Source organism: Chryseobacterium glaciei, assembly GCF_001648155.1.
Taxonomy (GTDB): Bacteria; Bacteroidota; Bacteroidia; order Flavobacteriales; family Weeksellaceae; genus Chryseobacterium; species Chryseobacterium glaciei.
Window position 1 is genome coordinate 4,426,648 of record NZ_CP015199.1, and the last position, 57,671, is coordinate 4,484,318.

General features: G+C 33.6%; 54 protein-coding genes (1 of these 54 running past the window's edge). 25 read left to right on the forward strand and 29 right to left on the reverse strand.

The annotated features are described in order from the left end of the window. On the forward strand, positions 1-538 hold the end of the coding sequence (locus tag A0O34_RS20050; protein WP_066758672.1) for an aminotransferase-like domain-containing protein. It extends 875 nt beyond the left edge of the window; the window shows 538 of its 1,413 coding nt (coding positions 876-1,413); its start codon lies beyond the left edge, outside the window; the stop codon is at positions 536-538. Positions 539-623: 85 nt separating this feature from the next. On the opposite strand, the gene A0O34_RS20055 is transcribed toward A0O34_RS20050, so the two are convergent. The 5 genes from A0O34_RS20055 to A0O34_RS20075 form a co-directional block, all read right to left on the reverse strand. Continuing rightward, the gene (locus tag A0O34_RS20055) at positions 624-1,220 is read right to left on the reverse strand and encodes a Crp/Fnr family transcriptional regulator (RefSeq protein WP_066758673.1); all 597 of its coding nucleotides are present in this window, start codon (positions 1,218-1,220) and stop codon (positions 624-626) included. Then, entirely contained in the window at positions 1,220-1,597 is a 378-nt protein-coding gene (ytxJ, locus tag A0O34_RS20060) for a bacillithiol system redox-active protein YtxJ (protein WP_066758674.1), read from the reverse strand. Before ytxJ ends, A0O34_RS20055 begins: the two co-directional genes overlap by 1 nt. Continuing rightward, positions 1,594-2,055, reverse strand: a complete 462-nt coding sequence (locus A0O34_RS20065) for a DUF1569 domain-containing protein (protein WP_228394325.1) — start codon at positions 2,053-2,055, stop codon at positions 1,594-1,596. The genes ytxJ and A0O34_RS20065 overlap by 4 nt, the downstream gene beginning before the upstream one ends. After that, entirely contained in the window at positions 2,049-2,585 is a 537-nt protein-coding gene (locus tag A0O34_RS20070; protein WP_066758676.1) for a YfiT family bacillithiol transferase, read from the reverse strand. Before A0O34_RS20070 ends, A0O34_RS20065 begins: the two co-directional genes overlap by 7 nt. Before the next feature lie 191 nt (positions 2,586-2,776). Further along, a complete protein-coding gene (locus A0O34_RS20075; protein WP_054508950.1) occupies positions 2,777-3,919 on the reverse strand; it encodes a DEAD/DEAH box helicase in 1,143 nt (380 codons plus the stop codon). Between the two features lie 396 nt (positions 3,920-4,315). Here A0O34_RS20075 and pncA point away from each other — a divergent pair, with 396 nt between their 5' ends. Beyond that, positions 4,316-4,921, forward strand: coding sequence for a bifunctional nicotinamidase/pyrazinamidase (gene pncA, locus A0O34_RS20080; RefSeq protein WP_066758678.1), 606 nt, complete (start codon positions 4,316-4,318; stop codon positions 4,919-4,921). 171 nt (positions 4,922-5,092) lie between these two features. On the opposite strand, the gene A0O34_RS20085 is transcribed toward pncA, so the two are convergent. After that, positions 5,093-6,031 carry a pseudouridine synthase gene (locus tag A0O34_RS20085; protein ID WP_066759877.1) on the reverse strand — a complete coding sequence of 313 codons (939 nt, stop codon included), beginning with the start codon at positions 6,029-6,031 and terminating at the stop codon, positions 5,093-5,095. Between the two features lie 418 nt (positions 6,032-6,449). Between A0O34_RS20085 and aroB the strand changes: the two genes are divergently transcribed. The 5 genes from aroB to A0O34_RS20110 all read left to right on the forward strand — a co-directional run bounded on the left by aroB (position 6,450) and on the right by A0O34_RS20110 (position 11,754). Then, on the forward strand, positions 6,450-7,496 hold the full coding sequence (gene aroB, locus A0O34_RS20090; RefSeq protein ID WP_066758680.1) for a 3-dehydroquinate synthase: 1,047 nt from the start codon (positions 6,450-6,452) through the stop codon (positions 7,494-7,496). 273 nt (positions 7,497-7,769) lie between these two features. Continuing rightward, a complete protein-coding gene (locus tag A0O34_RS20095) occupies positions 7,770-8,405 on the forward strand; it encodes a porin family protein (protein WP_066758682.1) in 636 nt (211 codons plus the stop codon). Positions 8,406-8,905: 500 nt separating this feature from the next. Continuing rightward, positions 8,906-9,487 (forward strand): porin family protein, encoded by a 582-nt coding sequence (locus A0O34_RS20100; protein ID WP_066758686.1) that lies wholly within the window; start codon positions 8,906-8,908, stop codon positions 9,485-9,487. 330 nt (positions 9,488-9,817) lie between these two features. Beyond that, a complete protein-coding gene (locus A0O34_RS20105) occupies positions 9,818-10,495 on the forward strand; it encodes a porin family protein (RefSeq protein ID WP_066758688.1) in 678 nt (225 codons plus the stop codon). Between the two features lie 548 nt (positions 10,496-11,043). Continuing rightward, a complete protein-coding gene (locus A0O34_RS20110; RefSeq protein WP_066758690.1) occupies positions 11,044-11,754 on the forward strand; it encodes a porin family protein in 711 nt (236 codons plus the stop codon). A 79-nt stretch (positions 11,755-11,833) separates the two neighbouring features. Here A0O34_RS20110 and purF read toward each other — a convergent pair whose 3' ends face one another. The 5 genes from purF to A0O34_RS20135 form a co-directional block, all read right to left on the reverse strand. Further along, positions 11,834-13,333, reverse strand: coding sequence for an amidophosphoribosyltransferase (gene purF, locus A0O34_RS20115; protein ID WP_066759883.1), 1,500 nt, complete (start codon positions 13,331-13,333; stop codon positions 11,834-11,836). A 119-nt stretch (positions 13,334-13,452) separates the two neighbouring features. Beyond that, positions 13,453-14,172, reverse strand: coding sequence for a phosphoribosylaminoimidazolesuccinocarboxamide synthase (gene purC, locus A0O34_RS20120; RefSeq protein ID WP_066758692.1), 720 nt, complete (start codon positions 14,170-14,172; stop codon positions 13,453-13,455). 37 nt (positions 14,173-14,209) lie between these two features. After that, positions 14,210-14,905: a DUF3307 domain-containing protein gene (locus tag A0O34_RS20125; protein ID WP_066758693.1), complete on the reverse strand. Its 696-nt coding sequence runs from the start codon at positions 14,903-14,905 to the stop codon at positions 14,210-14,212. A 3-nt stretch (positions 14,906-14,908) separates the two neighbouring features. Further along, positions 14,909-15,514: a SatD family protein gene (locus A0O34_RS20130; protein WP_066758694.1), complete on the reverse strand. Its 606-nt coding sequence runs from the start codon at positions 15,512-15,514 to the stop codon at positions 14,909-14,911. Between the two features lie 174 nt (positions 15,515-15,688). Then, a complete protein-coding gene (locus A0O34_RS20135) occupies positions 15,689-17,548 on the reverse strand; it encodes an endonuclease (RefSeq protein WP_066758695.1) in 1,860 nt (619 codons plus the stop codon). A 192-nt stretch (positions 17,549-17,740) separates the two neighbouring features. On the opposite strand from A0O34_RS20135, the gene A0O34_RS20140 reads away from it, so the two are divergent. The 3 genes from A0O34_RS20140 (at position 17,741) to A0O34_RS20150 (ending at position 22,338) form a co-directional block, all read left to right on the forward strand. After that, positions 17,741-18,880, forward strand: a complete 1,140-nt coding sequence (locus tag A0O34_RS20140; RefSeq protein ID WP_066758696.1) for an acyl-CoA dehydrogenase family protein — start codon at positions 17,741-17,743, stop codon at positions 18,878-18,880. A 253-nt stretch (positions 18,881-19,133) separates the two neighbouring features. Then, positions 19,134-22,067 (forward strand): reprolysin-like metallopeptidase, encoded by a 2,934-nt coding sequence (locus A0O34_RS20145; protein ID WP_066758697.1) that lies wholly within the window; start codon positions 19,134-19,136, stop codon positions 22,065-22,067. 61 nt (positions 22,068-22,128) lie between these two features. Then, the gene (locus A0O34_RS20150) at positions 22,129-22,338 is read left to right on the forward strand and encodes an integrase core domain-containing protein (RefSeq protein WP_066758699.1); all 210 of its coding nucleotides are present in this window, start codon (positions 22,129-22,131) and stop codon (positions 22,336-22,338) included. A gap of 177 nt (positions 22,339-22,515) precedes the next feature. On the opposite strand, the gene A0O34_RS20155 is transcribed toward A0O34_RS20150, so the two are convergent. Both A0O34_RS20155 and pdhA read right to left on the reverse strand, forming a co-directional pair. Further along, positions 22,516-24,135, reverse strand: a complete 1,620-nt coding sequence (locus A0O34_RS20155) for a 2-oxo acid dehydrogenase subunit E2 (RefSeq protein ID WP_066758701.1) — start codon at positions 24,133-24,135, stop codon at positions 22,516-22,518. 93 nt (positions 24,136-24,228) lie between these two features. Next, positions 24,229-25,233 carry a pyruvate dehydrogenase (acetyl-transferring) E1 component subunit alpha gene (gene pdhA, locus A0O34_RS20160; RefSeq protein ID WP_066758706.1) on the reverse strand — a complete coding sequence of 335 codons (1,005 nt, stop codon included), beginning with the start codon at positions 25,231-25,233 and terminating at the stop codon, positions 24,229-24,231. Between the two features lie 126 nt (positions 25,234-25,359). On the opposite strand from pdhA, the gene A0O34_RS20165 reads away from it, so the two are divergent. From A0O34_RS20165 to A0O34_RS20175, 3 genes are read left to right on the forward strand one after another with little or no spacing between them, the layout of a single operon-like run. After that, positions 25,360-25,962: a phosphatase PAP2 family protein gene (locus A0O34_RS20165; protein WP_066758708.1), complete on the forward strand. Its 603-nt coding sequence runs from the start codon at positions 25,360-25,362 to the stop codon at positions 25,960-25,962. 9 nt (positions 25,963-25,971) lie between these two features. Beyond that, entirely contained in the window at positions 25,972-26,439 is a 468-nt protein-coding gene (locus tag A0O34_RS20170; protein ID WP_066758710.1) for a BlaI/MecI/CopY family transcriptional regulator, read from the forward strand. Between the two features lie 21 nt (positions 26,440-26,460). Further along, entirely contained in the window at positions 26,461-28,242 is a 1,782-nt protein-coding gene (locus A0O34_RS20175) for a DUF4153 domain-containing protein (protein WP_066758712.1), read from the forward strand. Between the two features lie 41 nt (positions 28,243-28,283). On the opposite strand, the gene A0O34_RS20180 is transcribed toward A0O34_RS20175, so the two are convergent. Together A0O34_RS20180 and A0O34_RS20185 are read right to left on the reverse strand one after the other, a co-directional pair. Then, complete coding sequence (locus A0O34_RS20180) at positions 28,284-29,837, reverse strand: T9SS-dependent choice-of-anchor J family protein (protein WP_066758714.1); 1,554 nt, start codon at positions 29,835-29,837, stop codon at positions 28,284-28,286. Between the two features lie 150 nt (positions 29,838-29,987). Beyond that, positions 29,988-30,371 (reverse strand): RNA recognition motif domain-containing protein, encoded by a 384-nt coding sequence (locus tag A0O34_RS20185; RefSeq protein WP_066758716.1) that lies wholly within the window; start codon positions 30,369-30,371, stop codon positions 29,988-29,990. A gap of 282 nt (positions 30,372-30,653) precedes the next feature. Here A0O34_RS20185 and A0O34_RS20190 point away from each other — a divergent pair, with 282 nt between their 5' ends. From A0O34_RS20190 to A0O34_RS20235, 10 genes are all read left to right on the forward strand, one after another. Continuing rightward, a complete protein-coding gene (locus tag A0O34_RS20190) occupies positions 30,654-30,857 on the forward strand; it encodes a helix-turn-helix domain-containing protein (protein ID WP_066758719.1) in 204 nt (67 codons plus the stop codon). A 377-nt stretch (positions 30,858-31,234) separates the two neighbouring features. Further along, complete coding sequence (locus tag A0O34_RS20195) at positions 31,235-31,630, forward strand: acyl-CoA thioesterase (RefSeq protein ID WP_066758721.1); 396 nt, start codon at positions 31,235-31,237, stop codon at positions 31,628-31,630. Continuing rightward, positions 31,627-32,187 (forward strand): helix-turn-helix domain-containing protein, encoded by a 561-nt coding sequence (locus tag A0O34_RS20200; protein ID WP_066758723.1) that lies wholly within the window; start codon positions 31,627-31,629, stop codon positions 32,185-32,187. The genes A0O34_RS20195 and A0O34_RS20200 overlap by 4 nt, the downstream gene beginning before the upstream one ends. Positions 32,188-32,368: 181 nt before the next feature. After that, a complete protein-coding gene (locus A0O34_RS20205; RefSeq protein WP_066758725.1) occupies positions 32,369-35,215 on the forward strand; it encodes a heavy metal translocating P-type ATPase in 2,847 nt (948 codons plus the stop codon). Between the two features lie 163 nt (positions 35,216-35,378). Next, positions 35,379-36,107 carry a DUF72 domain-containing protein gene (locus A0O34_RS20210; RefSeq protein ID WP_066758727.1) on the forward strand — a complete coding sequence of 243 codons (729 nt, stop codon included), beginning with the start codon at positions 35,379-35,381 and terminating at the stop codon, positions 36,105-36,107. Positions 36,108-36,236: 129 nt separating this feature from the next. Then, positions 36,237-37,103: a polysaccharide deacetylase family protein gene (locus A0O34_RS20215; RefSeq protein WP_066758729.1), complete on the forward strand. Its 867-nt coding sequence runs from the start codon at positions 36,237-36,239 to the stop codon at positions 37,101-37,103. 172 nt (positions 37,104-37,275) lie between these two features. Then, positions 37,276-37,935, forward strand: coding sequence for a YggS family pyridoxal phosphate-dependent enzyme (locus A0O34_RS20220; protein WP_066758731.1), 660 nt, complete (start codon positions 37,276-37,278; stop codon positions 37,933-37,935). A gap of 56 nt (positions 37,936-37,991) precedes the next feature. Continuing rightward, positions 37,992-39,176, forward strand: coding sequence for a sigma-54-dependent transcriptional regulator (locus tag A0O34_RS20225; protein ID WP_066758733.1), 1,185 nt, complete (start codon positions 37,992-37,994; stop codon positions 39,174-39,176). Between the two features lie 113 nt (positions 39,177-39,289). Beyond that, positions 39,290-40,651, forward strand: coding sequence for an MATE family efflux transporter (locus A0O34_RS20230; RefSeq protein ID WP_066758735.1), 1,362 nt, complete (start codon positions 39,290-39,292; stop codon positions 40,649-40,651). A 90-nt stretch (positions 40,652-40,741) separates the two neighbouring features. Next, positions 40,742-41,569: a GLPGLI family protein gene (locus A0O34_RS20235; RefSeq protein WP_066758737.1), complete on the forward strand. Its 828-nt coding sequence runs from the start codon at positions 40,742-40,744 to the stop codon at positions 41,567-41,569. 168 nt (positions 41,570-41,737) lie between these two features. Here A0O34_RS20235 and A0O34_RS20240 read toward each other — a convergent pair whose 3' ends face one another. The 12 genes from A0O34_RS20240 to A0O34_RS20295 form a co-directional block, all read right to left on the reverse strand. Further along, positions 41,738-42,316 (reverse strand): Crp/Fnr family transcriptional regulator, encoded by a 579-nt coding sequence (locus A0O34_RS20240; protein WP_066758739.1) that lies wholly within the window; start codon positions 42,314-42,316, stop codon positions 41,738-41,740. Positions 42,317-42,670: 354 nt separating this feature from the next. Then, positions 42,671-43,174, reverse strand: a complete 504-nt coding sequence (locus A0O34_RS20245; RefSeq protein ID WP_066758741.1) for a GNAT family N-acetyltransferase — start codon at positions 43,172-43,174, stop codon at positions 42,671-42,673. 10 nt (positions 43,175-43,184) lie between these two features. After that, positions 43,185-43,571, reverse strand: coding sequence for a hypothetical protein (locus A0O34_RS20250; RefSeq protein WP_157886079.1), 387 nt, complete (start codon positions 43,569-43,571; stop codon positions 43,185-43,187). Between the two features lie 116 nt (positions 43,572-43,687). Then, positions 43,688-46,090 carry a S9 family peptidase gene (locus A0O34_RS20255; protein ID WP_066759885.1) on the reverse strand — a complete coding sequence of 801 codons (2,403 nt, stop codon included), beginning with the start codon at positions 46,088-46,090 and terminating at the stop codon, positions 43,688-43,690. A gap of 192 nt (positions 46,091-46,282) precedes the next feature. Continuing rightward, positions 46,283-47,128 (reverse strand): hypothetical protein, encoded by an 846-nt coding sequence (locus A0O34_RS20260; protein ID WP_066758745.1) that lies wholly within the window; start codon positions 47,126-47,128, stop codon positions 46,283-46,285. Between the two features lie 339 nt (positions 47,129-47,467). Continuing rightward, positions 47,468-47,896 (reverse strand): DoxX family protein, encoded by a 429-nt coding sequence (locus tag A0O34_RS20265; RefSeq protein WP_066758747.1) that lies wholly within the window; start codon positions 47,894-47,896, stop codon positions 47,468-47,470. Positions 47,897-47,966: 70 nt separating this feature from the next. Continuing rightward, on the reverse strand, positions 47,967-48,842 hold the full coding sequence (gene era, locus A0O34_RS20270; protein WP_066758749.1) for a GTPase Era: 876 nt from the start codon (positions 48,840-48,842) through the stop codon (positions 47,967-47,969). A 125-nt stretch (positions 48,843-48,967) separates the two neighbouring features. Further along, the gene (locus tag A0O34_RS20275) at positions 48,968-49,807 is read right to left on the reverse strand and encodes a sugar phosphate isomerase/epimerase family protein (RefSeq protein ID WP_066758750.1); all 840 of its coding nucleotides are present in this window, start codon (positions 49,805-49,807) and stop codon (positions 48,968-48,970) included. A 28-nt stretch (positions 49,808-49,835) separates the two neighbouring features. Continuing rightward, positions 49,836-51,245, reverse strand: coding sequence for a carbohydrate porin (locus A0O34_RS20280; RefSeq protein ID WP_066758751.1), 1,410 nt, complete (start codon positions 51,243-51,245; stop codon positions 49,836-49,838). 3 nt (positions 51,246-51,248) lie between these two features. Then, complete coding sequence (locus A0O34_RS20285) at positions 51,249-52,493, reverse strand: sugar MFS transporter (RefSeq protein ID WP_066758752.1); 1,245 nt, start codon at positions 52,491-52,493, stop codon at positions 51,249-51,251. Between the two features lie 40 nt (positions 52,494-52,533). Continuing rightward, positions 52,534-53,424: a carbohydrate kinase family protein gene (locus A0O34_RS20290; RefSeq protein ID WP_082891213.1), complete on the reverse strand. Its 891-nt coding sequence runs from the start codon at positions 53,422-53,424 to the stop codon at positions 52,534-52,536. Between the two features lie 33 nt (positions 53,425-53,457). Then, positions 53,458-54,456: a LacI family DNA-binding transcriptional regulator gene (locus tag A0O34_RS20295; RefSeq protein WP_066758754.1), complete on the reverse strand. Its 999-nt coding sequence runs from the start codon at positions 54,454-54,456 to the stop codon at positions 53,458-53,460. Between the two features lie 349 nt (positions 54,457-54,805). Here A0O34_RS20295 and A0O34_RS20300 point away from each other — a divergent pair, with 349 nt between their 5' ends. After that, positions 54,806-55,369, forward strand: coding sequence for a Crp/Fnr family transcriptional regulator (locus A0O34_RS20300; RefSeq protein WP_066758756.1), 564 nt, complete (start codon positions 54,806-54,808; stop codon positions 55,367-55,369). 138 nt (positions 55,370-55,507) lie between these two features. Then, positions 55,508-55,834 carry a DMT family transporter gene (locus A0O34_RS20305; protein WP_066758758.1) on the forward strand — a complete coding sequence of 109 codons (327 nt, stop codon included), beginning with the start codon at positions 55,508-55,510 and terminating at the stop codon, positions 55,832-55,834. A 118-nt stretch (positions 55,835-55,952) separates the two neighbouring features. Here the strand turns inward: A0O34_RS20305 and A0O34_RS20310 are convergent, their stop codons facing one another. Together A0O34_RS20310 and map are read right to left on the reverse strand one after the other, a co-directional pair. Further along, on the reverse strand, positions 55,953-56,720 hold the full coding sequence (locus A0O34_RS20310) for a class I SAM-dependent methyltransferase (RefSeq protein WP_066758767.1): 768 nt from the start codon (positions 56,718-56,720) through the stop codon (positions 55,953-55,955). Further along, a complete protein-coding gene (gene map, locus A0O34_RS20315) occupies positions 56,720-57,529 on the reverse strand; it encodes a type I methionyl aminopeptidase (RefSeq protein WP_066758769.1) in 810 nt (269 codons plus the stop codon). The genes A0O34_RS20310 and map overlap by 1 nt, the downstream gene beginning before the upstream one ends. Positions 57,530-57,671 lie beyond the last annotated feature (142 nt).

Consider the following 57,671-nt stretch of genomic DNA (forward strand, 5'->3'; position numbering starts at 1 on the left):
AAGTCGTCCGAAATGCTGTAAATCCTTTGATAAGGGAGGAAATGTTTTGTATTGCAGCTCGATTTCAAAAACATTAGCGCCAGGTTACCGCGTTGGATGGATTGTTCCCGGAAAATATAAAGAGAAAATTTTAAAGTTAAAACTACTCCATTCCACATCATCAATATCGATTGTAAATGAGGCTGTTGCTAATTTTTTAAAGACCGGAAGATATGAAAAACATCTTCAACAGATGAGAAAAACACTGCAAAATAATTATCAAAATTATGTTCAGACCATCGCAGAATCTTTTCCGGAAGGTACAAAAACGAGTAGACCACAAGGCGGACTTTCTCTTTGGTTAGAATTTGATAAAAAAATTAAAACAACAGAATTGTATGATCTTGCAATAAAGGAAAATATAAGTATTGCTCCCGGAAGAATGTTTACGCTACAGGATCAGTTTGAAAATTGTATGCGACTTTGTTTTGGTTTGCCTTGGTCGGAAGACATTCAATTAAAATTAAGACAAATTGGAAATTTGGCGAAGAGAATTTAATAGTTAGAAAGGAAAATGGATGGAGAAAGTGGGAAGTTAAATACTCCAAAAACTTCCAGCTTATAGCTTCCCTCTCCCAGATAAATTATTTATTATCCGGAACAAAATTTTTCCTAGCCAATTCTTTTCTTACACGGCTTAAACTTTCAGGAGTAATACCCAAATAGGAAGCGATCATCCATTGTGGAACTCGCAGTAATAAATCAGGATACATTTTGATGAACTTCATGTATCTTTCTTCTGCAGTCTCTCCCAATAAAGAATTGATTCTGTTTTGAAGACTTTTTATATGTTTTTGAAGCAAAATATCACTTCTTTCGATGCTGTTCGGGAATTGTTCAACCAATTTATTGAAGAAATCAGGGTGAAGAAATAATATCTCAGAATCCTCTACAGCTTCAATGTAATAGATAGATTTTTCGTTAAAATAAAGACTGCTTCGGTCTGAAATCAGCCAGTTTTCCGGAGCGAACTGTATAATGTGCTCTTTACCGTTTTTATCGATAGAATACATCTTGATAAGCCCTTTTTCAACAAAATAAATATGTCTGCAGATCTCACCATATTGTAAAAGAAATTGATTTTTAGGTATTTTCTTTACTTCATAGTGTAAACTACACATGTTCACTTTTTCAAGAGGAACATTTAATACTTTAGCTAAATAATTATTAATATTCTTCATTATACGATCTGACTTAAAGAGATGTCCTGATGCGAAGCATTGCTAATTGCTTTTCCGTTTTCTATGACGATAAATTGCGGACTTTCATGTCTTATTCCCAAATCTTCTGCTATTTTATTGGAAATTGGTCTATGAGATAACAAATCTAAGTAATATAACTCTACTTTTTCATCAGTATTTTCTATTTCTTTTTCAAAGTTTTTCAATACAGTTTTGCTGATGAAACAACTTGTTGAATGTTTGAAGATTCCTATCTTTTGATGGTATGAATTTTCAATAGCTTTCTCCAGATCTTCTTCAGATTCTATCTTTTTCCAGAAAGATTTTTGTTGCAGATTTTCTTCTTTTCCGCCAAATATTTTATCAAAAAAACTCATACATTAAATTGTTTAAGGTGATGATTCAGATGTTTATACTCTAAAAAGCCCCAGTCTTTTTCTTTCATTTTACCAAAAAGCCTGTGTTTTTGAGCCAATTTATGGTTTTCAAATGCATACCAATAATCATCTAGTGTTTTCAGAAGACTTTTCTTTGCTTCATCAAAATCATATTCAAAATTAACGATTAGTTTTTGAAAAGTAGGCATGTTTCGGGGAATTCCGTTATTAAAAATTTGCATCTCAAATTTTGTAAGAATACCTACCGCGGAAAACAAAATATTAATTTCAGGAAGAATGATTTTCTGTAAAGCAACCTGAAGAACGAGATCACAATGTTTCAGCATTTGAGCAACAGTCATTTGCCCCCATTTTCTTGGAGAATTTTCATTAAGATTAGAAATTCGATTAATAATTTCCTCAAAATAAATCCGATTATGAAGACTCTTTTTTACCAACCTTTTTCTTTCTTCAAATTTTCAATATGAGCAAAATGATGATTGCAATGCCAGACATACAGAGCAAGATAATTTCTCAGATCGTAATTCTGGTTTTGTTCAGGATGATGAAAAGTTCTTTCAAACTGCTTATTGGTAAGGGTTTTAAGCAAAGCAGCCCACCTTTGATGCGTTCCTTTTATCATTCTCATTGCTGGTTTTATCGGCATATTTACGCTGTCCTGAAGTTCTGCCCATTTCGCTTCATCGTAAGGTCTGATGGTTGGATTATCTTCCGTTAATGCCAATTTAAGACGAATAAAACTATTGATATGGCTGTCTGCGATGTGATTTACAAGTTGTCTCACCGTCCAGCCACCTTCTCTGTAAGGAGTATCTAGTTGGTCGTCAGAAAGATCTTCTATTAATTTTTTAAGCTTTTCGGGGAAGTTTTTGATGACTTTAATATATTCATCAAGTTTAATATCACAGATGTTCTCAGGTTGCTGGTACTCACCTATTGGAAACCTTTTCTGTTCTAAATTACTCATTATATTAGTTTTAATTTTTAATGTTGTCGTTTTGTCCGATCATTAATTTTTTGGACAGTTTTTGAATCTTGCCGTTTGCTAATTTATCAAAAATTCGAGAATTTAAAATGAAAAAAGCGTTAATTAGATTTACAGTTAAAAAAAGCTCCAATTCTATTAAAATTGAAGCTCTTATTATTTAAATTAAAGGATTAATAACCATGTAAATCAATACCTTCTGTTCTTTGTAAAGTCACTTTCTTGCCCATTTTCTTTTGAATTACTCTGAAATGTTGCAATTCATCATCAGTCAGAATATTAATGGCAGTCCCTTTTTCTCCTGCACGACCCGTTCTACCAATTCTGTGAATGTAATCTAAAGGCGAACGTGGCAATTCGTAATTGATAACACAAGGCAAAGATTCGATGTGGATACCACGACCGATTAAGTCTGTAGCAACCAAAATTTGCGCTCCATTTACCTTAAATTCTTCCAAATTATTTCTACGCGCACCTTGCGATTTCTGACTGTGAATCGCGACTGCTTTAATTTTATTCTTCTTTAATTTTTCAACTAAACTATCTGCAGATTTTGTAGATGAAACAAAGATTAATGCTTTTTCAACCTTCTTTTCTTTAATTAAATAACGCAAAAATGGACCTTTGTTTTCCGGAGAAACGTGATATGCCAATTGCTCGATATTATCAATTTCAACTTCTTCTTTTTTGATCTCAATTAATGTCGGATTGATTGATAAACGCTCCTTCATTTCAGAAACCTTATCATCTAACGTCGCAGAAAACAATGTTGTCTGTTTCATAACAGGCATTTGAGCGAAAAGTTTATTCATTTCTTCTCCAAAACCTAACTGAAACATTTTATCTGCTTCATCAATCACCAAATGCTGGATTCCTGAGATACTCAACGCTTTATGATCAATCAAATCTAATAAACGGCCGGGCGTTGCAATAAGAACTTCTACCCCAAACATTCCTTTCATCTGCGGATTGATGGAAACTCCACCATAAACAGCCATTGTACGAATTTCACGCTTCAAATTGTCTGTAAAAGCTCTGAAAACTTCATCAATCTGAATCGCCAATTCACGTGTAGGAACCAATATTAAAACCTGAATATTACGGTCTTTCTTAACCTCTGCATTTTGCAGTTTTTCTAAAATAGGCATCACAAAACAAGCCGTTTTTCCGGAACCTGTCTGCGCAATTCCCATCAGATCTTTTCCCTGCAAAATTACAGGTATCGCCTGCTCCTGAATCGGAAACGGCTTCAAATACCCTAATTTTTTAACGGAATGAATAATATTGTGTGATAATCCTAACGATTCAAATGACATAAAAATACTTATTTACTGCAAAGATAAGCTATTGGTATTTGTTTTATATCCTGAAAGTGAAATAGTGATTGTTTTTATAATTAAACAAAGATCTTGTTTTGTTGGAGAATCGCAAAGGCGCAAAGGTTTTTAATCTTGACACTGCTTTAAGGCGCAAGAAAATCGAAGATTTTCATCTATAACGGGATAAATTTTATCAAAGATAAAATCCTTGCGTCTTATAACAGCATTTTTTCATCAATCTTTGCGCCTTTGCGATTAATAACCTTTTTCATATTTATAAAATTTTGTTTAAAAATTATTAATCTAAATGCCGTTTTGTCCGATAATTAATCTTTGGACAATTTTTTGAATATTAGTTTTTATATATTTATCAAAAATTCGAGAAATCTAAATATGAAAAAAGCGTTAATAATAGTAGATGTACAGAATGATTTTTGTGAAGGCGGTGCATTGGCAGTTCCTGGAGCTAACGAGATTATTCCTTACATCAATCTTCTGATGGAAGAAAATGAATACGATCAAATTGTTCTTACTCAGGATTGGCATCCTGCAAATCATAAAAGCTTCGCAAGCAACAACGGACAAAAAGTTGGAGAAAGCATTATTTTGAATGGTGTTCCGCAGTTTATGTGGCCGGATCATTGTGTTCAAGGGACTTTTGGAGCAGAATTTCATAAAGATCTGAACAGAGATAAAGTAACTCACATCATTCAAAAAGGGAAAAATACTGAAATTGATGCTTACAGCGGTTTTCAGGACAATAACCACTTTATGAAAACCGGTTTGGATGATTTCTTAAAATATCACGAAATTCAGTTATTAGAAATTGTAGGTTTAGCAATGGATTATTGTGTGAAATTTACATGTACTGATGCTGTTGCAAACGGATATGTAACATGTTTGCATTTCAACGGAACACGTGCCGTAAACGTAAAACCGGATAATGCAAGAGATGCTATTTTTGAAATGCTTCAGAAAGGAGTAACTGTTTTAGGATAATTTTTTAAAGCATTTTGTCATTCTAAAGGAATGTAAATAATTAATTTTTATTTAAACTCTTTGTATAGATTCCTCCGGAATGACAAAAACTCTGGAAATAGATAAACAAAAAAGACGTTGAAAATTAATTCAACGTCTTTTTTTATTTTTAAACCTTAAAATTTAGCTTAATTAAAGCATTTTCAAAGTATTCACTTCTAAATCTGTAAGAATTCTCCAGTGTCCTCTTTTGATATTCTTCTTCGTTAATCCTGCAAATGTTACTCTGTCAAGAGCTTCTACTTCATATCCTAATCTTTGGAAGATTCTTCTGATAACACGGTTCCATCCAATGTGGATTTCAATTCCGATCTCATTTTTAGGTTTACCTTCGATGAATGAAATTTGATCAACTGTAGCTATCCCTTCATCTAAACGAATCCCTTCAACGATCAATTTCATGTCTTCATTGGTTAATTTTTTATCCAATGTTACGTGATAGATTTTTTTCGCATCAAAAGATGGGTGCGTCAATTTCTTCGTCATGTGTCCGTCATTTGTTAAAAGAATAACACCCGTTGTAGAACGGTCTAATCTTCCAACTGGGAAAACACGGTACGGAGAAGCATTTGCCACAAGATCCATTACTGTTTTTCTTGCTTTGTCGTCTTTTGTAGTAGAAATATAACCTTTTGGTTTGTTTAATAGTACATAAACAGGCTTTTCTGGAGTAATGTTTTGTCCGTCGAAAACTACTTTATCCGTTTTTTCAACCTGATAACCCATTTCAGTTACTACTTTCCCGTTTACTTCAACTAAGCCTTGAACAATCAGATCATCAGCTTCTCTTCTGCTACAAATCCCTGAGTTTGCGATATATTTATTAAGACGAATGGTATCTTTATGGATATCTTTTTCGATCTTATTTAATCTTCTTTTCTGTACAAAAGATTTTGCTCTGTCTTCATCTCTGTCGCTTCCGGTAGAAGGTCTCTTACCATACTTTAAGCTGCCTCTTTCGTATTTACCTCTTTTGTTGTCTTTGGCATCAGGATCTCTTGGCCCACCTCTTTTAGAAACAGGTTTACCGCCAAACGTTTTTCTTTCTCTACCTTCGTTTTGTGAAGTAATGTAAGGCTCTCTGCCAGGTTTTGAGCTGCGATCTTCATCACCACGGCTTTCAAAATTTGTATCACCTCTCCTAGAATCAGGTTTGTTAAAAGGTCTAGAGTCGGTATCTCTATCACTTCTGCTGAAAGGCTTTTTCTCAAATTTTGAATTGCCATTTTCATCTCTATCTTTTTGGCCAAAACTCTTGTCACTACTTTTAGAAAAAGGTTTTGATTCTGAAGAATTTCCAGATTTAGGAGCGCGAGAACTTCCGGAATTTCTTGTTGAAACTCTTGGTCTTTTAGGTTTTCCTGAATTATTATTGTCTCTGCTCATGCTAAAATATTTTTGCAAAGATAGTAATTTAGTTACGAGTTAAAAATTAAGAATCATAACTTTGCAATATAGTTTCACTATTAACGTTATAGAAATTCTGAAAATGATAACAATATTAAACGATAATTTTTCTCAATTAAACGACTTTTTACACGAAAAATCATTCAGCAAAATCTTTATTTTAGTTGATGAAAATACACATGAATACTGTCTTCCCGTTCTTTTGGGCAATTTGGAAACCGAACTTTCATTTGAAATTCTGGAGATTGAAGCTGGCGAAGAAATGAAGAATATCCAAACGGCAAACCAGCTCTGGGAAATTTTGACAGAAATGAAAGCCGACAGAAAAGCGCTTGTCATCAACCTTGGAGGTGGTGTTATTACGGATATGGGAGGTTTTGTGGCTTCTACTTATAAAAGAGGCGTTCAGTTTATTAATATTCCGACTACCCTTTTATCGATGTGTGACGCTTCTATTGGCGGGAAAACGGGGATTGATCTGATGCATTATAAAAATATGGTAGGAACTTTCTCTTTTCCTGAACAGATTTTTGTGTATCCTAAATTCTTAGAAACTCTTCCTTTTAAAGAATTAAGAAGTGGTTTTGCCGAAATGCTAAAACACGGATTGATCGCAGACAAAAAACATTGGGACAATCTTATTCAGATTCATAAATTAGATATAGAAGGAATTATTCCGCATATTCAAACGTCAATGGATATTAAACAGGATGTTGTAGAAAAAGATTTTCATGAAAAAAATGTCAGAAAAACCCTGAACTTTGCTCACACAATCGGTCATGCTATTGAAAGCTTGTGTTTGGAACAGGGAAATCCTATTTTACACGGTGAAGCTGTTGCGATGGGAATGATTTCAGAAGCACATCTCTCCTATCTTGAAGGTCTAATTTCAGAAGATGATTCAAAAATTATTATTGAAAACGTTCAAAGATATTATCCTTATTTAGATATAAGTGATTTTAAAGATGAAGACATTTTCTCTTTATTATTGAATGATAAGAAGAATGTTGACAGTAAGATCAATTTCTCTTTACTTTCAGGAATAGGTACTTGTACTTACGATTATCAATGTAGTCAGAAAAACATCGTTGATTCTTTAACTTTTTATAGAAATTTAGAAAATATTTAATTCTGTTTATTAGATTTTTAAGAAAAACTATTAAGTTTTAGACAAATATGTTAATTTAGATTTTATCTAAACAAATGTTTATTTAATTTATTAATATGTTGTTTTTCAATTAAATATATTTTTTAATAGCCTGTTTTTATAGTTTAATTTTACTGACTTTTGTCATGTTTTTCAGTTTTGGCAAGCAATTTGAAAGATACTCTGCGTCAACGTAAAAATTGACAGTAGTAAAATTTAAAATTAAGAATAGTAAAATATTAAAAAATTAAAGTTATGAAAAAGTTAATTTTAGGATTAGCAGTAACTGCAAGTTCACTAGCATTCGCACAAACAACTACAGCTACGGCTTCATCTTCAAACCCAGTTACATTTGGTGTTAAAGGAGGAATGAACGTTTCTTCTGCAACTAAAGGATCTGGTCTTGATGACAACAAATCAAAAATCGGTTTTAACGCAGGTGTATTTGCTAATATTCCAATTGCAAGTTCTTTCAGCATTCAGCCAGAGGTTATTTATAGCCAGTATGGTAACAAAACTGAATATACTGTACTTGGTAACAAATACTCTACTTCTAGCCATTTAGATTATGTTGCAGTACCAGTAATGTTTCAGTACAACGCTTTACCAAACCTTTATTTAGAGGCTGGACCAGAATTTGGTTTGATGGTAAGTGCTAAAAACAAAATCAAAAACGAAACAAACGGAAATTCAACTACAAGTGATAACTATAAGGATGATTTAAATACATTCAATGTAGGTATTGGTATTGGAGCTGGATATTATTTCACACCAAACTTCGGAGTTACAGCTAGATATGTTGCTGGTTTAACGGATATCGTTAAAGATAACCCTGGAGATGCAATTAGAAATAATGTATTCCAAGTAGGATTGGCTTATAAATTCAAATAAGCATTCTTAACATTCAGATAACAAATTTTAATTCAATATAAAGTCAGATCGTAAGGTCTGACTTTTTTTGATTTATAGCTGATTAATAATAACTTGAATCTGTTGTGAATTTTGAATCTTGGTATTTCGAGAATAAGTGAAACGCCTTTGTTTATCTTGGCTTCAAGAAATCAAAATCGATTCTTTGTCTTTCTTTGTGTTTAATAATCGCAAGGCTAAACAAAGTTTTTTTGAAGTAAAATAACTTTTAATAAAGATAAACAAAGGCATTTCATTTAAAAAAGTGAAACAAAAAATATGTATTTAATTTTCAGTTAATTACTACTGCTTTCGAAATGCGTAACAGGTTAAAATAAATGTCAATATTAAATGTAATCGTTAAAATATCATCTTATTTTTATTGATTTTAAAGTCAATTAATATTTTTTGGCAAGAAATTTGCATAATGGGGATTATAAAACGAACAAATCAATAATAAAAAATTAACTAAACAAAAAACTATGAAAAAATTATTCTTAGGATTAGCAGTTGCTGCAAGTTCAATCGCATTTGCTCAAGAAAAAGCACCTTCTTCTTCTCCACTTAAACTTGGAGTTAAAGCAGGTCTTAACGTTGCTACTATTTCTGGTGGTGATTCTAAAGCTAAAGCAGGATTTTATGGAGGTTTATTTTTGAATGCTCCAATTGCATCAAATTTCAGCCTTCAACCGGAAGTTTTATATAATGGTGTTGGTGCGAAAGCAGAAGATCTTCAAGGTTTTAAATTAAATTTAAGCTACATTTCAGTTCCTGTAATGTTCCAATATAATGCAACTCCGGAATTTTATCTTGAAGCTGGACCTCAATTCAGTTTCTTAATAGATTCTAAATTAAAATATCAGTCTGTATCAGTAAAAGCAAACGATTCAATCAAAGGTTTTGATTTTGGTATTGGTATTGGAGCTGGTTATTACTTCACTCCAAACATCGGTGTTAATGCAAGATATGTTGCTGGTGTTACAGATATAGGTAAAGAAGTTGCTGGTGCGCAGCCTGAAGGAAAAAACAATGTTTTCCAAGTAGGTCTTGCATACAAGTTCTAACAGATATTGATTTTAATAAAGAAAAGGTCAGGCTATTTTTAGTCTGGCTTTTTTGTTTTTATGTGAATGTTATATTTTATGCAAGATTTTTATTTTAGCATGAAATAAATAACAAATTAAATTTTCCTTTATAAAATTAATCAATCTCATTTAATAGTTATTGAATTTTAATTAATCCTATGATATTAGTTAAAAACTATATTTGTAATTATTTGAATATCAGATAATTATTATTATTTTGGCACGTCATTTGAAAACAAACAGATAATCAAACTTAAAATAATTGTTTGACGAATAACAATAATAATCGAAATTGTAAAAACAAAATTTATGAAAAAATTAATTTTAGGAATAGCAATTACTGCAAGTTCTTTAGCACTTGCTCAGAAGGCAGCTTCAAAATCTCCCGTTACATTTGGTGTAAAAGCAGGAATGAATGTTTCATCAATTTCTAAAACAGAAGGAATTGATCAAAAAGCTAAAGTAGGATTTAATGCCGGGGCATTTGCTAATATTCCGCTTTCGAGCCAGTTTAGTATTCAGCCGGAATTGCTATATAGCGGACTAGGTTCAAAATCTGTAAATGCGTATGAATATTCCCTTGCAGGTGTTACAACTAAAAGAAAAGATACATATACGACATCGCTGAATTATATAACAGTACCTGTAATGTTCCAATATAATGCACTTCCTAACCTTTATTTGGAGGCTGGTCCTGAGTTCGGATTTATGTTAAGCGGGAAAAATAAAGGAGATGTTACAACTACAGTTACGTCAGGCGGTAATACAAGTACAGCAACCAAAAGTTATTCTGATAAAATTAATAAGGACAACGTAAATTCATTCAATTTGGGTCTTGGTATTGGTGCAGGATATTATTTTACTCCTAATATTGGGGTGAGCGCAAGATATGTTGCCGGTTTAACTGATATCAATAAGAAAAGCGGTAGCGGAGATGCTATTAAAAACAATGTTTTCCAAGTAGGAGTAACATATAAGTTTAAATAATATTAAGAGACCATAAAAAGTAGTAGATTAGATTTCAAGTGATGAGTCAGATTATAGTTTTAATCTGGCTCTCTTTTTTTTATTGTTTAATATTGATATTTTTTCTGGAATCGTATGATTTATTAAGTTTAACACCTATTAAATAAAAGGGGGTTTTACATTTCTATTTCAGAAATTTATTCCGTGTATTGATAAAACTGAATAAATATTCGACCGATTAACTAATAAATTTAATTGGTTTCTTCTTATCAACTTGCTTTCTTAAATAAATAAAAAGAAATTTTCAACATTATTTGAAATAAATTTTTATATCATAAACTTAATTAATTTGGTGTAAAAATTAATATAAAATTCATATTTGATTACGAAATTTCAATTTAATTTGTTAAAATCTAGTTTATTTTCAATTTTAAGAATCCTTTCTACAGGGTGTTTATGACAGGTTAAACGTGTAAATTTTCAGTTTTGGCAAGCAATTTGCAAATTACTCCACGTCTGGTTGAAAAATCAGACTGAGAAAGTAAAGTAAAATTAAAAAATAAACAATTATGAAAAAGTTATTTCTAGGACTAGCAGTAGTCGCTGGTTCACTAGCATTTGCTCAAGAAACAAAAACTACTCCTACAGTAACTACTGTAAACAATGATAAAGGGCCAATAAGAGTTGGTATTAAAGCAGGTGGAAACGCAGCTTCTTTTAATCATCAGGATGTGAGTCTGGATAATCAAAAATTAGGATTCCATGCAGGTGTACTTGTTAATATTCCATTATCTAAAAAGTTTGCAATTCAACCAGAGGTTTTATATAATCAGTTAGGAGCAAAAAGTGTACTTTCTTCTACTGACGTTACTACAGGGGCAACTACTGTAAAAACAAAAGATGATTATTCTACAACGCTGAATTATGTTTCAGTTCCGTTGATGCTTCAAATGAGACCTACAGAAAACTTTTATATAGAAGCAGGTCCTGAATTCAGTTATTTTATTAACGGAAAAAATAAAGGCTCAAGAACAATTGAATCTACAACTGGAGGTGTTACAACAACTCAGGCTTCATCAACATCTGAAGACATCAATAAAGATGATATCAAGAAATTTAATGTTGGTTTAGGTCTTGGTTTAGGGTACGATTTCACTCATAACTTAGGGATCAACGCGAGATACGTAAACAGTTTAACGAATATTGATGCAAACCCTGTAAAAGGAGATGATGCAACAACAAACAGAGTTTTCCAATTAGGATTAAACTACAAATTCTAGAACAAATTTTAATATATCAATAGAAAAAGGTCAGACTAAATTATTAGTCTGACCTTTTCATTTATCAATTTATTTAAACTTAATTAAATAGTTCTATTTCTTCTCCTTTCGCAACAGGATATTCTTCTGTAAAACATCCGAAACAATGGTTGGAAGATCCTAAAATCTCTTTTAGGCTATCCGTACTTAAAAATTCTAAAGAGTCAACTCCAAGATAAACTCTAAGTTCTTCAGTCGTCATATTGGCAGAGATCAAATCATCTTTTGACGGTGTGTCGATTCCTAAATAACAAGGTGCAATAATTGGTGGAGAAACACTTCTGAAGTGAATTTCCTTTACTCCTGCATCTTTTAGAATTTTAACCAATCTTTTAGATGTAGTTCCACGAACGATAGAATCATCGATGATCACTACTCTTTTGTCTTTGATCTCAGAAATAATCGGGTTTAATTTAAGGTTCACTACCCTTTCTCTCATTTCCTGAGTCGGTACGATGAAACTTCTTCCGATGTATCTGTTTTTAATTAAAACAGGACGGAAAGGTATTCCCGAAGCCTTAGAAAACCCAATCGCCGCCGGAACTCCCGAATCAGGAACTCCAATTACGATATCAGCTTCTACAGGAGCCTGTTCCCAGATCTTTTCACCAGATTTCTCTCTGATTTCGTAAACGTTGATGTTCTCTAAAGTAGAGTCAGGTCTTGCAAAATAAATATATTCAAAAGAACAGATTCTTTGCTTTCCTCTCTCTTCATTCACCATATAAGAGTTTAATTTTCCAGGTTCGTTTTCATTGGTATAAATGATCTCTCCCGGTAAAATATCACGAACATATTGAGCGCCAACAGCATCTAAAGCTACAGATTCTGAAGCAACAACATATGTTTTTTCGTCCACTGCACCTAAAACCAAAGGTCTGATTCCGTTGAAATCTCTGAATGCAAAGAATTTATTTCTCGTCATACCAACAACCGAATACGCACCTTCTATTTTTTCCATGGTTGCTTTGATAGCGCCACGAAGTCCTAGATCAAGATTTTTTTGAATTAATCTTAAAATAACCTCAGAATCCGAAGTTGCTCTGAAAACAACGCCTTCAGCTTCCAATTCTGTTTTTAATTCTCTCGCATTGGTTAAGTTACCGTTGTGAGCGATAGAAAGTATAATCTGATCATATTCGTTTTTGGCGAAAAATGGCTGAAAATTATATTTCTTTTTGTCTCCTGCCGTCGTGTAACGTGTGTGTCCGATTGCAGAATTTCCCATAAAAGCTTCAGGATCCTGGATCTCTTTATAAACATCCAAAACTAAACCTTCATCCTTCATATTGGTGATTTTTCCGTCCTTAAGAACAGAAATACCACAAGCTTCCTGACCTCTGTGCTGTAAAGCAAAAAGTCCGAATTGTGAAAGAGAAAACGTATCAAGATCATTGTCAGAATACATTCCGAAGATACCGCACTCCTCGTTCGGAGCGTCAAGTCTTTCTTCTTCCTGCGTTCTGAAAAGATTTCTTCCGTAGGTTTGAGTTTCAAACTGTTTTAAATATTCACTTTTATGAATGTCTAAACTTTTCATTTCTATTTTTTCTAAATTTTGATGATGGAAGCTGGGAGCTTGAAGTCTGAAGTTTACAACTAAACTTTTAATTTTTGCCGATAAACTTCCAGCATCCAACTTCTGGCTTCTAGCCTAAATTACTTACCTAGTAAAGTTTTCAGTCTGTTGTAGATCTCAACGTAAGCTTCAGTTACTTCTCCAAGATCTCTTCTGAATCTGTCTTTATCTAATTTCTTCATTGTATCCTTGTCCCAAAGTCTACAAGTATCAGGAGAAATTTCGTCTGCCAAGATGATCTCTCCGTCAGAAGTTTTACCTAATTCAATTTTGAAGTCAACAAGGATAATATTCATTTTATCGAATAAATCGATCAGAATTTCGTTGATGTCAGAAGTTAATTCATACATCTCATCAAGCTCTTCATAAGTAGCCGCACCTAAGAAAACTGCGTGGTGATCGTTGATAAGCGGATCTCCCAATTCGTCTTTTTTGTAGCAGATATCGAAGATTGTAACCGGAGATTTAATTCCTTCTTCAACTCCTAATCTTTGAGCCATACTTCCTGCAGAATAGTTTCTTACAACCATTTCCAAAGGAATGATAGATACTTTTTTTACCAACTGCTCTCTTTCGTCCAATTGCTTAATGAAATGAGTTTTGATCCCTTTTTCATTTAAATATTCAAAAATCAAAGTTGTGATGGCATTGTTCATTTCACCTTTCAAATCAACAGATCCTCTTTTTTGAGCATTGAATGCAGTCGCATCGTCTTTGAAACGTACAACTACCTGATCTGGATTATCGGTTGCAAATACTTGTTTTGCCTTACCCTCGTACAACATTTCTTTCTTTTCCATTTTTCTAAATGTCTTATTAGTTAGATTTATATTTATTTTACTTAATTAAAATTCCTGTTAAAACTGCCATTCCAAAGCTCAGTAATGTACCTATCAATACATATTCTGTTAACTTTCTTTGTTTGGCCTGTGCAAGATCGCTGAACCTGAAAACAGATTTCGCAGCCACCATAAAACCTACACCTTCCCAGTGATTCACCATAATAAAAGTGAAAACCAGTAAACGTTCTAAAATCCCGATATATTTTCCGGCACTTGATAAAGATTCGGTTTGTATATTATTTATTGTCTCCGGAACAGGTGTCCATGAAGACAATAATATTTTAATAAAAATAGAAGCAGGTGTCGTTAAAAACAAAGCTGCCATTAATATTTTTAAAGTGTTTTGATTTTTTAAAAATTCAAAATTAAATTCATTAAAATAAAAAGATACTCCTGCAATTACTAAAATATGAAGGACTTGATCAATAAAGAACCAATTCTTTTTATTCTTAATAGTTTGAAAAGTCAATTTGGCAGCATCAATAATAAAATGTGAAACTCCCACCAAAACCGCTACCCACCAAAGTTGTAGATCCCAAAGAAAAATAAAACTTAAAACGGTATGAATCAGAACATGAAGATACAAATATTTGCTCTTCAGTTTTTTGCTCTCTTTATCAGCTACCCATGAATTTGGCTGGAGAATAAAGTCTCCAAGTAAATGTGCCAATATGAGTTTAGTAAAGATCATAGTTTATAATTCTGAGATTTTCTTTCTAAAATATTGATTGGTTTCTACGATAAGCTCGTAGTTTGCACGTTTCAGTCGCTGACTTATCGACGATTGTGAAATCGCGAATTTCTTAGCCAGATCTTCCTGAGTAATGTCTTGATTCATGATCATTTCGTGAATGATTTCTGAAGTCGCCATTGTCCAGTTATCAAAGTCTTTGGAAGACCATTTCAACAGAATATTAAGGTCTCTGTCTACATTCTCGTTAGATGTTTTGATGGCAACAGTGTGCCCGTCATTCTTAATGTCATTCAGTAATCTGCCGGAATTTACATAGGCTGTTCCGTTGGATTCTGTGATTTTTTCAGACGAAAAATTTTCCTCACCAATACCAATGGCAATTCTTACATCTAAATTTTCCTGACTTTTTATAAGAGATTTTATGGCTAGAAAATGCCAAAACACATCATCAATGTTACATTTGAACTGAAACTCGTCTCCTCTGTAAATTTCCCACGTAAGTGGTGAGCTCCCCCAATGTTCCAGAAGATTCTTTAGCTTGGTAATCCAAACTTCTGTGTCTGCGTGTTGCGAATTTATAATATCACCCGTAAGGACCGCTATCATTTTGCAAATATAAGCATAATTACTTATAAACAAAAGATATAAGCAGAAACACTTATAGATAATGATTATTAGTGAATCTGCTTATATCAATGATGTTGTAAAACAGTGTGTTTAAAGACTTATTTTGTTAAACCTTCAAGGTTTCAAAAGCCTTGAAGGTTTAGTTTATCATAATTATTTTTTAATAAATTGATAAATTTTTCCGTCCAAATTCAAAAAATAAGAACCTGTCGAAAGGTTTTGTACAGAAATATTCTTCTTATTTTTAAAAGGAGTTTTTTCAGTATAAATCAATTTTCCAGATAAATCTAAGATTTGTGCTGTTTTGATTTTTTCTGTTTCATTTCCGCTCACAAAAATATTTTCCTGAGTCGGATTTGGATAAATTCTGAATTTTTTATTTTCAGTCAATAATTCAGAGGTAAACAATGTTCCTAAGTTATCACAGTAATTACTTGCGTAAGAATCCCATTCGCTAAGATTAAACGAATTTGTCGGCTGTGTAATATTGGTTTTTCTGTATAAGGAAATATTTCCCAAAGAATTACTCTGTCCGCTTGTTCCAATGGCGTCTACAGTTGTTGTTTTGTAACGTAATTCCAGATATTGAGTCCCAGAAAAAGTCATTTGCGGAGCTGCAGTGACAAATTTCGCCTGATTAATTACATAACATGAGAAATTAGCATCTGGATGAAGAATTACAAAGGTTTCATTGTTTTGAACCGTTCCTTCCAACTCATAAGGCGCAGGATAGTAGAAATTACTGCCACTCGGAAGTTGTATTGATAATCTATAGTCGCTTAAATTTACTGTGTGACCTGTTTTATTTGTTATTTCTAATCCTTTATTATTAGATGTACCCTCTAAATATTTTGTAATTAATAAATCTTTAGAATAAATATCTGAAGCTAAAGTCATAACAGGAACAATATTACTGTCCGAAGAAAGCAAATATCCGTTATCATAAGCTTTAACTGTAAAACTATATGCTGTAGAAGCCGTCAAATGATCAATACTTATCGAAGTATTTTTTGTTGAAGCTACCAATGTTCCGTTTTGATAGATTTTATAGCCGATAACATCTGTACTTGTACTTGGCGACCAGCTTAAAGTTGTAAAATAAGCACTTGTCTGAGTTGCAGTAAGATTTAATGGTGTTTGTGGAACAACCGCATCCGGAGTTTGCGACCAGATTGCGCTTACCCAAGCCGGATTATCGATAAAAGGATTTCTATTTTTCTGTAAAGTATAAACGGAATTATTTCGATCAATTTCCTTTTGAGAAACAGGATCTTGAGCATTCCATTGAAGAAGCATTGCGATATATGCGTTATCAAAAGCTTTTTCTTCTGTTCCATCCAACGGATTGGTGTCAGAAGCAGGATTTGCATTATTATTAAAGTTAAAAGTCCCTAGTTTCCCTTCATATCTCACCGCAAAATACAGTAAACTTCTTGCTACATCACCTTTAAATTCATTAATAGGCTCATAAACTCGTCCTGTATAAACTGAATTAGGAATAGCACTGTTTCCGATTCTCGAAGTATTAGTGAAGGTGTAAAAAGTAGTTGTACCAGCAATTCCATAAGGGTAATTACTTCTTAACTGATTGATTCTTGCATCCGTAGGAACTACATAAAATAAATCTGAATACATCGGATAATTGCTATAGAATGTACTTTGAGGCATCATATGTTCTCTGTTCCATCCTTGCCCTTCCGCACTGGCGCTTCCGATAATATTTGCAGTCGTATATTCGTAAGCATCCGGCCCTGTAGGAATTTCAGAATACATATCTAATAATATAGTTGTATTGCTGGCATCATGATCATAATATTTATCGAGATCGGTCTGATTATAGTAATTGGTAAGGTCACCATAATTCCAAATGATGTTTTTTGCCGATATAATATCGTGAAGTTTCGACTTTAAGGCATAGCCTGTAAGCCCCGCTGTTCCATCATAATACCCTGCAGGAGCCTGAGCAGAAATATAAGATGAAAATAAAATTATAGGAAGTAAAAGTTTTTTCATGCTTTGAAATTGGGTGGCTAAAATAGTAAATTAAACGACTCAAAGTTCAGAATTTTTTATTAAAAAATCATTAATTAACAAAATATAAAAAATTGATAATTAAAACTTTGTGAATGAAATACCGTGACGGTAATAATTTTTTTTCGTATACCAACAATTTAAGTATCTTTGGGCACTAACTATTTTATCTATATGAATACAGAAACAATTGACAACATTAAAATGATAGCTGAGACGGCAAGAGAATTTGCTGAAAAAAACATCAGACCGAATATAATGGAATGGGATGAAAGTCAAACTTTTCCAAAAGATTTATTTCACCAATTAGGAGAAATGGGTTTTATGGGAATTGTTATTCCTGAGCAGTATGGCGGTTCTGGTCTTGGTTATCATGAGTATGTTACGATTCTTGACGAGATTTCTCAGGTTGACCCATCAATTGGTCTTTCTGTAGCGGCACATAACTCTCTTTGTACAAATCATATTTATGAATTTGGAAATGAAGAGCAAAGACACAAGTGGCTTCCTCAATTAGCTTCTGGTAAAGTAATCGGAGCTTGGGGATTAACTGAGCATAATACAGGTTCAGATTCTGGAGGTATGTCTACAACGGCTGTAAAAGACGGTGACGAATGGATTATCAGCGGTGCTAAAAACTTTATTACTCACGCTATTTCTGGTGATATTGCTGTTGTAATGACAAGAACCGGAGAGATTGGAGCAAAAAATAACTCTACAGCTTTCGTTTTAGAAAAAGGAATGACTGGTTTTTCTTCTGGTAAAAAAGAAAATAAACTAGGAATGCGTGCTTCTGAAACTGCAGAATTAATTTTCGACAACGTTAGAGTTCCGGATTCTCACCGTTTAGGAGAAGTTGGTGAAGGTTTCAAACAAGCAATGAAAATTCTTGATGGAGGTAGAATTTCTATTGCTGCATTAAGTTTAGGTACTGCAAGAGGAGCTTACAAAGCTGCTTTAAAGTATGCTAAAGAAAGACATCAGTTCGGAAAATCTATTTCTGAGTTTCAGGCGATCAACTTCATGTTGGCAGATATGGCGACAGAAATCGATGCATCTGAATTATTGATTCAAAGAGCTTCAACATTGAAAAATGCTAAGCAAAAAATGACAAGAGAAGGAGCTATGGCAAAATTATATGCTTCTGAGGCTTGTGTAAGAATTGCAAATAATGCAGTTCAGATCTTCGGAGGTTACGGTTATACAAAGGACTTCCCTGCTGAGAAATATTACAGAGATTCTAAATTATGTACGATTGGAGAGGGTACTTCCGAGATTCAGAGATTGGTAATCGGTAGAGATATCACAAAATAATTTTATTTAATTAAAATTATTAAAAGGCCACTCGCCGACAATAAAATATAAAATTAGAATTATATTATCATAATTGAATAGCACACGTATCTTGCGTGTGCTATTTTCTTTTTTTGAGATAATGCATTTTGAACTACATTCAATGTATCGCATAATAATTTGAACGCATTATCATAAATTTTCTTAAATAATTTTGTTTTTCATTATAAATTTTTCATTAGCTTTGATATCCCACAATCAAAATAATATTTATATGAAAAAACAGTTATCAATGATCGGAATGCTTCTTATCACAGGCATTTCTTTCGCACAGACAGATCGTCTTTGGTCTGAAGGCTCAAGAAAAACACCTTCTGAGGTCTTCGAAAACAAAAATTTCGTTACTAATCCTAAGGTTTACAGCCTCGATATTAACGGGTTGAAAAATGTATTAGCCAAAGCTCCTAAAAGACTGGCTGTTGGCGAAAAATCCATGATCATTATTTCTTTCCCGAATTCAGAAGGGAAAATGGAGAATTTTAAAGTAAAAGAAAACTCAAACTTTGATCCTCAATTAGCTGCAAAGTATCCTGATATCAAATCTTACGTTGGTGAAGGTCTTGATGATCCAAATTCTACAGTTTATTTCAGTATTTCTCAACTAGGATTATCTTCAATGGAAATTTATGGAGATAAATCTGCAGTTTTCATTGAGCCTTACACAAAAGATCTTTCTACTTATGTCGTTTATAAAAAATCAGATAAGAAAGATGATCTTAATAAATTTGAATGTACCGTAATTGATGTTGCTCAAAAAGGAGTTATCAGTGCAAACAATCTTGCAGCAAGACCCAACGCTGATGATGCTAAATTAAGAACTTTCAGATTAGCTCTTTCAAGCACAGGAGAATACACAACTTATTTTGGAGGAACAAAAGCCAACGCATTAGCAGCAATGAACAACACAATGACTCGTGTAAACGGAGTTTTTGAAAAAGATTTTGCAGCAAGAATGGTTCTTATCGCCAATAATGATGCGGTAATTTATACCAACGCTTCTACAGACCCTTATTCTGCAGCTTCAGGAATGAGCAGCTGGAATTCTCAGCTTCAATCAACCTTAACATCAGTAATTGGTGAAGCAAACTACGACATCGGTCACTTATTCGGAGCTTCCGGAGGTGGCGGAAATGCGGGTTGTATTGGCTGCGTCTGTACAAACGGTTCAAAAGGGAGCGGATATACTTCTCCAGCAGACGCAATCCCATCAGGAGACAACTTCGACATTGATTATGTAGCTCACGAAATGGGGCATCAATTTGGAGGAAATCATACATTCTCTCATACCAATGAAGGAACCGGCGTGAATATGGAACCGGGCTCCGGATCAACAATTATGGGATATGCGGGAATTACGGCTCAGGATATTCAGCCACATTCAGATGCGTTTTTCCATGCGGTGAGTATTCAGCAGATTACCAATAATATTAAAGCTAAAACCTGTCCTGTAAGTACTTCAACAGGAAATTCAATTCCAGCAGCTAACGCAGGTTTAGATTATACAATTCCAAAAGGAACACCGTTTATGCTGACAGGAACAGGAACTGATGCCAACGGAGATTCATTAACTTATGTTTGGGAGCAAATGGACAATGCTTCATCTTCTCAAACAGGAGCAAGCTCAGCAGCAAGTGCTACAAAAGCAACAGGTCCAACTTTCAGATCTTGGACTCCACAGACAACTCCTGTGAGATATTTCCCAAGAATGGCTTCAGTTTTAACGGGAGCAACTACAACAGCAGGTTCAGAAATCACTGTTGAAGCTTTGTCTAATGTTGCCAGAACATTGAATTTCAGATTTACCGTTCGCGATAACAGAGCCGGAGGTTCAGGGAATAATTCTGATGATGCGATCGTTACAGTTAATGGAACGGCTGGACCATTCAGCGTAAGTTCTCAAAATTCAGCAACAACTTACACGGGAGGAACTTCTCAAACCGTAACCTGGAACGTTGCAGGAACTACCGCCAACGGAGTAAACGCTGCAAACGTAGATATTCTTTGGTCTACCAACTCAGGAACAACATGGACTACTCTATTGGCAGGAACTCCAAACGACGGAACTCAGGCTGTGGTTATTCCAAATGCTTCTACAACAACGGGAAGAATTATGGTAAAAGGATCTAATCATATTTTCTTTGACGTAAATAATGCTAATATTACAGTAAATGCAGGTTCAGGAAGTGGTGATGTAATTGCACCTACTGCTCCTACTTTAGCTGCTTCAGGAACTGCTTCTACAACTACAAATCTTTCTTGGTCTGGCGCAACAGATGCGGTAGGTGTTACAGGTTATGATGTATATCAAGGAGCTTCATTGATAGGTTCTACGGCTTCAACTACTTACACAGCAACAAGTTTAACGCCATCAACAACTTACAGCTTTACAGTTAAAGCAAAAGATGCAGCAGGAAACGTTTCAGTTGCGAGTAATTCTGTTAGCGTTACAACTCTTGCGGGAAGTGCAGTGAGCTACTGTTCAGCAACTTCAACAAATACAGCTGATGAGAGAATCGGAAACGTAAAATTCGGAACAATCAACAATACTTCTACAGGAACTGCAGGATATGAAAACTTTACTGCTGTTTCTACGAATGTAACAAGGGGAAGTGCTTATACTGTTTCAGTGACTCCGGTTTGGACATCAACGGTTTATAGCGAGGCTTACGCGGTTTACATCGATTATAACGGTGATGGTGACTTCACAGATAGCGGAGAATTAGCTTGGTCTAAAACAGGTTCTACAACAACTCCTGTAACAGGAAGCATCACGATTCCGGCAACAGCAACCGTAGGAACTACCAGAATGAGAGTAATGATGCAATATAACTCTGTTCCAACATCATCTTGTGGTTCATACACTTACGGGCAGGTTGAAGATTATACGCTAAATATTGTTTCTTCAGGGAAAGGCGATCTATTGGGTACTAAAGATTTAATGACAGACATTAAATTATATCCAAATCCTGTAAGAGATATTTTAAATGTTTCAAATACAGCTTCAGAAGATTACAAAATCTTCGATATGGGTGGAAAACTAATTAACTCAGGGAAACTTCAAAGAGGATCTGTAAATGTGAGCAGTCTTGTCAAAGGTGCTTATATGATCCAAATCGGTGAAATCTCAAAAAGATTCATCAAAAACTAAATTACCTTTATCAAATTAGGCTTTGAGATAAAAGGCTGTCTGGAAACGGGCAGTCTTTTTTATGAATTACGATTGGGACAATATCAGCTCTTTCAGAGAAAAAGAACTACTCCGTAAGAATAATATCAAATGTAGTATGAAACAAAATTCAGATCCTTATGAGAATGCAGTTGCAGAGAGAATCAATGGTATTTTAAAACAGGAATTTAATATTGCCAGACTTAATATAGATTTGAAATCAAGAAAAATATTAGTTCAAAATGCTATTTAGGTTTATAATAAATTAAGACCACATTATTCAAATTATTATTTAACACCCCAGCAAATGCATCATCAGAAAGCAATAGTACCTATACCTACAAAAGAAAAAACAGTAAAGATCTTAAAAATCTCTACTGTTTTATTTGTTTAATTATATATCCCTATTTTAGGACGAACAGTTAGAAAATTACAGTAACAAAGTTAATGGACTTTCTAAATACGTTTTTAAAGTTTGTAAGAACTGAGCACCTGTAGCACCGTCTACCACTCTGTGATCACAAGCTAATGAAAGCTTCATGATGTTTCCAACTACGATCTGTCCGTCTTTTACGATCGGTTTCTCGATGATTGCTCCTACTGAAAGGATTGCAGAATTTGGTTGATTGATGATACTTGTAAATGTTTCAATTCCGAACATTCCTAAGTTAGAAACTGAGAAAGTAGAACCTTCCATTTCGTTTGCCTTAAGACCTTTAGATTTAGCTCTTCCAGCCATATCCTTAACACCAGCAGAAATCTGAGTATACGTCATCTGATCTGTGTTTTTAAGAACAGGAACTACCAATCCGTCAGGAATAGCAACTGCTACACCGATGTTGATATTTCCTCTGTGGATCACTTTATCTCCAGCCCAGCTAGAATTAACTTGTGGATGTTTTCTTAAAGCAACTGCAGTCGCCTTAATGATCATATCGTTGAAAGAAATTTTAGTATCAGGTAAAGAATTGATTTCTTTTCTAGCCTCAATTGCTTTATCCATATTGATCTCCACCATTAAATAATAGTGAGGAGCAGAGAATTTACTTTCAGCAAGACGTTTCGCGATGATATTTCTTACTTGTGAGTTTGGAGTCTCTGTATCTTCTCCCTGAACAAAACTTAATGCAACCTGAGCTGCCGGACTTGCAGTCGGCGCAGATGCTGCTGGTTTTGCCTGAGATGGCTGATAATTTTCAATATCTTTTTTTACGATTCTTCCGTTTTCTCCAGAACCCTGAATACCGTGAATGTCAACTCCTTTATCCTGAGCCATTTTTTTAGCCAAAGGAGAAATTGCAACTCTGTCGGTAGATGAAGAACTTACAGCCTGAGCAGTAGGTTTTTCTTCTGTTTTAGCTTCAGATTTTTGTTCTGCAGGTTTTTCTGATGATTGAGCAGCAGGTTTTGCAGCACCAACACTAGAAACATCAGTTCCTTCAGGGCCAATAATTGCTAAAACTGAATCAACTGGAGCAGCACCGCCTTCTTCAACACCTTGCTTCAATAATATTCCGTTAAATTCAGATTCGAAATCCTGAACCGCTTTATCTGTTTCGATCTCAGCAAGAAGATCACCTTCTTTTACTGTATCGCCAACATTTTTGTGCCATTTAGCTACTTTACCTTCTGTCATTGTATCAGAAAGCCTTGGCATTGTAATGATTTCTACTCCTGCAGGAACTTCCGCAGAAGTTTGCTCTACGCTTGTAGAATTATTTTCTGTTTTTGATTCTTCTTCAGATTTTTTCTCTTCAGAACCTCCAGAAGCAGGAGCAGCAGCTCCGCCCGTTAATCCTGAAATATCTTCCCCTTCATTACCGATAATAGCCAAAACAGAATCTACAGCAGCAGCATTTCCTTCTTCCACACCAACGTATAGAAGAGTACCATTTAATTCAGATTCGAAATCCTGAACAGCTTTATCTGTTTCAATTTCAGCTAAAATATCTCCTTCTTTTACTGTATCTCCTACTTTTTTATGCCATTTCGCCACTTTACCTTCCGTCATAGTGTCGGAAAGACGCGGCATTGTAATAACTTCTGCCATAATTTAATTTATTAATTTGTTAATGTGATGAAGTGATGATAATAAAAGTGAAAGTTAAAAAATAACACACCATATCATCCTATCAGCAAATTATTATTGATTTTCAAATTTATCTAAGAATGGATAGTTTTCCTGAGAATAAACATACTCATATACTTTATCAACATCCGGGTATGGAGAATTTTCCATGAACTCGATACACTCATCAACGAAATCTCTTGATTTGTTATCGATAACTTCTAATTCCTGCTCAGTTGCCCAGTTATTTGATAAGATTCTTGATTTTACCAATTCGATAGGGTCATCATTTTTATGAATAGCTACTTCATCCTTAGATCTGTAAGGCTCAGCATCAGACATAGAGTGACCTCTGTAACGGTAAGTTCTAGCTTCGATGAAAGTTGGCCCATCTCCTCTTCTTGCTCTTTCAATAGCCTCGTAAGCAGCTTCTGCCACTTTTACAGGATCCATTGCATCTACAGGAAGACAAGGCATTTCGTATCCTAAACCTAATTTATAGATATCTTCATGGTTAGCTGTTCTTTTAACAGAAGTTCCCATTGCATACTGGTTGTTTTCTACAACGAATACTACCGGAAGTTTCCAGTTCATCGCCATGTTAAACGTTTCATGTAATGATCCCTGTCTAGCCGCTCCATCTCCGAAGAAACAGATATTTACCGCTTTTCTGTCAAAAAACTTATCCGCGAAAGCAATACCAGCACCTAAAGGAATCTGACCTCCCACAATCCCGTGACCACCATAAAAACGGTGTTCTTTACTGAAAATGTGCATAGAACCTCCCATACCTCCTGACGTACCTGTAGCTTTACCACAAAGTTCTGCCATGATTCTCTTAGGGTCTACTCCCATTGCCATTGGATGGATGTGACATCTGTAAGCCGTGATCATACTATCTTTAGTTAAATCCATTGCATGCGTGAAACCAGCAGGAATCGCCTCCTGACCATTATACAAATGTAAAAAACCTCTGATTTTTTGTTTTAAATAAAGAGAACGGCATTTGTCTTCAAACCTTCTCCACATTGTCATATCTTCATACCACTTCAGGTATACCTCTTTAGAAAATTCTTTCATGTGTTAGCTCTTGCTTATTTATTATGAAATAGTTGAGCAAAATTATAAAAAAAACTTCATTTTTATTGTATACATACCAATTGTTTTTTTAGTTATAGTATTATATTTACATTATCAAACTTAAATATGGAAGAAAAACAGCCTTCACTAATACATAAAATCTCAAAAATCATCTCAGATTTTTTTAATCCTCTGACTTCTCTGTTTATATTTTTCATCTATATGAGCGTTCGGGAGTATTCTTTTAAGGAATCACTTGCACACTTTCTTCCTATATTATTAATTGTGATTTTACCTGTGGTGATCTGGCTTGTATGGAATGTGAAAACCGGAAGATATACAAATATGGATGTTTCAAATCGGGTTCAGAGGAAAACTTTATACATTTTTATTGCAGTTTGTGTTATCGGTTACATGATTTTCAATTATATCAAAAACGGATACATTGATTTTATCATGCTTTTTATATTAATTCTTCTTTTTTCCTTACAAATCAGTAATTTTTTCATTAAAAGTTCGATGCACACAGCATTTAATGTATTTGTAGCAGCATTATTTTTTGCACTAAACTGGAAAATGGGGATTCTCTGGCTTGGAGTTGCCGCTTTGGTAGGAATTACGAGAATTATTTTAAAGAGACACACCGTAAAAGAAGTATTTATGGGCGCCGGAATAGCATTTCTGGTATCTTTTATTTATCTTTATTGCAATATACAATTTCAACATTAATCATACTATATGAAAATAAATCATCTTACTTCTGCTGAAGAAAACTTAATGAAACTTTTTTGGGCAATGAATTCATTTTATTTAAAAGAGGTCATGGAGCAGCATCCGGAACCTAAACCGCATCAAAATACAGTTTCTACTTACTTAAAAATATTAGTTGAAAAAGGCTATTTATCAACTGAAAAGGAAGGCAGAATTTTTAAATATACTGTAATTGTTCCTTTTGAAGACTATAAAAAATTCTTATTAAAAGAGCTTTCGCATAATTTCTTTCATGATTCAGGAAAAGAGATCTTAGAGTTTTTGATGGTTGAAAAATTAATTTCTCAGGATGATTTAAGAGCCTATTTTGATCTTAAAATGGAACTTAAACCTACAAAAGTAAAAGCACCGAAACTGGAAATTGCCAACGAAATTTTAAATCCCAAAAAAGATAAAAAAGGCAAAGACAAGAAAAAGAAGAATAAAAAAGATTAATACAAAAAAACACCTAAAATCATGAAAACAAAATTCCGGGAAATCATCGGGAAAGCAGGCAATGTAGTATTTCTGTATCCGATGGTTTTGGTCATTGCTCTACTTACTTCGGTCGGAGCTATTTATATGGCTGAAACCAATTATAGCGATAAATTGCTGTTTACCTATTCCAAAATTACCATGTGTTGCGGACTTGGAATTTCTTTACTATTTGCTTTAAAAATGCTTTCCCAAAGAATTGGTAAGACTTTTTTATTGGAAATTTTTGGAGTTATTTTCCTAATTGGCTTCTATTTTGTCTTTCCTGATGAAAAAAAAGAGTTCATAGAAACTTATGGTTATATCATCGCTATCACCTTCCTACTCTCCCATTTGCTGGTTTCTTTTGTCCCTTTTTTAGATAAAAATAAAGAGCTTAATTTCTGGCAGTATAACAAGAATCTTTTCGTCAATATTTTCCTTACGGTTATTTTTACGGGTGTATTGACGGGAGGTGTAGAATTGGCTGTTTTGGCGGTTGATAAGCTTTTTGATTTTGATTTCAATAATAAGCTTTATGCAAATCTATTCTTTGTTCTGGCCATTTTCGGGAGCTGTTTTATATTTCTGTTATTTAATGAAATAGGACTTAATTATCTTGAAAAAGACGGGAAATATCCTGTGATATTGAAATTTTTCACGCAATTTATTTTAATTCCATTATTGTTTATTTACGTGATTATTTTGTATTTCTATTCATTTAAAATACTGATCAACTGGCAACTTCCGAGAGGTTGGGTTTCTTACCTTGTTTTAGCGTACAGTATTGTAGGGATTCTGGCTTTATTGCTGGTTCATCCATTGAAAGAAAATAATACAAAATCTTGGGTTAAAATATTTTCAAAGGTCTTTTATTTCACAATTATTCCGCTTATTATTCTTTTGTTTACAGCAATTTTCACAAGGATTTTAGAGTACGGATATACTGAACCGAGATATTTTGTGCTTCTTCTGGCTTTGTGGCTTTTAAGTATTGTAATTTATTTTGTATTTAAGAGGAATTCTAGTATAAAATTTATTCCGATCAGTTTGTTTGCCTTTGGAGTTTTTGCGTTAATATTTCCTTATCTGAATGCTTTCAGTGTTGCAAAAAGAAGTCAAAAATCTGAATTGCTTAAATTATTAAATGAAAAACAATTATTAAGCAACAACAAAATCGATTTTCAAAAGAAAGTAACCGACACCATCGTTAATGAAATTGGAGATAAATTTGAATTTTTAGCAGAAAGAAAACAAGAAGATTTTCTGTTAGATCTAATGGATTCAAAAAAGAATCACACTTTAGAAAATGAGATTAAAGTAAATCCATTTTTATCATTAAGATATAGTGTTCAAAGTGAATTCACCAATACAAACAGAACAATAACTTCTGATTACGAAAGACTTAGCCTAGAATCTGAAAAACAATATATCACTATAGCTGACTATCAATATTTCTTTAATTTAAGAAATTATAATGATGATACTAAAGAAATAAATGGTGACAAATTCAATATAGTTGAAAGATCCGATAAAGGAATTACATTAAAAGTAGACCTTAATTCGAAAGAAGAAGTAGACTTCACGCCGGGAATTAATAATTTATTTAAAGAATATTCGGGTAGAAAAGGAGTCATAAAATTACCTGAAATCTCTCTGGAAAAAGATCTTGGAAAATATCATATCAAAGTAGTTTTTCTTAATATTTCGAATGATAAATCGCCATACAATAAATCAGGCTCCATCTATTACGACAATGCAGTACTGCTGATAAAAGAGAAATAAAAAGCATAAAAAAAGCGGCCTAAAAGCCGCTTTCATTGTATTTAGTCCTTAACAATTTTAAATGATTCATCTTTTCCTTCAGATTTTACTCGTAATAAGTAAACTCCTTTTTTCAGATCAGATACATTTACCTGTTTAGAATTATTATCTAATTTTCTTACCAATTGACCTGTCAGAGAGAATATTTCAATACTGCTAACCTTTTTATCAGTGTTAATATTTAAAACATCTTTTACAGGATTCGGATAAATTTTGACACCATTATTTTTAGCAACATCATTAACTGCTAACGTAGCAGAAGTATCAACCACAGAAACATTATCTACATCAATTCCTCTCGCCCAGTTAGAAGTACCTTCTAAAGCGATTAGATAGTTTGCAGATTTATTCGGAAGAGGAATACTTACATCCAGCCAAGCTGCATTTTCTGTAGTATAAGAACTTCCTACCTGAGTCCATGCATCATTAGGATTAGCTTTATAAAAAACTCTCAATTCATCAATATCACCAAACCAGTTTACGTTTGCTAAACTAAATCTAAGTTCAGGATTTGCAAGTGCAGAGATATTTAATGGAGGTAGTAATAATTTTGCCTTTTCACCAGCTTCTTCTGTTCTGAATTCAGCCATTCTTGGGGCTGATTTAGGCATAATTGAAGAGTTTCCATTGGTCGTAACATACGTCCATGTAGCTACACCGGCCCCTGAAACAGCTTCATTACCCCAACATGAAGGGATGGTAGCGTTATCAAAGTTCTCTGTATATGGGAATGTTGCTAAAGGAGCACAAGTAGTCGTAAATGACTGAGCAGTAGACCAAGTACTGAATCCGTTGGCTGCACAATTTGATCTTACATAAAACTGATAAGCCGTAGACGGAGTAAGAGAAGGAAGCGTAGCAAATGCGGTTCCGCTGTTTGCAATAGTTCCTGTTCCTTGAGTAAATCCTGTTGGCCCGTATTCGATTTGATAGGTTGCGCCCGGCGTAGCTGATGCTGTCCAGCTAATGTTTGCCGAGTTGGATGTAACTCCATTTACAACGATAGAAGATGGAATATCACATGCTGGTTTTGGGCCATTAAGAACATCATCAATATCAAAATAAAAAAGATCTGTAGTTGCAGAATAGAATCCAATATAAATCGTTTGCCCTATATAAGCAGAAAGATCATAAGAATATCTATAAAAATCAGGCCCGCTTGATGGAGCTACAGTAGCAGCTAAAGTATTTGTAAACGCAGCAGCTGTGGGTGTTGTTGTAGAGATTTTCAGACTGATTGTTTCCGGATATAAAGGATCGCGGCTTCTTGCGTAAAAAGAAAGATAATCGCTTACTCCGGCAGTAACTGTAATAGCTGGTGTAACCAAATAATCATCATGGGCATCAGAATTATATCTTATTGAAGCTGTTCTCGCACCACTGTAAGCCGTAATACTTCCACCTGTATAATCTATAATTTCCCAGGTGTTTGTATCTCCTCCGTTAAGAGCTGTCCACCCCGTAGGAATTGAAGTAGAAGCTTCAAAATTTTGAAAAAATTGAGCATTTGCAATAACTGGAATTGCGAACAATGCCAAAAGTAGTTGTTTTTTCATAACCTAATTTTTAAATTGAATGTTAATTTACAAATTTCATGTCAGTTTTCAAAATAAAAATAGAAAGTAGTATGAAAAAACGCACTATAATTAATATTCCATCACAATAGTGCATAAAAAAAGCGGCTTAAAAAAGCCGCTTATATTTTTTTACCAACGATTTCCACCACCGTTACTTCCTCCGCTACGGTTGTTTCCACCACCACCGTAACCTCCTCCGCCACGGCTGTTTCCACCACCACCATAGCCGCCTCCGCCGCTTCTGTTGTTGTCGAAACTTCTTCTTGGCTTCTCTTCTCTTGGCTTAGCTTCAGAAACGTTAAGCGTTTTTCCGTTTAGTTCGTACTGGTTAAGAGCCTCAATTGCTTGTTTTCCTTCTTCATCACCCATTTCTACAAAACCGAAACCTCTAGAACGACCAGTTTCTCTGTCTGTAACTATTTTAGCAGATGATACTTCACCATAAGCTGCAAATAAATCGTGTAACTCGTACTCTTTAGTTGAGTAATTAATGTTTGAAACAAAAATGTTCATTTTGAATAAAATTAAAAAATTAATAAAAATTTGGTATATAAAAGAAAAGCAACATAAATTAATGAACAAATATTGATTCCAAATATAAACGTATGCAAGATACAATTAAAAATTTCAAATCAAAGTTTTTTTTATCTGTATTTTCTACAATTTCAGTGCTTCCAAGGCTTATATATTAAAAAAAGGCAAATATTTATTATTTTTCAATAAATATTTATTGATATTTGTATTAAAATTAAGAATTATTTAACATAAAAACCAATCACTAATTCTGAAAATTATATGCCAATAATAATAAATTTAGATGTAATAATGGCTAAAAAGAAGGTATCTCTTAACGAATTATCAGAAAAAGTAGATATTACTCTATCCAATCTTTCGATTTTAAAAACTGGAAAAGCAAAAGCCATTCGTTTCAGTACACTTGAAGCTATTTGTAAAGCTTTAGACTGCCAGCCTAGTGATATTTTAGAATATAAAGAATAAACCGCATGATGTTATTATTGATACCTATTGTACATTCTGAAAGCAATCTTAATTGATATATTGTTTTCCTTTTTTAAATGAAATGCATTTGTTTATCTTGATTAAATTATTTATTTCAAATAAACTTTGTGTAGCCTTGTGATTAATTAAAGGCAAAGAATTGATTTTAATCTCTTTAATGTAAGATAAACAAGGGCGTTTCACTTATTTCCGAAATACTAAGATGCAAAATGCATGATTCTCTATAATAATGTAAATTCATTTGCTTTAAGTAAAAAATGATTGAGAAAATAAATAATTCTCTTTTAATAACTAAATCTCATTCCTTTGATAAAGCCAGTTTTAAACACTAAATTTGCATCACAAATAAATGAAACATGAATTACCACACTAGAAAATGGGTAAAACCTGAAGATCTTAATCCTAATCATTCACTTTTTGGAGGAAGATTATTACAATGGATCGATGAAGAAGCTGCTCTTTACGCTATCATTCAATTAGAAAACACAAAAGTCGTTACCAAATTTATATCTGAGATCAATTTCGTAAGCTCTGCAAAACAGGGAGATATCATAGAAATTGGAATTGAAGTTTCAACATTCGGCTCAAGTTCTATCACGTTAAAATGTGATGTCAGAAATAAAATGACCCACCAAACTATTATTACTGTAGATAAAATTGTAATGGTAAATCTTGGAGAAGACGGAAACCCTTTACCACACGGGAAAACACAGGTTGAGTTTGTAAAAGACAGATTAAACAGTCAGTTATGAAAATTTTCATAAAAAATATGGTTTGCGGCAGGTGTATTTCTGCCGTTGAAAATATTTTTAATGATTTTAATATAAAGATTAAATCAATTAATCTTGGCGAGGTCGAATCCGAATCTGAAGTTTCAAATGACACGCTGGAATTGCTTGAAAAACGACTGAAAGAAACAGGTTTTGAGAGAATAAAAGATTCTGCACATCAACTTATCGATAAAATAAAAACACTGATCATCGAAAAGATCAGCGAACTTGATATTGATGAAAACTTCCTAATTTCTGAATTTTTAAGCTCAAAACTTCATAAAGATTATAGTTCACTTTCAAAAACTTTTTCCCAAAACGAAAATATTACGCTGGAACAGTTTTTCATCCTTCAAAAAATTGAAAAGGTGAAAGAACTTCTTCTATATAATGAATTCACATTAACGGAAATCGCAGGAAAATTAGGCTATAAAAGCGTTCAGCATTTATCATCCCAATTCCGAAACAGTACAGGCTTCACTCCTACTGAATTCAAAAAACTAAAAATTCATACTAGAAAACCCTTAGATCTTGTTTGAGAGTTTGAGCGTTGGAGTGTATTAGAATTTTTTGTGTAAACTAACTGTTCATTCTCAAACCCTAACACACTCCAACACTCCCACCCAAAAACCCCTCAAACCAAATTCTATAAACATTATCCTTAAATTTATAACAAGCTTCCACTTTCATTTTGGAAATTTGTAGTATAAATTTAGGATCATGCAACAACAATATAAAATACTCGGAATGACCTGTTCCGGTTGTCAGAAAAAAATATCAGAAAAGCTAAACAGCCTTGATGATATTAAAGCTGATATCAATCTGGAAAATAGTACGGCAACTATTATTTCCGATAACGAAATAGAACTTTCTACTTTAAATAAAGTGTTAGAAGAAATTGGAAATTACAAACTAGAAGATCCAAACAACCCTGACAAAGCTTTTATAAAACCTCAAGACCGAGTTTCCCCATCTTCGGTATATTATTGTCCGATGGAATGTGAAGGCGATAAAGTATATTTCAAACAAGGAAAAAGATGCCCCGATTGCAATATGTACCTTGTCCCAATCGAGGAAAAATTAGCAAAAGACCCAAATCATAAACCAACTTACTCTTCTACCAACTTACCAGGAAATTTCAAAGATAATATTGGAAAATACTATTGCCCAATGTTCTGCGAAAGTGATAAAGTATATGACGAAAAAGTTGATTGCCCTGTTTGTAACATGCATTTGGAGGAAATTACAGAAGATTTAGTTAAAAATTCAACCTCGCATACACATTCTCATTCCCACAATCACAGTCATCATCATGAAGCTCCGAAAGTTACCGATGAAATGGCTGGTAAATATTTTTGTCCAATGTATTGTGAGGGCGACAAAGTTTATGACAGCAATGTTGGTTGTCCCGTTTGTGGAATGGATTTAGTAAAATATCCCGAAAAGAAAATTGCAAAATACACCTGTCCAATGCATCCTGAAATTATCCGTGATGAACCCGGAGATTGTCCAATCTGCGGGATGGATCTGGTAAGAATGCCCGATACACATGTTGAAGAAGAAGATGAAACCTACAATATTTTAAAACGTAAATTCATTATTTCTCTGGCTTTTACCATTCCTGTTTTCATTCTTTCTATGGGTGGAATGTTCATTAATTTCCCCTTTTCTCATCAAATTCAGGGAATTATTGAACTAATTTTAACGCTTCCTGTTCTGTTTTATTCAGGTTGGTTTTTAATGAAAAGAGGTTACATCTCGTTCAAAACATGGAATTTAAACATGTTCAGTTTAATCGTTTTAGGCGTTGCTGCAGCATTTATTTTCAGTATTGTAGCTTTAGTATTACCTGATATTATGCCGCATGAAATCCGAGGTCACAATCATGAAATTCCGTTATATTTTGAAGCAGTTACCGTTATTTTAACGCTTGTTATTTTAGGACAGTTAATGGAAGCTGCTGCACATAAAAAAACAGGAAATGCTATTCGGGAATTAATGAATCTTTCTCCTGATGAAGCCAATTTGATGGTAAATGATGAGGATAAAAAGGTTTTGCTTTCTCAGGTTAAAATAGGAGATTTATTAAAAGTAAAACCAGGCGAAAAAATTCCTGTTGACGGAAAAATTACCGAAGGAAATTCTATTGTAGACGAAAGTATGATCACGGGAGAACCTATTCCTGTTGAAAAAACGGTAAATGACAGAGTATCTTCAGGAACGATTAACGGAAATCAGGTTTTAATTATGAAAGCTGAAAAAGTGGGTGATGAAACGTTGCTTTCACAAATCATTAAAATGGTTAATGATGCAAGCCGAAGCAAAGCTCCTATTCAAAAATTAACCGATAAAGTAGCTAAAGTATTTGTTCCTGCTGTTATTTTGATCGCCGTTCTTACGTTCATTTTGTGGCAGTTTTTCGGTCCGGAAGGTCAAAAAACATTGTTTGCTTTTGTGAATGCCGTTGCGGTTTTAATTGTAGCTTGTCCGTGTGCTTTAGGCCTCGCAACACCGATGTCTTTGATGGTCGGAATTGGTAAAGGAGCAAAAAATGGTATCTTAATTAAAAATGCCGAAGCACTTGAACAAATGAATAAAGTAAACGTTTTAATTACCGATAAAACAGGAACTTTAACGGAAGGAAAACCGTCAGTAGAATATATTGAAACCGTGAACAATGAAGATAAAAATCAACTCCTGAAATTAGCTTTTTCATTGAATCAAAATTCAGAACACCCACTTTCGAATGCTGTAATTAAAAAAGCAAAAGAACAAAACATTAAGGCTGAAAAAGTACAGCAATTTGAAAACATTTCAGGGAAAGGAGTGAAAGGAAACATCAACGGAAAAACGATTTATCTCGGAAATGAAACACTGTTAACTTCAAATCAAATTATAATTCCTGAAAATCTAAAACAGAAAGCAATTGAAGTGCAATCAAAAGCACATACAATTTCTTATGTTGCTGAGGGTAATTCAGTCTTAGGGTTCATAAGTTTTACGGATAAAATTAAAGAAAGTTCTAAAAAAGCAGTTCAGCAATTGATTAGTGAAGGCATTGATATTATGATGATGACGGGCGATAACGAACACACTGCAAAAGCTGTTGCTGATGAATTGGGGATCAAACATTTTAAAGCTAACTGTCTTCCTGAAGATAAATTAAATGAAGTAAAAAAGCTTCAAAAAGAAGGTAAAATCGTAGCCATGACCGGCGATGGAATCAACGACTCCCCTGCTTTAGCACAAGCCAATATCGGGATCGCCATGGGAACCGGAACTGATGTAGCCATCGAAAGTTCTGAAATTACCTTACTAAAAGGAGATCTTCTTGGAGTAGCACAGGCAAAATTATTAAGCGAAAAATTATTGAAAAACATTAAGGAAAACCTATTCTTTGCTTTCATCTATAACGTCTTGGGAGTTCCGATTGCGGCAGGATTATTGTATCCATTTTTTGGAATTTTATTATCACCGATGATCGCGGCAGCGGCAATGAGTTTCAGTTCATTATCTGTGATCTTAAATTCATTGCGCCTGAATTCGGTTGATTTGGAGATTGAATAATTTTTAATTCTTTCGCAGATTTTAATTTTATAAACAATTGAATATAAATCTGCGAGAGAAATAAAGTTTTCACATCAATAGGAATGGGCTTTAGCCCATTTAGAAAATATATTCAATCAATTGGCTTTAGCCAAAACTTAAAATATTTAATACATTTCTAAATATGAAAAAAGAGAATCTTTATATTGGCTGTTCAGGGTTTTACAATGCAGATTGGAAAGGATCTTTATACCCAGAAGATGCCAAAAATAAAGACTTTCTTACCATATATTCTCAAACATTTAATTGTGTTGAAATCAACTCTACTTTTTACAGAAAACCAACTGCAAAAACACTTATCAAATGGTTTGATGAAACTCCTGATGACTTTAAATTTTTCATTAAAATTCCAAAAGTAATTTCGCACGAAAAACGATTGAAAGATTGTAAAGAAGAAATTTCAGAATTTTGTAACCACATTCAAACCAATTTAAAGGAAAAACTTTCAGGATTTCTGTATCAGTTTCCACCTTCTTTTAAAAATACTCAGGAAAATATTGATTTAATTTTAAATACTATTGATTTCAACTTTTTAAATGTCATTGAATTCCGTCATGAATCTTGGTGGACAAAGGAAGTTTTTGACATCTTAAAAGAAAAAGACATCGTTTTTTCCGGAGTAAGCTTTCCTGGAAATTTGCCGGAAGATTTTATTATTAATCATTCTGAAATATTATATTACCGACTCCATGGAAAACCTGTCCTTTATAAGTCGGAATATTCAGAAGAATTTCTTAATTATTTAGCTGATAAAATTAGAAAATCGCAACATAAAATATTTATATTTTTCAATAATACCTGGGGAACTGCTGCAATTCATAATTCGCTGTATTTGAAAAAAATTCTGGAATAAAAACCAGTTAAAAAAAATAAATTAAAAAATCATTAAAAAGTGAAATTTTAAGTAAAAATGGCATATAATTTGTTAACATTAACTTGAAAAATTTAACAGTTTTTAACAATTTAATTTCCATTTACTTTTATGAAAAAAAACTTTGCGGAAAAGTCTAAAAACGGGACTTTTCTTGGGATGCTTGCATTGATGAGTGCAACTTCGTTTTTATTTAACAGCTGTGATCAGCAAAATGACAAGAAAAAATCTGAAAAAACGATTTCCACTGTCCATCCCGTCGCAAAGATAGTCCCCCAAATTGATAATGAAGAAGTTCCTTCAGACAAAAGGGTTATTTATCTTACCTTCGATGATGGCCCTAATCAGGGAACTGAAAATCTTCTGAGAATTTTAAATAAAAGAAATGTATGCGCCACCGCTTTCCTCGTTGGGCAACATGCTTATGGAAGCAAAAAACAAAAGGACGGTCTTGAGCTATTAAAAAACGATCCTTTGGTTGAACTGGCCAATCACAGTTACACCCACGCACACAATAAATACACAGATTTTTATAGAAATCCTGAAGCCGTAGTTCGTGATTTTGACATTGCAAAAGACAGTTTAAGACTAACCGATAAAATTGCAAGAACTCCCGGAAGAAATATCTGGAGACTTAATAATATCACCGCTACAGATCTAAAAAGCTCTGCTCTGGCTGCAAACAGTCTGCAAAAAGCCGGATATAAAGTCATCGGTTGGGATTTGGAATGGAAACCTACAAATAATATGGCTCTAAAAGGAAACCATCAGACAATGCTAAAAAAAGTTGACAGTATTTTCTTTAATGATCTTGAAAAAACATCAAGACATTTGGTTTTTCTTACGCATGATCAATATTTAACTGATGCAGATTCTATTGATGAGCTTGACCTTTTTATCGAAAAGCTTCAGAAAACCAACAGATTTGTTTTCAGGAAAATATCTGCTTATCCGAAGATTAATGAGATTTTGAATTAAATTTTTTCTCCCACTGATTACACAGATTTTCACAGATGTTTATGTTATATTTTCTAATTTTTAAATTGAATTATATGCAATCATCTGTGAAAATCTGTGTAATCAGTGGGATTCTAATTTTAAATTCAATATTCACTAGTTTTTTGCTTTTAAAATTCAGAAATTTGCAATTATGAGCATTACAGAAAACTATCATATTATAAAAAATCAACTTCCCTCAACTGTACAGTTGGTTGCAGTTTCAAAGACACACCCTGTTTCAGCGATTCAGGAGGTTTATGATCTTGGACAAAGAGTTTTTGGAGAAAATAAAGTTCAGGAATTATTGGAGAAATATCCCCTACTTCCAAAAGATATTGAATGGCATCTGATCGGGCATTTACAGACCAATAAAGTAAAATATATTGCTGAGTTTATTGATACCATTCAAAGTGTTGATTCTGAGAAGTTATTAGCAGAAATTAATAAGGAAGTAGGAAAACATAACCGCAAAATCAAAGTTCTTTTACAAGTAAAAATTGCGGCAGAAGACACCAAATTTGGGCTTGAAATTACAGAAGCTAAGGATTTATTTGAAAAATATATTAATGGAGATTTTCCAAATATCGAAATCACAGGTTTAATGGGAATGGCAACGTTCACAGACGACCTAGAGCAGGTAAAAAAGGAATTTTTAATACTGAAAAAAGTTTTTAATGAATTAAATCAACTAAAAAAACTAGAAACATTATCAATGGGAATGAGTGATGATTTCCCGACAGCCATTGAATGCGGTGCTAATTCTGTGAGGGTTGGATCGGCTATTTTCGGAAGGAGAGATTATTCAAAATAGAAGATTTAGGTACAGTTTTTGCTAATAATTCAATCAAAAAAATTAAATTTGCAACTATGCAAAAAATCCTTATTGTAGAAGACGAAAAAGCAATCTCCGGAGTACTTCACAGTATTCTTTCGGATGAACTTACCAATTATGAATTTGTAATCGCCGAAGATGGTTTAGAAGGCTATAAGCAAGTAGAAAAAGAAGATTTCGCGCTGGTGATTTCGGATATTAAAATGCCAAAACTTTCAGGTACAGAACTTTTAAAGCAAAGTTTGGCTTTGAAACCTGAAACTACTTTTATCATGATCTCAGGGCACGCAGACATTGATTCTGCGGTTTCTTGTTTAAGGGATGGTGCATACGACTTCATTTCTAAACCCATTGACATCAACCGTTTGATTACAAGCGTAAAAAATGCCTTGGTTAAAGAAACTTTGAAGAAAGAAAATAAAAATCTTCAAACTGAAAATAAAACTTTAAAGAAAAAAGTTAACAAAAAGTATCAAATGATCGGTCAGTCTGCCGGATTACAGAAGATCCAGGATATGATCGAAAAGGTAGCTGTATCTGATGCAAGAGTATTGATCACAGGTCCCAACGGTGCCGGAAAAGAATTGGTAGCTCACGCTATTCACAATCAAAGTGAAAGAGCAAGAGGGCCAATGATTGAAGTTAACTGTGCTGCAATTCCCTCAGAATTAATTGAATCTGAACTTTTCGGACACGTTAAAGGTTCGTTTACAGGAGCTATTAAAGATAAGCAGGGAAAATTCGAACAAGCTACTGGCGGTACGATTTTCTTAGATGAGATCGGAGACATGAGTTTGATCGCTCAGGCTAAGGTTTTAAGAGCCTTACAGGAAAGTAAAGTTTCTCCTGTTGGAAGCGACAAGGAAATAAAAGTTGATGTGAGAGTTCTTGCAGCAACGAATAAAAATATGCAGAAGGAAATTGAAGAAGGAAAATTCAGAGAAGATCTTTACCACAGACTTTCTGTGATTGAGATCTATGTTCCGCCATTGGATGAGAGAAAAGAGGATATCAAATTATTGGTAGACCATTTTTCGGCTATGATCTCTGAAGAGCACGGTACCGCTTTGAAAAAATTCGATGATAAAGCTATTGAAGCATTAAAAGCCCTTTCTTGGACTGGGAATATCAGAGAATTGAGAAATGTTGTGGAAAGATTAATTATTCTTGGTGGAGCTACTGTTTCCGAAGAGGATGTTGCAAGTTTTGTAAGGAAATAATTTAATTATTATTTTAAATATATTAAAAATTGCAGTATCATATGTTACTGCAATTTTTTTTGTTTTTAACCACAAGAAAAATTTGATTAAAACTATATGAATTATAAACTATTATGAAATTTTTAGATAAAAAATATACAAAAGAATGCCTCACTTTGGCTCTTCCTGTGATGTTGACGCAGGTAGGGCAAGTCTCGGTGAATCTGTTCGACAATATTATTGTCGGAAAATTATTAGGAGCCGACGCATTAGCTTCGGTATCTCTAGGAAATGCGGTATTTTTCTCAATGTTTGTATTGGCGTTGGGATTTTCTTTTGCGATTCCGCCATTGGTTTCGGAGGCGCAGTCTAAAGGAGATCACAAAACAATTAATTCCGTTTTCAGTCACGGATTTGTTATCAATATGACTGTAGGAATCATTTTGATGGGTGTCCTGCTTTTGGGACTTCCTCTACTCTATCATTCAGGTCAGCCGGCAAAGATTGTTCCTGATACGGTTGATTTCTTAGGAATTATGGCAATAAGTATCGTTCCTTTCATGGCTTTTCAGACATTGAGAGAGGTTTCCGAAGGATTATCTTATACGATTGGAGTTACCAAAGCGACCATCATCGCGAATGTCATTAACATTGTTTTGAATTATGTTTTCATTAAAGGACTTTGGATCTTCCCTGAAATGGGTGTAAAAGGTTCCGCATTAGCGAGTTTAATTGCCAGAATTTTCATGGTGGTTTTCTTGTACTATGTGCTTTTAAAAGAGAAGAAAACAAGACAATACATTAAAGATTTTTCGTTAAAAATTCAAGTTTTCACGAAAGCGATGTTTGAAAAAATGGTAAGATTGGGTTTCCCAACAGCTTTACAAATGTTCTTTGAAGTAACGGCTTTTGCAGGAGCAGCTTTTATTTGCGGATTGATTTCTGCTCATGACATCGCTTCTCATCAGATTGCGTTGAGTATGGCTTCCTTTACCTTTAATTTATGTATCGGATTCAGTGTTGCTTCAACCGTGATGATCGGTAAAAAACTAGGTGAACAAAATTTTGTTGAACTAAGAAAAGTCGGCATCAATAACCTGAAAATTGCCTTTATTTTCATGTGTATTTGTGGAGTCATTTTCATCATTGGTAAAGATATACTTCCAACTTTCTTCACTAAAAAAGAAGAAGTTGAAGTGATTCAGTTAGCTTCAAAATTAATGATTATTGCTGCTTTATTCCAGCTTTCGGACGGAGTTCAGGTAACGGCATTAGGAATGTTGAGAGGTTTGCAGGATGTTAAAATCCCATCTATTTATACGTTTATTGCGTATTGGGTGATTACCATTCCTCTAGGTTATTTCCTTTGTGTAACGATGGAAATGGGAGCTTTCGGAATGTGGATCGCCTTAGGATTAGGATTAACGATTTCTGCCGTGATGCTCGTCAAACGATTTTTAAATATGTCTGCGAAAAGAGTGAAGCAGAATGCATAATTAAATAATAAATTGCTAAAAAAGCTACGCAAGGTCTAAGACTTTCCGTAGCTTTTTTTATTTTTGTCCACTTATTACAATTAATAAAAAATGAAAAAATTGATATTCCTGCTGGCTTTATATGCAGGTTCATTGTACCAATCACAAACCAACCGATTTATTTATGAGCTTCAGTCCAGAAAAGAGACTTCCGAAGAGTATAGAAAAACCTTCATGAATCTTGATATCAGCCCCAAATCAGTGAAATTTTATGATACTAAATTTGCTGAGTATGATTCTATAAACAAAGCAAGAAACCAAGAAATTTCTCATTATAGTACAAAAACAGATCAGGTTATCGAAAGGGCTCCCAATTCTTTTCAAAATAAATGGTACCGTGATTTTTTTGAATATTTCGTTGTAAAAACCAACGATGAAATGAAGTGGAAAGTTCTTCAGGAAACTCAAGAATATAATGGTTACAAATTGCAGAAAGCAACAACCGATTTTGGTGGAAGAACATGGGATGCATGGTTTTCCAATGAAGTTAATATCAAAGAAGGTCCTTATAAATTCCGAGGACTTCCCGGGCTTATTTTTATTCTGGAAGACGCTGATAAAAATTTCACCTATAAGCTGGTTAGTAACAAAAAGCTAGATATTAATTATGACACTCATCAATTTGTAGAGACTCACTATGGCAAACCAGCGATTCCTATTTCCAATAAAAAATTTAATACCTACGTTGAAGATATTTATGAGAATCCAACAAGAATGCTTTCAGAAGGTATAAAAAACGGACAGAAAGCTACATTTAAAAATGAAAGTATAGAATCTATTGAAGAACTCAATAAAAAAAGAGGAATGCTTCAAAATGGGATAAAAAACCGTTACATCTATATTGAAAAGGATAAAGAACCTATATTTAAAAGCAATTAATTAAAAAATCTGCGTAAAGTCTTGTACATCACGCAGATTTTTTATTATTTCAAATTCTTAAAGGCTTTATTTAAACTCCTCACTTTAATTACAAAATAAGCGATCATATCTTCTTTTGAGACTTTTATCTATTTTCATTTTAACTTGAGAAGCTGAAAATTACATTAATTATTCTTCGCTATTATTTTCTTTTATTTCCTTTAAAGCCTTACTTAAGCTCCTTACCGTAATTCCCAAATAAGTTGCCATATCTTCTTTTGAGATTTCCATCTCTTTTGATTTTAAATCAAGAAGTTGAGACAAGGTGTGTTCTGTGGTACGAAGTTGCTGATATGACGCTCTGCTTGAAGTATTAACGATACGTTCTGCAAAAACATCGAGCAGTAAATTATTCAAAGTCAAATCACTTTTAATTAATGCTTGAAAATAAGGTATTGACATCGAATAAACACTTACTTCTGTCATTGCCTCAATACTACAAAGGCAAGAAACATTTTTAATAACTTCGATTTCACCTATAATTTCACCTTTTCCTAAAAACTCTACGATGTATTCTTTGTCGTTTTCTTCAACAAAATAACATTTCGTAATTCCGCTTTTAATGAGCATTATTTTAGTTGAAATTTCGTTTTGTATTAATATTCTATCTCCTTTCTCAAAAGATTTCAGGGTAATATCTTCTTTATTTTCCTGCTTATTATAAAGTTCTTCTAGATAATCTAAAAATAGTGGATTCGTACGTAACATATTCTTGTTTGGGATAATTGTTCTCTTCTTTTTTAATTTTTATACTGAATTTTGTCGGCCGAAAAATACAAAAATTAACGTGAATAGAATATGAACAATGAGATAACAACAATCGTTTTTTTGAATTGAAGAAGATTGATGAGATTGTTTGGCTGTTAACTAATTTTGAGAGGAAGGGCAAAACCCTAGCCCCGATTGCAGCTTTGTTTGAGCTCATTTTTTGGGTTTCGGTGGCGGCTTTGCCGCCGCCGAAACCCAAAAAATAGCGAGTGCGGAAAGCGGGAAATAGCTTCTGAAAATAAGTAATAAGTAATTGGCAATAAGTAATCTTGGAGATTGCTTCGTCGCAATGAACTAACCAATCCTCTTCCCCAAAATCACCAAACTCCTTTCTACACCATCCAAAACAGCTACATCAGGAAAAGTGCCCCAATCTTCAAATCCGAAATGTCTGAAAAGTTTCAAACTCGGTTCATTATGTAAAAAGATAAAGCCTAACAATGTTTTTACTCCAAATTTCCCTGCATTATCAATACAATATTGAAGAACTTTCTTGCCGAAGCCTTTTCCGCGGCAGCTTTCATCCATATAAATACTGATTTCAACCGTTCCGTTGTAAGCCGGTCTTCCATAAAATGATGAAAAACTTACCCAACCGAGCGTATTGTTTTGATGATCTTCAATCATCCAAAGAGGTCGGGTTTCAGGATTATGTTCATTAAACCATTGTTGCCTGCTTTCTACAGAAACATTTTCCGTATCGGCAGTTACCATTCTTGACGGGATGGTTGAGTTATAGATTTCTACTATTCTTGGCAGGTCTTCAGGGTTTGCATTCCTGAATTTTAATTCTTCCATTTTTAATGACTTATTTTTTTAACTTTTGATATAAATTATCTATTTCAACATTGCCTTTCCAGCCAGTAGATTCTTTCATTGAAATGATAATCATTTCTTCAAATTCTTCTAATGAGTTAGTAGCTCCTTTTACAATTGCATTTTCCCATGGACTTTTTTCTTTTGGAATCATATATTCAATATAAAATGTACCTCTGAATCCATTTATAGCGACAAACCAATCAGATGTATAATCATCTTCTTCAAATAAAAGTAATGTTGCATGTGATGTTAAGCCAAAGATTGTCGTTTCTTTAAATATTCTATTAAACAATTCTAAAACTTTCAACATCGATGTTCCAATATCTTCAAATTTATCTTCTGATTTAGAGATAAATTCTGTGTAAAACTCTTCCAAAGTTTGACTTTTTTGCGCAGAGCAACGAATTATAGGCATTAATAAATAGTATTAAAAATAATGTTTAAAAGTAATAAAAAACTCGCTCTAAAAAGAACGAGTTTTATAATCAATTGTTATTTTTTCAAACATTTCTCAAGAAACTGATCCTGTTCCCAAAGAAGGTGAAGTATATTTTCTTTTGCCTGATAGCCGTGAGCTTCTTTTGGAAGAAGAACCATTTTTACAGGCGCTCCAAGGTTTTTCAATGCCTGGAAATACCTTTCCGTCTGCAAAGTGAAAGTTCCCGGATTATTATCTGCATCACCATGAATCAGAAGTAATGGAGTTTTCATTTTATCAGCATTCATAAACGGTGACATTGCGTTATAAATTTCCGGAATGTCCCAATAATTTCTTTGTTCGCTCTGGAAACCGAAAGGCGTTAGCGTTCTGTTGTATGCTCCACTTCTTGCAATTCCACAAGCGTAATCTTTAGAATGCGTTAAAAGATTCGCTGTCATAAAAGCACCATAAGAGTGACCTCCAACCGCAACTTTCGTTCTGTCGATATAACCCAACTGATCCACAGCGTCAATGGCTGCTTTACCATTGGCAACTAATTGAGTGATAAATGTATCGTTCGGCTCCGTTTTTCCTTCTCCGATGATAGGGAAAGCGGCGTCATCCAACACCGCGTATCCTTTGGTTGTCCAATACACGAAAGATCCGTAGTATGGAAACGTAAAGTCGTTTGGATTTTGGGTATTTTGTCCGGCCGTATTTTTATCTTTATATTCTGTTGGATACGCCCAAATCAGTAAAGGAAGTTTTTCTTTTTTCGCTTTTCTGTCGTAGTTGGCAGGAAGATAAAGTGTTCCTGTTAAGGTAACTCCATCGTTTCTTTTGTATGTGATTACTTCTTTATAAACATCTTTGATGCTTTCAAATGGATTGGCGAAATTGGTTACTGTTTCAGTTTTATTAGACTTAATATTTTTCTTAAAATAATTAGGATACTGACTTGCAGATTGCTGAATGGTCAACACCTCTCCTTTTGACGGATTCAGAATATCAATAATTTCCTCTTTTGCATTCTTTATATTTGAGGTGTAAAGTCTTTTCTTTTTAAGGGTTTTCATATCCATTTCATCGATGAATGGATGTTGACCATCTTTCGTGAATCCGTCTCCGATAAGATAAGATTTTCCACCTTTCATATCAACAACTGTTCTTCCGAATTGATTTTTTGTAGTGTTGAAATTTCCGGGATCGCTGTAAACATCCTGATAATTTCTATCGTCAATTACTTTAGACTCGTTATTATTTAAATCAACCAAATAAGATTTTGTGTTTCTCGTATCGTACCAACCTTCATAAACGATGGCAAAATGATCGTTTGTCCAACTCGTTCCCTCATATCTTTGTTTTGTTTTAAAGAATGATTTTGGAGCAGCTCTGAATGGTGCTTCCCAAGTGAAAATTTCATCTCTGTAATCAACTGTTTTTGCCTGATCTCCGCCATCCAATGCTTCAGAATAGACCAATGTTGCAGGCATGTCACTTCTCCAGCCCATATCTCTTTTTCCTGTTCGTACAGAAGAAAAACCTTTTGGCATTATTTCGTTTAGCGGAACTTCGTTCACAACTTTTACAACATTTCCATTGATATCATAAACCGTTGTAGTTGTTGGAAATCTATTCAAAGGAACAATGTAGGAAAATGGCTTTTTGATGGTTGTTGCCATCATATAATTTCCATCCGGTGAAAAGCTTAATCCTGAATATAGGTCCTGTTCTTTTACTTTCTTCAAGCTTCCATTTAAGTCAACGTTGTAAATATCAGAAGCTGTAAGGACTTCAAAGTTCTTTTCATCCTGTGGATTTTTAAGAAGATCCTGATACGTTCTGTTTTGAGAAACTTTTCCGTCTGATGTAGAAACGATCGGCCCTGTTGGAAGATCTTTGCTTGAATCTATTAAAGTACCTCTGTTTTGAGGAAGTGTTTTAATTAAAATATTCTGAGAATCTTTATACCAAACATACGGACTTCCTAAATTAGCATTCAGATTATCAGCAGTTATTTTCTTTGCAGTAGCTGTTTCCAGATCTATTATCCAAAGTTCTACTCCTTTAGCTGTTGTGTTGGTAAAAGCCAGTTTTTTTTCGTCTGGCGAGAAAGATGTATAAGTAATTTTAGGGTTTGATGGTAAATTTTTAACCTGAACTTCATTTTTATCATTTAGTTTTCTAACCTTCAAATTGTTTGAATACGTCGCTGTACTTGAAATATTGGTTACAGGATTAATTCTAAGTCCTCCCAATTTCATTTCCTGCTGACTAAGATCCTCCAAAGTTTTGTAGGTTGGACGATAAGTGAAAACAATCCAATCTTTTTTGCTGTTCATTAAAACACTTGGAGGTCTTTCGTAGTCTGCAAGTTTAAGAATTTCTGCAGATGGCTTTTGATAAGTAATACTTTCCTGAGCTTCGTAAAAATTAAGAAACGCAAGAAGACAGACAGTTAGCTTTATCTTCATAATATATTTCATTTTTCACGAATTTAACGAATTTTAAATACATAAATAAGCCTTGTTTAAAAGCAGATCCAAATAGTGAAGTTCCAAAATAGACTTGTATCCCATCAAATCGATCCTGCAATCCTTAGTATTAAGGGAAAAAGAGCAAGAAATAAATTTCCTGCTCTTTTAGGTATATATGATAATAATTGATTAATTAGAAAAATAAGTCACGTTAACTGAACTTACTAATGTTCTATCATAATTTATTGATTCTACATCTAATGAGTTTACCGAGGGGTCAATATATCTTGTCATAAATATTACTTTCTCACCTGCGTTCATATATAATAATCCGTTAACAGCCATTGGTATAGGAAGTGATGCTGCTGCATCATACGTATTTTGTGATAAAAATGCAACGGTAGCATTACTAACGGATGTAGGTTTTGGCCCTGTATAAGGTTTTGAAACACCTATTCTAACATTTCCATTAATAGGACCTTTAACAACCAAATTCACCTGGAAATTAAAATATCCGGCTTTATTAGCTATAAATTCTTTGGTATTAGAGTCATAGGTACAAACTGCACTTTGCAAACGAATCCTGTCATACATTACTTGTCTTATTTGATTTCCTCCTGAAATATCTGCTCCTAAATAGGTTGTATCATTTCCTGTTTTATTGAATCCTAAAACAGAAGCTACCGTAGGTATACTCAGATTAGCAAGAGCATCCTGATCAAGCATTAGCACCCATGCATTCTTTGAAGTAAGAAACTTATATACATTGTCTTTTACAACATTTGTAGGAACAAGCCCTGCATTTACAGTATTATAAACTAGTAATCCATTTGCAGGATTGGGAATTGTTGTAAGATCATTAACACTAGTAAGGGCAACTTGTGGAAGTAATAATCCTTTTTTTGCATTTGTTGGAAGACTATTAACGTTTATGTCTAAAATGGATGATGGGTTAGGAGTACTTGTGCCGATTCCCACTTGCGCGTTGATTGATCCGAAAATTAATCCGGATACTACTAATAAAATATTTTTCATTGTGTGTGTATTTTCAGCAAATATATGCAAAAAAAACATTTTAGATTTTAATTTAAATCAATATAATTAATCATTTTTAGTAAATTTAACAATTTAAAACAAATAACATTGCATTAATGATAAATATAATTCAAATTCAATTGTAATTAAAATTTAAAACAAAAAACACAAATAATTAATAATTTTTTTAATGAAAATAAAAATTTGAATGAGTCATTTTAACAACATTGGACAAAAATAAAAATAGATATAATTACAAATTATATCTATTAGTTTAAATTATTCCTAATTTTAAAAAAAATATTAAAAATTTAAAAAAAGTTTATTTTTAACTAAATTTTACCAATCAGAGGCTCTTCTTCGTTTTTCAATCATGTGATCTACAGAGAATTTTCCGGCTCCGTAAGCCATCAAAAGAAGATAAACTGATAAATAAATCAGGCTCAATTCTTTCTTTTCAAAAGGATCAGCCCCATGAACAACAAAGCCTGCAATGATCATTGTAAAGATTAAAAATCCCAATGAAATCCTTGTAAAAAGTCCCAATATAAGAAGAATTGAACATGCAAATTCTGCTATAACAGTTAGTACCAAAGATATTATGGAACCTAATCCCAGAAAATCAAAGAAGTTAATATTTCCACCTTCAAGCAACATCTGAAGTTTTGGAAAACCGTGAGAAAGCATGGCAAACCCTATAAATACTCTTACGATTAACAGGATAATATCTACATAAATCGGGTTAGACTTTGAGCTTAAATAGTTCATTCAATGAAAATTTAAAGATAAAGTTAATAAAAAATCTCCTTAATACAACGATGAATATTGGCTTTTTAGTCTATCTGTATCCGAAATTTTTTAAATCTCTATCATTTTTTCTCCAATCTTTTTTCACTTTAACGAATAAATTCAAGTGTATTTTTTTTGAAAAAAACTTCTCAAGATCTAATCTTGCTTCTGTTCCTACTTTTTTAATTGCTTCTCCTTTATGTCCAATAATAATCCCTTTTTGAGTATCTCTTTCAACGTAAATGACTGAATCAATGAAAATAATTCCTTCTTGTTCCTTGAACTGCTCCGTAACAACTTCCACAGAATATGGAATTTCTTTTTCATAATTCAAAAGAATTTTCTCACGAATAGCTTCGTTTACGAAAAATCTTTCAGGTTTATCAGTATATTGATCTTTATCGTAATAAGCCGGACTTTCAGGAAGCATCGACTTCAACTTAGGAAGAATAATATCCGTGTTGAATGCATTTAGCGCAGAAATAGGAAGAATTTCAGCTTTAGGAATTCTTTCATGCCACTCTTCTACGTGTTTTTCCAAACCTGCCTGATCGGTCTGGTCTACTTTATTCAATAAAAGTAAAACCGGAACAGGGATTTTATTTAATTTTTCAATCAAAAATGCTGATGGTTCAGATTTATCTGTTACATCTACAATGAAAAGGAAAACATCGGCATCCTGTAAAGAATCCTTTACAAAATCCATCATTTTCTCCTGAAGACCATATTTAGGATCTAAAACTCCAGGCGTATCCGAAAATACGATCTGTAGGTCTTCTTCATTATAAATTCCAAAAATTCTGTGACGTGTTGTCTGTGCTTTTTGAGTTACAATTGCCAGTTTCTCGCCCATTAATTCATTTAATAAGGTAGATTTTCCGGCATTTGGTTTCCCAACTATATTTACAAATCCTGCTTTGTGCATAAAAATAATATTACAAAATGCAAAGTTACTAAAACAAAACTGGTCTTTACGGCTAATGTTAAAAGATTTAAAATAAAAAAGCCTCCCCAATTTAAGGAAAGACTTTCTCTGGAAATAGAATTGAACTAAATGATATGAATTTTCATAAATTCTAAACTGCCACGAGCCAATTCCTCAGCATCGTGTGGGGATTTCTGCCATAAAGAAACCATCTGCTGCATTCCCGGAATAGAAGAAGAAAAATTCTCCAACACCAAATTCCCTTCAAAATTGATTTCTTTTAATGCTTTAAAAAGTTCGTTCCAATTTACAGTACCTTCACCAAGCATTCCGCGGTGAGATTCTGTCATGTGAACGTGTTTTAGCTTGTTTCCTGCAAGAATAATCGGATCATAAAAATTATTCTCCTCAATATTCATGTGGAAGGTATCCAAATGAAGAAATAAATTATCTTTTCCTGTTTTTGAGATCAGATCTAAAACATTTTTTGCTGTATTACAAACATAAGTTTCGTAACGGTTGATGGGTTCAATTGCGATGTTTACCCCTTTTTCTTTGGCATAATCTGCAACTTTACTCCAAACTTCAACAATAGTTTCAGCTTCATTTTCAGTTAATGGATTCCCCGAAAATGCTCCGATTCCGCCATGAAGAACGCCTCCTAAAAAATTAGTTTCTAATTCTGAAGTCTTGTCTACAGCCTGCTTTATTAAACTTTCTGCAACTTCAGGATGAAAAGCAATATGAGCTTCTTTTGGAAGATTTAATGAACAGACAACATCCAGATTGTTATCTTTAAGCTGCTTCTTTACTTCTTTAGTATTGAATTCCATTGACGGAGGAAGCAAAATTTCAATTAAATCAAAACCTGCTTTTGCCGTTTTTTCTATTGCATATTTTCCGGCTTCAGGATTCCAGTTTGGGGTGATCCATGAAAGAAGTGAAGCTCCAAATTTTACATTCATTATAATTATTGATTTTTTAATTATTCATTTAAAATACCCACCACTCTGTTCTTACGCCAAAGTAAGTTCCGAATCTTTTCGCTCCCGATTGTTGTAAAAATGGTGAATAAAGACTGTTCATTGCCTGATCGTTGTATCTTGATAATTCCGCAATCAATCTGATATGTGGCCTTGCCCAAACGCTTCTTTCAGCTGTAGGAACCAATGTTGGAGCCAGAACCAATTTTGTCATTGATGCAGGATCCTGAGTTCCGTCTTTTCTTGTTGCAAAATGCAATTCAGAAACAATATGGAACCAATTATTGAAATAATAAGTTGCTCTTAAACCTGTATTAAATTCAGATTTTTTATTGAAAATTTCACGATTATAATAATCCATTGCTTTATTATCACTGTTTGCTCCACCCTTACTTTGAGTGTAAACAGCATAAGCATTTACAGACCATCTGTCAGAAAGATTTAGCAAAATATGTTCAACCGCAGTTAAAGAGTAAGCGCCTTTATAAGTCTTTGTAACTTCATCCGGAGCTCCGTAAGTTCGCCATGTCTGGGTATTTCCGCCATCTCCCCCGTTGGCAATTCCGCCACCGTATCTTAAGGAAATTTGATTAAAAGATCCCGGAAGTTTAGTTTTTAAATCTGTATTTAATTTTGCTCCCAAAACCCAGCCTTTATCTGATGGATAGTTTTCCTTAGAGTTTTTACCTGATTTATCTACATTATGAAATTCCGCAAGAAGTTTCAGTTTATGATCTCCATTTTTAAACGGAATCGTGTGTTCCAAAACAAATACTTCTCTTTGTCTGTAAATCAAACTTTTTGTACCGCTGATCACATTCGTATAAGAATATGGTGTAGAATTGCTTGCTGCCGTATCTATCGCTGCCGGAAAAAACATAGAGAAGCTTGTATTTTTATGTTTCACACCCCAGCCTGTCGCTGAGTGATCATCAAAATAAAAATAATCTGCAATATGTACATCATTAAATCTCAGCCATCTGGATCCTGCCCAAACATCCCAATCACTTCCCATAATATTTCTTGCTTCAACGAAAGCTTCCGGTAAAGCAACGATCATTCCCTGATTAGACTTGGAATCTACGTTTCCTAAAAATGTTCCGCCAGAATAGAAACTTAATCTCGCCTGCATATCAATTTTAGTACTTTTTGTACTGTCGCCTCCTGCAACGGGAGTGAAATGAAAAGCCGGTAGGAAATCTACATAGTCCCCTTGATCCATTCTTCCTCCTAAAGAACCTTGATTATTAAGGTTTAATTGCCTACCTGTGCGCCCATCTGCGTTCGGGGAATATGCTGCTCCGATCCTACCCGTTGTTCCAAAAGAGAACTTTTTATTGGTAATAATGATCTGTGCATTTGAAATTTGACTAGCAATTAGTAAAAGCCAAAAACTATATTTAAAAACATTTGTGTTCATATTCTACTTCAAAGTTTTTGGTTTGTAGAATTTTAAAGCAAAAACAATAATAATCACATAACAGATAATTGGCAATAAATAAGCATGTGCAACGTCTGTTTCAGCAATTTTACCCATAATTGGCGGGAAAACTGCTCCTCCGAACATCGCCATTACCAAGAAAGAAGATGCCTGCTGAACTTTGTTACCCAATCTTTTAAGACCAAGACTGAAAATCGTTGGATACATTACGCTTAAGAATAAATTCAACATAATTAAACTAATGAATGAAACCCATCCGAAACTTTGAGAAATAATAAGACAAAGCACAATGTTACAAGCTGTAAAGATGGCTAAAAGCTTATTAGGCGCAATATATTTCATTAAGAATGTTCCAACAAAACGTCCGATCATCATCATTGCCATACTTAAAGAGAAATAATATGAAGCCTGAGTCTCCTGAAGATGCATTTTTTCAACTCCGTAATTAATAAAGAATGCCCATGTTCCACCCTGCGCTGCAATATTGAAAAACTGAGCAACAACAGCAAAAATAAAGTGTCTTTGCTTCCAAAGCGGTGCATTTGGATCGCTGTCGTGGTGGTGATCTTCGCCAGTTGCATGTTCCAATATTTCAATTTCTTCAGCATGAGGATCTTTTAAACTTGGAACTTTAATGAAAAAGAAAATAATGGTAATAACCAAAATCACAATCCCGATCCAACCATAAAGACTTTTCACAGAATCCAAAGAATTATCTTCCTGACCTGCTCCAAAGATGAAAAAACCACCCAACAATGGTCCGATAATCGCTCCTAATCCGTTGAATGACTGAGCGAAGTTCACTCTTTGATCACTCGTTCTCTCATCTCCTAACGCCGCAACGAAAGGGTGAGCAACAGTTTCTAAAGTCGCCATCCCCATTGCAAGGATAAATAATGCTACTCTAAAGAAGTCAAAAGACATATTGTTCGCAGCAGGAATAAAAAGGAAACATCCGCCTGCGAACAGCGACAATCCCAAAATAACGCCTAATTTATACCCAAATTTCTTCATGAAAAGTCCCGCAGGAATTCCCATCAAAGCATACGCTCCAAAGATTGAAAGCTGTACCAATCCTGATTTTGATTTGGAAATACTAAGCACATTTTGGAAATGCTTATTCAATACATCTCCCATCGTCAGGGCAATAGCCCAGAAAAAAAACAGGGAGATCACGAAAGAGAATACAACAAGGTACTTCTTTTCAGTAAATTTAGCTGAATTCATAAGTGTGTTTTTTAAAGTGTTAAAAGTTTATTGATAAATTCTAATTTTTAAATTTTTGAAATTCTTCATACTCATAATCCGGGCAAGCACCTGATTTTGAAGTAATAAAAGCACCCAAAGAAATAGCTTCCGTCATGATTTCTTCCGGACTTTTCCCCTGAATTCTTTTAGAAATAAATCCTGAAAGAAAGGCATCACCACTTCCTACCGTATCTGCAATTTTAATAGGAACAGCACCGAATCCATAATTCCTATCTCCAACAAAATATCTGGCACCTTTACTTCCTTTTGTAAGTACAATTTCTTTGATATTAAAGTGATTTTGAATGAATGTTACAGTTTCATCTTCGCTGATGTATTCTTCGCTTAAGAATTCCATGATCTGTCTCATTTCAGCTTTGTTCATTTTTACGATATCGGCTTTGTGTAAAAGCTCTTTAATCAAATCAATATCAATGAATGGCGGTCTGAAATTAACATCGAAAATTTTAAGTTTTGCGAATTCTATAAGCTTTAGAAGTGTTTCTTTAGACTTTGGATTTCTTGCAGAAAGGCTTCCGAAAACAAAAGCTTCAGCATTGGATATCAATTCTTTATGTTCAGGTAAAAAATCAATATAATCCCAAGCGACATGATTTACAATGTCGTACGTTGCTTCATTATGTTCATCAATTTTTGCAATTACGGTGCTTGTAGGGTTTTCATTATCAACCTGGATGTATTCTGTCGTCAGTCCCCATCCTTTGATCTGGTCTGTCAATTTTTTTCCAAGCTCATCGTTTCCGATTCTGCTTAGCATTTTAACATCAGTTCCCATTTTGTGCACATTGTATGCAGCATTGAAGGGAGCTCCTCCCGCTCTGGTACCTTCAGGGAATATATCCCAAAGAACTTCACCAAAACAAACTACATAAGGATTTTCTTTTATCATAAGGTTAAACGTTTAAGTTATTTATTAAATTTTTTATTTCACTGATTTTTTATTAATCAATTTTGCAGGAAAGGTTATTTTTCTACCGTCGACTGTATAATTATCAATCTGAGCATCAAGAACTTTCACAGCTTCTCTCGCCATTTCTATCAAAGGTTGCTGTACAAAACTAATCTCTGTTGGAAAAAGGCTGTACGCTTCTGTCTGATCAAAAGCAATTACTGATACATCTTGCGGAACTTTAATATTTTTCTGATTTAAATAGCTCAATCCTGCAATTCCAAGCTTATTACTTGAAAAATATAAAGCTGTTTTCTTTGAAAGATCTAAACTTTCATCAAGACCTTTATAAATTTCTTCTGTGATATTATTAATTCCAATTAATACTTTTTTATACTGAATATCTGCTGTAGAAATACGTTTGTCAAATCCTTCCTGTCTGTCTAACAAATGTGGAAGTTTCGTATCATAGCCAATATAAATGATTTCCTCAAAATTTTTCTCAACTAAAAACTCGCAAATACTTTCCGAAATCTCAGAATTGTTGATCATGATTCCAGGAATATTTACATTTTTAAGATAACGATCAATGGTTACAATTGGATATTCTTCTTTTAACAGTTTTAAAACCGCTTCATCAGAATCTACAACCGGTGCCAGAATCATCCCGTCTACTTGTTGTTCAGAGAAAAGCTCTGTTAATTTTCTGAATTTTTCAGGATTTTCATCAGAACTTCCGATAAGCAATGTATAACCAAATTTCATGGCTTCATCTTCAATATTTCTGGCAATACTCGAATAAAAATCATTCGAAATATCTGCCAAAATAAGCCCTATCAGCTTACTTTTACTCATTTTAAGACTTTTTGCAATCTTGTTGGGAGTATAATTAATCGTTTCAGCTACTTCAAGAATTTTTACTTTTGTAGCTTCGCTTATTCTGCTTCCTTCTTTTTTATTCAAAACATAGGAAACGGTTGCAACAGAAACTCCTGCAATTCTCGCTATGTCTTTAATGGAAGCTCTCTTCATATTATTTTATTAGTTTACGTTGCAAAAGTATCTTATAAAATATAAACAAAACAATAGCTGTATTTTTTTGGTCATTTGGAAAATTATTGTATTTTCGCGCCTTTTAAAATTTTAGAATCAAATAAAATACAAAACATTAATTATCAGCTATTTGAATAAAAATATAATTAATATTAATTTAATGTTAACCAAAAATGAAATCTTCTGATGTTAATTTAGTTATACTTTTGGTTAAACGTTTAGCTTATTAAATTTTAATATATTTTGAAAATAATTTAAAACTTGATAAAAATATCCTTTTATTTAACCTTTTAAAACCAATATTTTTGAAATATTACAATTCATTTTTATGAATATAGATGAAATCCTTGACAATATTTATCCTCTGCAGGAAAGCTCTAAATTAAGTTTAAAGAAATATATAACTGAGGTTTCACACCCCAAAAATTTCTGCTTAATGGAAGCCGAAAAAATAGTTCCTTATATTTATTTTATAAAGAAAGGAATTGTCCGCGCTTATGCTTCTACAGCCGAAAATGATATTAGTTTCTGGTTTGGAAATGAAGGTCAAACAGTGATTTCAATGAGGAGTTATGTTGAAGATAAGCCCGGTTATGAAAATATAGAATTACTGGAAGATTGCGAATTATATAAACTAGAGACAGATAGTTTAAGAAAATTATTTAACGAAGATATTCATATTGCTAATTGGGGACGAAAGTTTGCCGAACGAGAATTGATAAAGACCGAAGAATTAATTATTTCAAGACAGTTTAAAACAGCTCTGGAACGTTATAAAGATTTAATGCGTGATAAATCTGATCTTTTGAAAAGAGTCCAGCTAGGTCATATAGCTTCTTATTTAGGAATTACGCAGGTGAGTTTGAGTAGGATTCGGGCGGAGATTAAGTGAGAGGATGTGAGCGTTTTAGAGTTTGGGGGATTTAGTGTCTTAGTGTGAGTTTTTTTTAGCTTTACTTTTATTTTTTAACATTTGTAAAATTTTAACTGCTAAGAAATACAGAACTTTGCAGCAGAAAAATTTTAAAAAATGAATTGGATCATCTTAATCATCGCAGGATTATTTGAAGTTGCTTTCGCATCTTGCCTAGGAAAAATGAAGGAAACTACCGGAACGATAATGTATCTTTGGTTTACAGGTTTCTTAGTTTCTTTAACAGTGAGCATGCTTTTACTAATGAAAGCAACCCAAACCTTACCGATTGGAACAGCTTATGCAGTATGGACAGGAATTGGAGCCGTAGGAACCGTATTAATGGGGATTTTATTTTTTAAAGATCCGGTAAGCTTTTGGAGAATATTTTTCATTGTGACTTTGGTTGGTTCTGTGATTGGGTTGAAAGCAGTTTCTCATTAATTTTAAACACAAATAACGCTAATTCTTTGCACAAATTTTCACAAATTGATTTTACTTAAAATTTCGTGTATTTTTCAGCTATAAAAAACAAAAACGTCCCTAAAGTAGAGACGTTTTTTTATTTCTTGTAAACTACAGGTAAGATTTCATTTTGTCTTAACCCGTATTTTTTGATTTCTTCTTCTGTAAACTCTTGAGAATAGAAATTAGGTTCTGTTTCAAAACCTGCTTTTCTCAAGCGGTCAAAATAATCCATTCCGTACCAACGGACGTGGTCGTATTGCCCGAAATGTTTTTGACGTTCTTTTGGATCTTTAATGGTGAAATCTTCATAGGTTTTCTCCAATGAATTTCTCATCGGAACCTGAAAAATCCCCCACCCGCCAGGTTTCATGACTCTGTATAATTCACTGATTGCTTTTGCATCGTCTTCAATATGTTCTAAAACATGATTACAAAAGACAATATCAAAACTTTCATCAGGGAAAGGAAGATCCAGAATATCAGCTTTTACATCTACAATCGGAGAAAATAAATCAGCCGAAATGTAATCCAGATTTCTCATTCTCTTGAATTTCCTTAAAAATTCCTGCTCGGGAGCAATGTGTAAAACTTTAGCATTTTTAATAAAAAAATCAGTTTCATTTTGAAGGTACAGCCACATCTGGCGGTGTCTTTCTAAGCTTAAAGTTCCTGGAGACAAAGCATTTTCCCTCTGATTTCCATATCCGTAAGGAAGAAACTTTCGGTAAGATCTTCCGTCGATAGGATCAAAGAAATTTTCTCCTTTAAAAAACTGATAAATAATAGGTCTCGCCCAGATACTCATCTTAATAAGCATTGGACGCGGAATTTTATTTAATAAAAATTTCGTTACTTTTTTCATTAAAAATCCATTTGGAAAGGCTCCTCTTCATTACTTACGATTCCTAAAGCCTCGTAAACATATTTAAATGTAGAAAGTAAGACCGGTTTCCCGTTGATCACCGCTACATCATGTTCGAAATGTGCAGAAGGCAAGTTATCTAAAGTAGTCACTGTCCAGCCATCATTATGGAATTTCACTTTCTCTGTTCCAAGGTTTATCATTGGCTCGATAGCGATTGCTAAACCATCTTTAATCACTTTTCCGCTTCCCTGTTTTCCGTAGTTTGGAACCTGAGGATCTTCGTGCATTTTTCTGCCTAAACCATGACCTACAAGCTCTTTTACCACTCCATACCCTTCTTTTTCACAGTGAGCTTGGATTGCGTGAGAAATATCACCAATCCTTTTTCCTCTTACACATTGCGCGATCCCTTTGTATAAAGATTCTTTAGCAACTTTCAACAGTTTTTTAACTTCAGGTTTTACTTCTCCGATCTCGAAAGTATAGGCATGATCTCCAACGAAACCGTTTAAGACAGCTCCACAATCTACAGAAAGTACGTCACCTTCCTTCACAATATCATTGTTTGGAAAACCGTGTACCACCTGATCGTTTGGAGAAATACATAAAGAGTTCGGGAAACCTCCATATCCTAAAAATGCAGGTTCAGCACCATGATCTTTAATAAAATCATGCGCTAATTTATCTAAATATAAAGTAGTAATCCCAGGTTTGATTTCTTTCGCCAACATTCCTAATGTTCTGGAAACCAACTGAGCACTTTCTTTCATAAGACGAAGCTCGTCTATTGTTTTTAATTGAATCATTTTTTTGTTTAGATATTAGAAATTAGATGTTAGAAACTAGATAAAAAATTATGCATTTTTTCATAACATCTAATATTTTCTGATTAAAATTTAAAATTAAAAGCTGATTTAAAAACTAATTTCTAACATCTAACTTCTAGTT

What these genes read in the sequence shown, in the direction of transcription:
- A0O34_RS20055 (WP_066758673.1), bottom strand. Translation starts at nt 1,220, where the DNA reads ATGAAGAATATTAATAATTATTTAGCTAAAGTATTAAATGTTCCTCTT.
- ytxJ (WP_066758674.1), bottom strand. Translation starts at nt 1,597, where the DNA reads ATGAGTTTTTTTGATAAAATATTTGGCGGAAAAGAAGAAAATCTGCAA.
- A0O34_RS20070 (WP_066758676.1), bottom strand. Translation starts at nt 2,585, where the DNA reads ATGAGTAATTTAGAACAGAAAAGGTTTCCAATAGGTGAGTACCAGCAA.
- A0O34_RS20075 (WP_054508950.1), bottom strand. Translation starts at nt 3,919, where the DNA reads ATGTCATTTGAATCGTTAGGATTATCACACAATATTATTCATTCCGTT.
- pncA (WP_066758678.1), top strand. Translation starts at nt 4,316, where the DNA reads ATGAAAAAAGCGTTAATAATAGTAGATGTACAGAATGATTTTTGTGAA.
- aroB (WP_066758680.1), top strand. Translation starts at nt 6,450, where the DNA reads ATGATAACAATATTAAACGATAATTTTTCTCAATTAAACGACTTTTTA.
- A0O34_RS20095 (WP_066758682.1), top strand. Translation starts at nt 7,770, where the DNA reads ATGAAAAAGTTAATTTTAGGATTAGCAGTAACTGCAAGTTCACTAGCA.
- A0O34_RS20100 (WP_066758686.1), top strand. Translation starts at nt 8,906, where the DNA reads ATGAAAAAATTATTCTTAGGATTAGCAGTTGCTGCAAGTTCAATCGCA.
- A0O34_RS20105 (WP_066758688.1), top strand. Translation starts at nt 9,818, where the DNA reads ATGAAAAAATTAATTTTAGGAATAGCAATTACTGCAAGTTCTTTAGCA.
- A0O34_RS20110 (WP_066758690.1), top strand. Translation starts at nt 11,044, where the DNA reads ATGAAAAAGTTATTTCTAGGACTAGCAGTAGTCGCTGGTTCACTAGCA.
- purF (WP_066759883.1), bottom strand. Translation starts at nt 13,333, where the DNA reads ATGAAAAGTTTAGACATTCATAAAAGTGAATATTTAAAACAGTTTGAA.
- purC (WP_066758692.1), bottom strand. Translation starts at nt 14,172, where the DNA reads ATGGAAAAGAAAGAAATGTTGTACGAGGGTAAGGCAAAACAAGTATTT.
- A0O34_RS20125 (WP_066758693.1), bottom strand. Translation starts at nt 14,905, where the DNA reads ATGATCTTTACTAAACTCATATTGGCACATTTACTTGGAGACTTTATT.
- A0O34_RS20130 (WP_066758694.1), bottom strand. Translation starts at nt 15,514, where the DNA reads ATGATAGCGGTCCTTACGGGTGATATTATAAATTCGCAACACGCAGAC.
- A0O34_RS20135 (WP_066758695.1), bottom strand. Translation starts at nt 17,548, where the DNA reads ATGAAAAAACTTTTACTTCCTATAATTTTATTTTCATCTTATATTTCT.
- A0O34_RS20140 (WP_066758696.1), top strand. Translation starts at nt 17,741, where the DNA reads ATGAATACAGAAACAATTGACAACATTAAAATGATAGCTGAGACGGCA.
- A0O34_RS20145 (WP_066758697.1), top strand. Translation starts at nt 19,134, where the DNA reads ATGAAAAAACAGTTATCAATGATCGGAATGCTTCTTATCACAGGCATT.
- A0O34_RS20150 (WP_066758699.1), top strand. Translation starts at nt 22,129, where the DNA reads ATGAATTACGATTGGGACAATATCAGCTCTTTCAGAGAAAAAGAACTA.
- A0O34_RS20155 (WP_066758701.1), bottom strand. Translation starts at nt 24,135, where the DNA reads ATGGCAGAAGTTATTACAATGCCGCGTCTTTCCGACACTATGACGGAA.
- pdhA (WP_066758706.1), bottom strand. Translation starts at nt 25,233, where the DNA reads ATGAAAGAATTTTCTAAAGAGGTATACCTGAAGTGGTATGAAGATATG.
- A0O34_RS20165 (WP_066758708.1), top strand. Translation starts at nt 25,360, where the DNA reads ATGGAAGAAAAACAGCCTTCACTAATACATAAAATCTCAAAAATCATC.
- A0O34_RS20170 (WP_066758710.1), top strand. Translation starts at nt 25,972, where the DNA reads ATGAAAATAAATCATCTTACTTCTGCTGAAGAAAACTTAATGAAACTT.
- A0O34_RS20175 (WP_066758712.1), top strand. Translation starts at nt 26,461, where the DNA reads ATGAAAACAAAATTCCGGGAAATCATCGGGAAAGCAGGCAATGTAGTA.
- A0O34_RS20180 (WP_066758714.1), bottom strand. Translation starts at nt 29,837, where the DNA reads ATGAAAAAACAACTACTTTTGGCATTGTTCGCAATTCCAGTTATTGCA.
- A0O34_RS20185 (WP_066758716.1), bottom strand. Translation starts at nt 30,371, where the DNA reads ATGAACATTTTTGTTTCAAACATTAATTACTCAACTAAAGAGTACGAG.
- A0O34_RS20190 (WP_066758719.1), top strand. Translation starts at nt 30,654, where the DNA reads ATGCCAATAATAATAAATTTAGATGTAATAATGGCTAAAAAGAAGGTA.
- A0O34_RS20195 (WP_066758721.1), top strand. Translation starts at nt 31,235, where the DNA reads ATGAATTACCACACTAGAAAATGGGTAAAACCTGAAGATCTTAATCCT.
- A0O34_RS20200 (WP_066758723.1), top strand. Translation starts at nt 31,627, where the DNA reads ATGAAAATTTTCATAAAAAATATGGTTTGCGGCAGGTGTATTTCTGCC.
- A0O34_RS20205 (WP_066758725.1), top strand. Translation starts at nt 32,369, where the DNA reads ATGCAACAACAATATAAAATACTCGGAATGACCTGTTCCGGTTGTCAG.
- A0O34_RS20210 (WP_066758727.1), top strand. Translation starts at nt 35,379, where the DNA reads ATGAAAAAAGAGAATCTTTATATTGGCTGTTCAGGGTTTTACAATGCA.
- A0O34_RS20215 (WP_066758729.1), top strand. Translation starts at nt 36,237, where the DNA reads ATGAAAAAAAACTTTGCGGAAAAGTCTAAAAACGGGACTTTTCTTGGG.
- A0O34_RS20220 (WP_066758731.1), top strand. Translation starts at nt 37,276, where the DNA reads ATGAGCATTACAGAAAACTATCATATTATAAAAAATCAACTTCCCTCA.
- A0O34_RS20225 (WP_066758733.1), top strand. Translation starts at nt 37,992, where the DNA reads ATGCAAAAAATCCTTATTGTAGAAGACGAAAAAGCAATCTCCGGAGTA.
- A0O34_RS20230 (WP_066758735.1), top strand. Translation starts at nt 39,290, where the DNA reads ATGAAATTTTTAGATAAAAAATATACAAAAGAATGCCTCACTTTGGCT.
- A0O34_RS20235 (WP_066758737.1), top strand. Translation starts at nt 40,742, where the DNA reads ATGAAAAAATTGATATTCCTGCTGGCTTTATATGCAGGTTCATTGTAC.
- A0O34_RS20240 (WP_066758739.1), bottom strand. Translation starts at nt 42,316, where the DNA reads ATGTTACGTACGAATCCACTATTTTTAGATTATCTAGAAGAACTTTAT.
- A0O34_RS20245 (WP_066758741.1), bottom strand. Translation starts at nt 43,174, where the DNA reads ATGGAAGAATTAAAATTCAGGAATGCAAACCCTGAAGACCTGCCAAGA.
- A0O34_RS20255 (WP_066759885.1), bottom strand. Translation starts at nt 46,090, where the DNA reads ATGAAGATAAAGCTAACTGTCTGTCTTCTTGCGTTTCTTAATTTTTAC.
- A0O34_RS20260 (WP_066758745.1), bottom strand. Translation starts at nt 47,128, where the DNA reads ATGAAAAATATTTTATTAGTAGTATCCGGATTAATTTTCGGATCAATC.
- A0O34_RS20265 (WP_066758747.1), bottom strand. Translation starts at nt 47,896, where the DNA reads ATGAACTATTTAAGCTCAAAGTCTAACCCGATTTATGTAGATATTATC.
- era (WP_066758749.1), bottom strand. Translation starts at nt 48,842, where the DNA reads ATGCACAAAGCAGGATTTGTAAATATAGTTGGGAAACCAAATGCCGGA.
- A0O34_RS20275 (WP_066758750.1), bottom strand. Translation starts at nt 49,807, where the DNA reads ATGAATGTAAAATTTGGAGCTTCACTTCTTTCATGGATCACCCCAAAC.
- A0O34_RS20280 (WP_066758751.1), bottom strand. Translation starts at nt 51,245, where the DNA reads ATGAACACAAATGTTTTTAAATATAGTTTTTGGCTTTTACTAATTGCT.
- A0O34_RS20285 (WP_066758752.1), bottom strand. Translation starts at nt 52,493, where the DNA reads ATGAATTCAGCTAAATTTACTGAAAAGAAGTACCTTGTTGTATTCTCT.
- A0O34_RS20290 (WP_082891213.1), bottom strand. Translation starts at nt 53,424, where the DNA reads ATGATAAAAGAAAATCCTTATGTAGTTTGTTTTGGTGAAGTTCTTTGG.
- A0O34_RS20295 (WP_066758754.1), bottom strand. Translation starts at nt 54,456, where the DNA reads ATGAAGAGAGCTTCCATTAAAGACATAGCGAGAATTGCAGGAGTTTCT.
- A0O34_RS20300 (WP_066758756.1), top strand. Translation starts at nt 54,806, where the DNA reads ATGAATATAGATGAAATCCTTGACAATATTTATCCTCTGCAGGAAAGC.
- A0O34_RS20305 (WP_066758758.1), top strand. Translation starts at nt 55,508, where the DNA reads ATGAATTGGATCATCTTAATCATCGCAGGATTATTTGAAGTTGCTTTC.
- A0O34_RS20310 (WP_066758767.1), bottom strand. Translation starts at nt 56,720, where the DNA reads ATGAAAAAAGTAACGAAATTTTTATTAAATAAAATTCCGCGTCCAATG.
- map (WP_066758769.1), bottom strand. Translation starts at nt 57,529, where the DNA reads ATGATTCAATTAAAAACAATAGACGAGCTTCGTCTTATGAAAGAAAGT.